The organism is Streptomyces sp. NPDC006294, from assembly GCF_042870895.1.
Classification (GTDB): domain Bacteria; phylum Actinomycetota; class Actinomycetes; order Streptomycetales; family Streptomycetaceae; genus Streptomyces.
In genome coordinates this window covers 300349-357750 of sequence record NZ_JBIAHV010000003.1, presented here as the reverse complement: position 1 = coordinate 357750, position 57402 = coordinate 300349, and the positions used below count along the sequence as shown (strand labels likewise).

General features: G+C 71.0%; 50 protein-coding genes and 2 pseudogenes (2 of these 52 cut by a window edge). 27 read left to right on the top strand and 25 right to left on the bottom strand.

What is annotated here, in order from left to right:
• On the top strand, positions 1-613 hold the 3' portion of the coding sequence (locus tag ACFYOP_RS07170; protein WP_356896283.1) for a helix-turn-helix transcriptional regulator. It extends 521 nt beyond the left edge of the window; 613 of the gene's 1134 nt are visible here — the last part of the coding sequence; its start codon lies off the left edge, out of view; its stop codon occupies positions 611-613.
• On the opposite strand, the gene ACFYOP_RS07165 is transcribed toward ACFYOP_RS07170, so the two are convergent.
• Positions 597-1388 carry an NUDIX domain-containing protein gene (locus ACFYOP_RS07165; RefSeq protein ID WP_356896281.1) on the bottom strand — a complete coding sequence of 264 codons (792 nt, stop codon included), beginning with the start codon at positions 1386-1388 and terminating at the stop codon, positions 597-599. The two genes, ACFYOP_RS07170 and ACFYOP_RS07165, sit on opposite strands and share 17 nt — an antisense overlap.
• 464 nt (positions 1389-1852) lie before the next feature.
• Complete coding sequence (locus ACFYOP_RS07160; RefSeq protein ID WP_356899214.1) at positions 1853-2035, bottom strand: hypothetical protein; 183 nt, start codon at positions 2033-2035, stop codon at positions 1853-1855.
• Between the two features lie 296 nt (positions 2036-2331).
• Between ACFYOP_RS07160 and ACFYOP_RS07155 the strand changes: the two genes are divergently transcribed.
• Both ACFYOP_RS07155 and ACFYOP_RS07150 read left to right on the top strand, forming a co-directional pair.
• A complete protein-coding gene (locus ACFYOP_RS07155) occupies positions 2332-3453 on the top strand; it encodes a toll/interleukin-1 receptor domain-containing protein (RefSeq protein WP_356899215.1) in 1122 nt (373 codons plus the stop codon).
• Positions 3454-4096: 643 nt separating this feature from the next.
• A complete protein-coding gene (locus ACFYOP_RS07150) occupies positions 4097-4672 on the top strand; it encodes a hypothetical protein (protein WP_356899216.1) in 576 nt (191 codons plus the stop codon).
• Positions 4673-4678: 6 nt separating this feature from the next.
• On the opposite strand, the gene ACFYOP_RS07145 is transcribed toward ACFYOP_RS07150, so the two are convergent.
• Positions 4679-5368 carry a hypothetical protein gene (locus tag ACFYOP_RS07145; protein ID WP_356899217.1) on the bottom strand — a complete coding sequence of 230 codons (690 nt, stop codon included), beginning with the start codon at positions 5366-5368 and terminating at the stop codon, positions 4679-4681.
• 440 nt (positions 5369-5808) lie between these two features.
• Here ACFYOP_RS07145 and ACFYOP_RS07140 point away from each other — a divergent pair, with 440 nt between their 5' ends.
• The 3 genes from ACFYOP_RS07140 (at position 5809) to ACFYOP_RS07130 (ending at position 10161) form a co-directional block, all read left to right on the top strand.
• Positions 5809-6120: a hypothetical protein gene (locus tag ACFYOP_RS07140; RefSeq protein ID WP_356899218.1), complete on the top strand. Its 312-nt coding sequence runs from the start codon at positions 5809-5811 to the stop codon at positions 6118-6120.
• A gap of 569 nt (positions 6121-6689) precedes the next feature.
• Positions 6690-7379, top strand: coding sequence for a hypothetical protein (locus tag ACFYOP_RS07135; protein WP_356899219.1), 690 nt, complete (start codon positions 6690-6692; stop codon positions 7377-7379).
• 703 nt (positions 7380-8082) lie between these two features.
• The gene (locus ACFYOP_RS07130; RefSeq protein WP_356899220.1) at positions 8083-10161 is read left to right on the top strand and encodes a restriction endonuclease; all 2079 of its coding nucleotides are present in this window, start codon (positions 8083-8085) and stop codon (positions 10159-10161) included.
• Positions 10162-10574: 413 nt separating this feature from the next.
• Here ACFYOP_RS07130 and ACFYOP_RS07125 read toward each other — a convergent pair whose 3' ends face one another.
• Complete coding sequence (locus ACFYOP_RS07125; RefSeq protein WP_356899221.1) at positions 10575-11528, bottom strand: LysR family transcriptional regulator; 954 nt, start codon at positions 11526-11528, stop codon at positions 10575-10577.
• Positions 11529-11617: 89 nt separating this feature from the next.
• Between ACFYOP_RS07125 and ACFYOP_RS07120 the strand changes: the two genes are divergently transcribed.
• The 6 genes from ACFYOP_RS07120 (at position 11618) to ACFYOP_RS07095 (ending at position 16998) form a co-directional block, all read left to right on the top strand.
• Complete coding sequence (locus ACFYOP_RS07120; RefSeq protein WP_356899222.1) at positions 11618-12541, top strand: zinc-binding dehydrogenase; 924 nt, start codon at positions 11618-11620, stop codon at positions 12539-12541.
• Complete coding sequence (locus ACFYOP_RS07115) at positions 12538-13689, top strand: alpha/beta fold hydrolase (protein WP_356899223.1); 1152 nt, start codon at positions 12538-12540, stop codon at positions 13687-13689. Before ACFYOP_RS07120 ends, ACFYOP_RS07115 begins: the two co-directional genes overlap by 4 nt.
• A 478-nt stretch (positions 13690-14167) precedes the next feature.
• Positions 14168-15220, top strand: a complete 1053-nt coding sequence (locus ACFYOP_RS07110; protein ID WP_388451012.1) for a sodium:calcium antiporter — start codon at positions 14168-14170, stop codon at positions 15218-15220.
• 141 nt (positions 15221-15361) lie between these two features.
• Entirely contained in the window at positions 15362-15580 is a 219-nt protein-coding gene (locus ACFYOP_RS07105) for a hypothetical protein (protein WP_356899224.1), read from the top strand.
• Between the two features lie 83 nt (positions 15581-15663).
• The gene (locus ACFYOP_RS07100; RefSeq protein WP_356899225.1) at positions 15664-16653 is read left to right on the top strand and encodes a sporulation protein; all 990 of its coding nucleotides are present in this window, start codon (positions 15664-15666) and stop codon (positions 16651-16653) included.
• Positions 16654-16734: 81 nt separating this feature from the next.
• Positions 16735-16998 carry a GlsB/YeaQ/YmgE family stress response membrane protein gene (locus ACFYOP_RS07095; protein ID WP_356899226.1) on the top strand — a complete coding sequence of 88 codons (264 nt, stop codon included), beginning with the start codon at positions 16735-16737 and terminating at the stop codon, positions 16996-16998.
• Positions 16999-17053: 55 nt separating this feature from the next.
• On the opposite strand, the gene ACFYOP_RS07090 is transcribed toward ACFYOP_RS07095, so the two are convergent.
• Both ACFYOP_RS07090 and ACFYOP_RS07085 read right to left on the bottom strand, forming a co-directional pair.
• Complete coding sequence (locus ACFYOP_RS07090) at positions 17054-17992, bottom strand: M56 family metallopeptidase (RefSeq protein ID WP_356899227.1); 939 nt, start codon at positions 17990-17992, stop codon at positions 17054-17056.
• A gap of 4 nt (positions 17993-17996) precedes the next feature.
• Positions 17997-18401 carry a BlaI/MecI/CopY family transcriptional regulator gene (locus tag ACFYOP_RS07085; protein WP_356899228.1) on the bottom strand — a complete coding sequence of 135 codons (405 nt, stop codon included), beginning with the start codon at positions 18399-18401 and terminating at the stop codon, positions 17997-17999.
• A gap of 188 nt (positions 18402-18589) precedes the next feature.
• Between ACFYOP_RS07085 and ACFYOP_RS07080 the strand changes: the two genes are divergently transcribed.
• Positions 18590-19165 carry a TerD family protein gene (locus tag ACFYOP_RS07080; RefSeq protein WP_356899248.1) on the top strand — a complete coding sequence of 192 codons (576 nt, stop codon included), beginning with the start codon at positions 18590-18592 and terminating at the stop codon, positions 19163-19165.
• A gap of 49 nt (positions 19166-19214) precedes the next feature.
• Positions 19215-19796, top strand: coding sequence for a TerD family protein (locus tag ACFYOP_RS07075; RefSeq protein ID WP_264241890.1), 582 nt, complete (start codon positions 19215-19217; stop codon positions 19794-19796).
• Positions 19797-19895: 99 nt separating this feature from the next.
• On the opposite strand, the gene ACFYOP_RS07070 is transcribed toward ACFYOP_RS07075, so the two are convergent.
• From ACFYOP_RS07070 to ACFYOP_RS07050, 5 genes are all read right to left on the bottom strand, one after another.
• Positions 19896-21092, bottom strand: coding sequence for a GDSL-type esterase/lipase family protein (locus tag ACFYOP_RS07070; protein ID WP_356899229.1), 1197 nt, complete (start codon positions 21090-21092; stop codon positions 19896-19898).
• 338 nt (positions 21093-21430) lie between these two features.
• Entirely contained in the window at positions 21431-21868 is a 438-nt protein-coding gene (locus tag ACFYOP_RS07065) for a hypothetical protein (protein ID WP_356899230.1), read from the bottom strand.
• A gap of 133 nt (positions 21869-22001) precedes the next feature.
• Positions 22002-22937, bottom strand: coding sequence for an adhesin (locus ACFYOP_RS07060; protein WP_356899231.1), 936 nt, complete (start codon positions 22935-22937; stop codon positions 22002-22004).
• Positions 22938-23046: 109 nt separating this feature from the next.
• Entirely contained in the window at positions 23047-24975 is a 1929-nt protein-coding gene (locus ACFYOP_RS07055; RefSeq protein WP_356899232.1) for an MFS transporter, read from the bottom strand.
• A gap of 165 nt (positions 24976-25140) precedes the next feature.
• Complete coding sequence (locus ACFYOP_RS07050) at positions 25141-27579, bottom strand: serine hydrolase (RefSeq protein WP_356899233.1); 2439 nt, start codon at positions 27577-27579, stop codon at positions 25141-25143.
• Positions 27580-27800: 221 nt separating this feature from the next.
• On the opposite strand from ACFYOP_RS07050, the gene ACFYOP_RS07045 reads away from it, so the two are divergent.
• The 3 genes from ACFYOP_RS07045 to ACFYOP_RS07035 all read left to right on the top strand — a co-directional run bounded on the left by ACFYOP_RS07045 (position 27801) and on the right by ACFYOP_RS07035 (position 30140).
• The gene (locus tag ACFYOP_RS07045) at positions 27801-28538 is read left to right on the top strand and encodes a GPP34 family phosphoprotein (RefSeq protein ID WP_356899234.1); all 738 of its coding nucleotides are present in this window, start codon (positions 27801-27803) and stop codon (positions 28536-28538) included.
• A 351-nt stretch (positions 28539-28889) separates the two neighbouring features.
• Positions 28890-29759 carry a helix-turn-helix transcriptional regulator gene (locus ACFYOP_RS07040; protein WP_356899235.1) on the top strand — a complete coding sequence of 290 codons (870 nt, stop codon included), beginning with the start codon at positions 28890-28892 and terminating at the stop codon, positions 29757-29759.
• Positions 29760-29930: 171 nt separating this feature from the next.
• Positions 29931-30140, top strand: a complete 210-nt coding sequence (locus ACFYOP_RS07035) for a DUF397 domain-containing protein (protein ID WP_356899236.1) — start codon at positions 29931-29933, stop codon at positions 30138-30140.
• 125 nt (positions 30141-30265) lie between these two features.
• Here ACFYOP_RS07035 and ACFYOP_RS07030 read toward each other — a convergent pair whose 3' ends face one another.
• Positions 30266-31105 (bottom strand): hypothetical protein, encoded by an 840-nt coding sequence (locus ACFYOP_RS07030; protein WP_356899237.1) that lies wholly within the window; start codon positions 31103-31105, stop codon positions 30266-30268.
• A gap of 80 nt (positions 31106-31185) precedes the next feature.
• Between ACFYOP_RS07030 and ACFYOP_RS07025 the strand changes: the two are divergent.
• Positions 31186-31969, top strand: a pseudogene (locus ACFYOP_RS07025) (SDR family oxidoreductase).
• A gap of 214 nt (positions 31970-32183) precedes the next feature.
• Positions 32184-33737 carry a sodium:solute symporter family protein gene (locus ACFYOP_RS07020; RefSeq protein WP_356899238.1) on the top strand — a complete coding sequence of 518 codons (1554 nt, stop codon included), beginning with the start codon at positions 32184-32186 and terminating at the stop codon, positions 33735-33737.
• A gap of 81 nt (positions 33738-33818) precedes the next feature.
• Here ACFYOP_RS07020 and ACFYOP_RS07015 read toward each other — a convergent pair whose 3' ends face one another.
• The 3 genes from ACFYOP_RS07015 to ACFYOP_RS07005 form a co-directional block, all read right to left on the bottom strand.
• Positions 33819-34949, bottom strand: a complete 1131-nt coding sequence (locus tag ACFYOP_RS07015) for an ADP-ribosylglycohydrolase family protein (protein ID WP_356899239.1) — start codon at positions 34947-34949, stop codon at positions 33819-33821.
• A gap of 200 nt (positions 34950-35149) precedes the next feature.
• Positions 35150-37744: a bifunctional FO biosynthesis protein CofGH gene (locus ACFYOP_RS07010; protein ID WP_356899240.1), complete on the bottom strand. Its 2595-nt coding sequence runs from the start codon at positions 37742-37744 to the stop codon at positions 35150-35152.
• A 91-nt stretch (positions 37745-37835) separates the two neighbouring features.
• Positions 37836-39218 carry a cytochrome P450 gene (locus ACFYOP_RS07005; protein WP_356899241.1) on the bottom strand — a complete coding sequence of 461 codons (1383 nt, stop codon included), beginning with the start codon at positions 39216-39218 and terminating at the stop codon, positions 37836-37838.
• A 221-nt stretch (positions 39219-39439) separates the two neighbouring features.
• On the opposite strand from ACFYOP_RS07005, the gene ACFYOP_RS07000 reads away from it, so the two are divergent.
• The 3 genes from ACFYOP_RS07000 to ACFYOP_RS06990 all read left to right on the top strand — a co-directional run bounded on the left by ACFYOP_RS07000 (position 39440) and on the right by ACFYOP_RS06990 (position 41782).
• Complete coding sequence (locus ACFYOP_RS07000; RefSeq protein ID WP_356899242.1) at positions 39440-40630, top strand: hypothetical protein; 1191 nt, start codon at positions 39440-39442, stop codon at positions 40628-40630.
• Complete coding sequence (locus ACFYOP_RS06995) at positions 40627-41403, top strand: hypothetical protein (RefSeq protein ID WP_356899243.1); 777 nt, start codon at positions 40627-40629, stop codon at positions 41401-41403. The genes ACFYOP_RS07000 and ACFYOP_RS06995 overlap by 4 nt, the downstream gene beginning before the upstream one ends.
• 181 nt (positions 41404-41584) lie before the next feature.
• Positions 41585-41782 carry a hypothetical protein gene (locus ACFYOP_RS06990; protein WP_356899244.1) on the top strand — a complete coding sequence of 66 codons (198 nt, stop codon included), beginning with the start codon at positions 41585-41587 and terminating at the stop codon, positions 41780-41782.
• 102 nt (positions 41783-41884) lie between these two features.
• Here the strand turns inward: ACFYOP_RS06990 and ACFYOP_RS06985 are convergent, their stop codons facing one another.
• Positions 41885-42712 (bottom strand): LLM class F420-dependent oxidoreductase, encoded by an 828-nt coding sequence (locus tag ACFYOP_RS06985; protein ID WP_356899245.1) that lies wholly within the window; start codon positions 42710-42712, stop codon positions 41885-41887.
• 223 nt (positions 42713-42935) lie between these two features.
• Here ACFYOP_RS06985 and ACFYOP_RS06980 point away from each other — a divergent pair, with 223 nt between their 5' ends.
• On the top strand, positions 42936-43118 hold the full coding sequence (locus ACFYOP_RS06980; RefSeq protein ID WP_388451002.1) for a hypothetical protein: 183 nt from the start codon (positions 42936-42938) through the stop codon (positions 43116-43118).
• A 59-nt stretch (positions 43119-43177) separates the two neighbouring features.
• Positions 43178-43549 (top strand): annotated as a pseudogene (locus ACFYOP_RS06975) (VOC family protein); the annotation flags it as partial.
• A 39-nt stretch (positions 43550-43588) separates the two neighbouring features.
• Here the strand turns inward: ACFYOP_RS06975 and ACFYOP_RS06970 are convergent.
• The 8 genes from ACFYOP_RS06970 to ACFYOP_RS06935 all read right to left on the bottom strand — a co-directional run bounded on the left by ACFYOP_RS06970 (position 43589) and on the right by ACFYOP_RS06935 (position 53293).
• Positions 43589-44461, bottom strand: coding sequence for an EamA family transporter (locus ACFYOP_RS06970; protein WP_356899246.1), 873 nt, complete (start codon positions 44459-44461; stop codon positions 43589-43591).
• A 146-nt stretch (positions 44462-44607) separates the two neighbouring features.
• Positions 44608-46161 (bottom strand): APC family permease, encoded by a 1554-nt coding sequence (locus tag ACFYOP_RS06965; protein WP_356899152.1) that lies wholly within the window; start codon positions 46159-46161, stop codon positions 44608-44610.
• Positions 46162-46436: 275 nt separating this feature from the next.
• Positions 46437-47888, bottom strand: coding sequence for an aldehyde dehydrogenase family protein (locus ACFYOP_RS06960; RefSeq protein ID WP_356899151.1), 1452 nt, complete (start codon positions 47886-47888; stop codon positions 46437-46439).
• Positions 47885-49624 (bottom strand): D-aminoacylase, encoded by a 1740-nt coding sequence (locus ACFYOP_RS06955; RefSeq protein ID WP_356899150.1) that lies wholly within the window; start codon positions 49622-49624, stop codon positions 47885-47887. The genes ACFYOP_RS06960 and ACFYOP_RS06955 overlap by 4 nt, the downstream gene beginning before the upstream one ends.
• A 192-nt stretch (positions 49625-49816) precedes the next feature.
• Positions 49817-50941 (bottom strand): LLM class flavin-dependent oxidoreductase, encoded by a 1125-nt coding sequence (locus ACFYOP_RS06950; protein ID WP_356899149.1) that lies wholly within the window; start codon positions 50939-50941, stop codon positions 49817-49819.
• 128 nt (positions 50942-51069) lie between these two features.
• Entirely contained in the window at positions 51070-51822 is a 753-nt protein-coding gene (locus tag ACFYOP_RS06945; RefSeq protein ID WP_356899148.1) for a glucose 1-dehydrogenase, read from the bottom strand.
• A 44-nt stretch (positions 51823-51866) separates the two neighbouring features.
• Positions 51867-52787: an LLM class F420-dependent oxidoreductase gene (locus tag ACFYOP_RS06940; protein ID WP_356899147.1), complete on the bottom strand. Its 921-nt coding sequence runs from the start codon at positions 52785-52787 to the stop codon at positions 51867-51869.
• 92 nt (positions 52788-52879) lie between these two features.
• Positions 52880-53293 (bottom strand): PaaI family thioesterase, encoded by a 414-nt coding sequence (locus tag ACFYOP_RS06935; RefSeq protein ID WP_356899146.1) that lies wholly within the window; start codon positions 53291-53293, stop codon positions 52880-52882.
• A 146-nt stretch (positions 53294-53439) separates the two neighbouring features.
• Here ACFYOP_RS06935 and ACFYOP_RS06930 point away from each other — a divergent pair, with 146 nt between their 5' ends.
• Positions 53440-53856: a hypothetical protein gene (locus tag ACFYOP_RS06930; protein ID WP_356899145.1), complete on the top strand. Its 417-nt coding sequence runs from the start codon at positions 53440-53442 to the stop codon at positions 53854-53856.
• A 16-nt stretch (positions 53857-53872) separates the two neighbouring features.
• Here the strand turns inward: ACFYOP_RS06930 and ACFYOP_RS06925 are convergent, their stop codons facing one another.
• A complete protein-coding gene (locus ACFYOP_RS06925) occupies positions 53873-55093 on the bottom strand; it encodes an amidohydrolase family protein (RefSeq protein ID WP_356899144.1) in 1221 nt (406 codons plus the stop codon).
• Positions 55094-55296: 203 nt separating this feature from the next.
• On the opposite strand from ACFYOP_RS06925, the gene ACFYOP_RS06920 reads away from it, so the two are divergent.
• Positions 55297-56115, top strand: coding sequence for a polysaccharide deacetylase family protein (locus ACFYOP_RS06920; protein ID WP_356899143.1), 819 nt, complete (start codon positions 55297-55299; stop codon positions 56113-56115).
• A gap of 122 nt (positions 56116-56237) precedes the next feature.
• Positions 56238-57402, top strand: the 5' portion of a protein-coding gene (locus ACFYOP_RS06915) for a BTAD domain-containing putative transcriptional regulator (RefSeq protein ID WP_356899142.1). 1781 nt of this gene lie beyond the right edge of the window; only the first 1165 of its 2946 coding nucleotides appear in the window; it begins with the start codon at positions 56238-56240; the stop codon falls past the right edge of the window.

Here is a 57402-nt window from a genome sequence, read left to right as displayed (position 1 = left end):
GGGAGGCGTCGAGAGAGCTTGGCGCCACTACGAGTTGGGCAAGCGGGCAGCGCAGGAGGCAGGCGAGCCGATGTATCTCGCCCACGCCACGGCCGAGCAGGCGTACGTGCTTAACGATGCAGGCCGCCCAGAGACCGCGGTCGCTCTCGTACGCGAAGCCCATCGGCTGGGCGGGAGCCAGGTATCGCCACGGTTGCAGGCATGGCTGTACGCGGCCGAAGCGGAACTCTGCGCCAACGCGGGCATGGTTGATGACTGCCGGCGGGCACTCGAAAAGGCCGACGCAGCCCTGCCCGACGGGGCGGAGGCCCGCGACCCGGACATGTTGAGCATCTTCCTGAACGGCGGACACTTGGCCCGGTGGCGCGGAAGTTCCCTCGCACTGCTGGGCGAGGACGACGCGCTCAGCAGTCTGTACACCGCCCTTGATGAAGCCGACCCGACTTTCATCCGGGCCACCTCAGGGCTGCGATGCAACCTTGCCCAAGCTCACCTTGCGCGCGACGAGCATGACCAGGCGCAGGAGCATCTACAGCAGGCCCGGTTGCTGGCGAAGCGCACCGGATCTGTCCGCCACTTGCGCCGCATCGAGCAGCTCACGCAGAGGCTGTAGGAGCCGCCTGCCGACGCGAGGCCAGGAGATGGAGCAGCGCCACGAGAGTGCCGGAGCCCATGAGTTCATCCCTGGCCATCAGGCCGGGGATGTCCGACAGCGGCACCCAAGCGACGTGCCCCGCTTCCTCGATGTCGGTGGGGTCGCCGACGTGCTGAGCACCCTTGCCGACGAAGATCTCATGTGGTGAGTCGACCATGCCCACCATGGGCTGGTAGGTAACGACGTGATCGAGGGAATCGGGACGCCAGCCGGTCTCTTCCTCAACTTCGCGAAGCGCGGTGGCATGCGGATCTTCGCCCTGGTCGACAATGCCGCCGGGTAGCTCCCAGCCCCACTTGTCCGGGACGAAGCGATAGCGCCAGAGCATGAGCACCCGGTCCTGGTCATCCACCACAGCGGCGATCGAGACGTGATGAAGGCGGACGACATGATGCTCGAAGCGCTGGACACCGGGCGGCTCGACGTCGACAAGCGCCAGCTTGACCCAACGGTTGTCGTAGACCGTCCGCTCGCCGTGGATCTGCCAGGACTCCATGTCAGCCGGGCGCTCGACGCTCACCTCACGGGACGGCACCCGGTAGGAGCTACGGGCGAACGACTCGATGACGTTCTCTGCGACGAGCTTCGCGAGCACCGTGCGCAGCTGCGTGCGGCCGATCTCTAGTTCCTTCTCAAGGGTGCGCTCAGAGGGCAGCTTCTCGCCGGGCTTGAGCCTGCCCGAGGCCACCCACTCGCGAATCGTGCGGTAGACCCGCTCCGACTTCGGTCCCATCCTTTGAGCCCACTCCCTGATGTCATCAGCTGGCGCGGACCAGCGTAGCCGCCGGGGCTGACCGCCAACAGGTGACGATCACGGGTCCAGGGCCGCCGCGGATGCGGTGAGTAGAAATCTTCTTTACGGGTTCAAGGCGGCTCGCTCCGCTCGCCGCGCGCGGCCCCGGCTCCAGCGCCGGGCCCCGACGCTCCTGTCTCCGCCCCGCTCCGGGCCCCGGCTCCGCCGGCCGCGCGGCTAGAGCGAGCACACCTGATGCCGTGGACGGTAGCCCGCTGTGGCTGGGGCGGTCGGCTCCACGGCTTTAGGCAGCCACCATGGGGCGAGCCTCGAAGATCGGGGCCCACATCGGGCTATTACCGGGCAGGTCCACAGACTGCCCGATTTCGCTGACCAGCGTACGGGCCCCGATCTCTCGCCCCATGGCAGCTCCCGCCCAAAGCCGCTCCACCGACCTCGGTGGGTCAGTCCCGGTCGTGAGATGTACCCCGCAAGTGCTGCCGGACCAGGATCAGCAGACTGGGCCAGAACCCGATGAGGACAGCGAGCGCCAGGGGGACGCTGGGCACAGCGAAGTGCAGGAACGCGACGCAGGCCGCACCGATGGCGATGCAGCCACCGGCGATCAGAATGGTTCGTCCGTGCATGGTGCCCCCAGTCAGCCCGACCTGGGCAGCATAGGAGAGCTGGTGGGGCGGCCACCATGTACGTGCCCGAAGCGTGCCCGGTGTGAACCGCGGCAGCGGGGAACCACGGGAACAGCGGTCGTTCAGCCGGTGGCGCGCAGGTCAGAGAACCCCCAGCTCAGAAGCCATCCGCATCCATGGTCTTCCAAACAAGTGCACCAGACGATGGACGGCCACTCTTGACCCGGGCATGAAAACTCCACTGACTTTGACGATAATCCCAATTGGATCACCGAGCGTCCCATAAGGTGCGCACCATGAACGCCATTGGACCCGCCGGGTTTTGGAGTTACACCCACCGCGACGACCAGTTGGACGGGGGGCGCATTCGACGCCTCTCCGAGGCCATCGCACACGCATTCGAGATCACAACTGGCGACGAACTCCATGTGTTCGTGGACAACGCCTCAATCGCCTGGGGCGAGCAGTGGCACGCGCGCCTTGATTCCGCTCTCACCAGTACAACCTTCCTCATTCCAATCATCACTCCAAAGTTTCTAAAGAGTCAGGAATGCCGCCGCGAAATTATTACATTTAGTAGTCACGCCATGAGTCTTGGACTCGATGACCTGATCCTTCCAATTCACTATGTCAACGTCCCTCAATTGACTGAAGAAAACTCGAGTGACGAGGTTGTTCAGCTAATCTCGCGTCGCCAGTGGGTGGATTGGCGTGAACTTCGACTAGAGGATGAAGACTCTCCAAGGTATCGACAAGCAGTCAATCAGCTCGCTCTGCGCTTGAAGGGGATTCTGGAAACACCACCTGCCGCCGCCCCCATCGCAATACCTTCCAGTGATTCTGAGATCGAACAGCCCGGCTTTCTTGACTCGCTTGCAGAAATGGAAGCCGCGCTCCCTGAATGGGCGGAGACGGTGCAAGAGTTCGTAGGGGTTCTGGAGTCCCTTAATAAGACGACGCAAGACTCTGCGGACTTGATGCAGCTATCCGATGTCCGCGGTGGAGGTTTCGCAGGTCGATTGCGTGTGACCCATGAGCTGGCCGCAGGCTTGAGTGAACCAGTCAGCAAGCTGACCGAACTCGGAGGGAGGTACTCTGCGGAGCTCTCCAGAATCGACCCAGGAATCATCACAATGATTCGCATGATCGGCGAAGGTGAGGTAACCCGAGAAGAAGAGGAATCGGCACGCGAATTCTTTAGTCAACTCATGGAAATGATTGTGGCGGCTCGGGAGGCTGTGCCGAAATTGCAGGGTCTCAGTGAGGGGGCGAAGGTCATGGCCTCCGGCAGCCGAGCCCTGCGCCCGCTGATGAACTCAATTCAGAGTGCGGTACAGCAAGTGGTCGATGGGCAGACCGTCATCGAAGAGTGGGGGCGGATGATCGACGAACTCGAAGGGCCCGACACGGGTGACTGAGGGAGGCCAGGAAGTCATGCAGACGGGAGGCCTTCTTCTCCCCCAACCGAGAACATCGGTCGGCGGGTCTGTCGGTCCCTCTGGAAGCGCCCAACGCGAGAGTTGCGTCCGTCGACATCCAACGCTGACATCAACGGCCATAGACAGCGGCGTCCATCGACAGCCTCAAGAGGCATCCGTGCGCAGGGCGGGCCTCCATCACGCCGAGGCTGGATCGAACTCCTAAAGCGGGTGTCGCAGGTTCGAATCCTGCCGGGGGCACGAGAAAGTGCCAGGTAATGGGCCATGTCGACCCTCCGCGAGTTCCGCGGAGGGTCGCTTTCATCCCAGATGGGAACCTGGTGGGAACGACACGATGGGTGACTCTGGGATAACTCCACACCGACGACGCGATCCGGTTTTGCGAACCTTCGCCCGATTCGGTGACCAGCTACCGGGGCTGACGAGCTGCTTCCTGGGCGACGCAGAGCACGACGTGGGCGGCGGCGACATGCGCGCATCGCGGGCCGCGAGTCCTGCGGGTTACTGAGTACCAGGGTGTCAACGGAGCAGGTTCCCTACCGCACGCGGCGGCATCGCCGACTACCTCGGCCGCAAGTCCACCGACCTCGCCCACCCGCTCAGCGTCCTCCAGGACGTCGGCATGATCACCCACGAGGCCGACGCCTTCCGCCGCAACCGCTCCGCCTACCGCATCGCCGAACCTCTCATCGCCTTCTACCACGCGGTCATGCGCCCCGCCTGGGGCGATCTGGAACGCCCCGGACGCGCCCCCGCCGTCTGGCGCCGCGCCCGGTCCACCTTCCGCAGCAAGGTTGTCGGCCCGCACTTCGAACAGGTCTGCCGCGCATGGGCCCGCTGGCACGCATCCCCCGCAACCCACGGCGGGCAGGTCACAAGGGTCGCCAGCGGGACCGTCAACGATCCTGCCGCAAAGACCAGCCACGAAGTCGACGTCGCAGTCCATGGCGAGACCGACAGCGGCCGCGAAACACTACTCGCCATCGGCGAAGCCAAATGGCACGACGTCATGGGAAAGGGACACCTCGAACGTCTCCAGCACATCCGTGCTCTCCTCACCGCGCGCGGCACCGCCACCGAGGTCACCCGGCTGCAGTGCTACAGCGGCACCGGCTTCACCGACGAACTGCGCCACCTCGCCGAGAACGACCCCGCCATCCAGCTGATCGATCCAGTTCGCCTCTACCACGGCGACTGAACCGTGTCACCACGGCGACTGAGCCGGTCGCAGCCACCGACCCTGTACCGGGAACATAACCTCCACCATTACCGGCGTCCCGGAGAGCCTCAGCTCACGCTCATTCCCAGTCTGCTGACCTGTGGGTGACCGGCAGGCGTTGGGTGAAGGTCTTACCGCCGTGCCGCCGCAGGAGAGGGCCCAGGTGGCGCCGCCGTCGGTGCTGCGGTGCAGCGCGCCGGTGGGGTCGAGGCCGTACAGCGCGTCCGGTTTCGTCCACGCGAGGTAGGCCATCACCGGCTCGGCACCGCCGCTGAAGCTCTTGCCGCCGTTTGTGCTCTTGGCTATGCCGTTTTGGGTGGTGGCCAGCACGATGTCCGGTTCGTTGGGGCTGACGGCGATGTCGAGGGCGGCGAGTTCGGCGCGCTTGTCCCGGGTCTTGCCGTCCTTGCTGACGCGTAGGAGGCCAAGCCGGTGTTGTCGCAGCCGTAGATGGTGTTGTGCGTAGTCCAGGGCATGGAAGTCGACTTCGCCGCCGCGGGGGAGGGTCTTCCAGGTCTTGCCTGCGTCGGTGCTCTTGATCAGGCCGCGGTTGGCGTGGTCGCCGCTGCCTTCGGCGGGGTGACTGCTGCCGAGGAACGTCTTGGGCCCGGCGATGGTGAAGCCCATGCAGTCGGCGGTGTCGCTGACCCGCTGGGAGGAGCCGTCGTCCGCCACGGCGATGACGCCCTCGTGCGTGGGACGTCTCCGAGCCTGTGGTGCCGTCACCGGAACCGCCTGTGCCGGCGGTCAGAACGGCCGCGAGTAGAGCGGCGGCGGCAGCTGTAGCAGAACGGGGACGGAGGCGCACGACGCGAACGGCGTGATCCACATCGAGTCTCCGGTCAAGGCCACCTTCTCCCTCGGTCAGTTCATGACCGACGTGAACTTGTGCCTCCCGGCTCCCTGTCCGGACGGTTCACTTGGCGACTCGCGGTGGCGGTCGCGTCTCGTTCAGGTCAGTGACTGAAGCGTTACGCCCAGACCGTGGTGAGTGCCGCGACGAGGTTGGTGTCGGCCGGTGCCGCAGGCCACCATTCGCCCTCGTCGTGCCGGGGTGGGGTACCAGTGGCACCGTTGCCGCCCGGTGTCACCCGGAGGGTCGCTAGTGTTGCCCCATGGGCGGGTTGGACACGGCCGAGCTTGAGGCCATGATCGAAGAGGCGACTGTCGACGCCTACAACGACGACGAGCAGCTGACCGGCCTGTTCACCATGCTTGAGGAGCACCTCGGCCTGCCCTTCACCACCGCGGTTCTCGGCGTCGAGGTAACCGTGGACGGCCTCGACCTCACGCTGGAGGGAAAGATCGTCGCCCTGTGCTCTCGCGGCGGCATGCGGCAATCGATCGGAATCCTGGAGCTGCCGTTGCCCAGCCCGGCACCCGATGGCGCGGAGTGGATCGAGGCGTACCGTCACTGGGCCGGCTGAGGTAGGGCACCCCACACCTCACGCGGAACCGGCTTGTCTGGGAGGGCTGAACGTGGCTGACGCCGTACAGGGCACGCATCAGGGCGGCGGCGAACCGTCGCTGACCGACCTCATCGAGCGCAGTGCCGAGTTGAAAGGGCAGCTGGTCGCCTTCGGGCAGAGCACCCGCTTTGACCGGTGGTTGACGCCCCTCCTTCTTGAGGCGGCAGGGCCTGAGGGGGAGCTGGACGAGGGCGAGGCGATCCGGCTCATCGACCACTTCATCCTGCGCTACCGCCTGCCGGACGGTTCGACCGTGGTGGACCGGTTCGTCGCTGGACGGAAGGGCTTGACCGCAGTCGACCGGGAGGTGCTGCTCGGCTGGCGGGACGCGGTGGAGGGCATCTTCGAGGTCCAGCGTAGGGAAGGGGATGCCGTCGTCCTGCTGAATTTGGTCGACGACCTGGAGTACCGCACGTACTCGAATGTCGGTCGGGCGGCGTTCCGTGGAGTGTCCGAGGGGGGGCTTCCTCCACACCTGCCTGGTACCAGTCCACTCGGCCGGCGGGGCGTGGCTGGTATCCGGGGCGATGACGAGCTACCCGAAGTCCAGCGCCACCCAGATCGCCCAGGCCGCTCTCCACCTGGCCACCAGTCGGCCCGAACTGGTTTTCCGCAATCCCGAAAAGCTCGAGCAGGGATGGCAGCGGATGCGGGAGGACCGGGCCGCGTTCGTCGAGTTCTGCGGCGGCGACGAACTGATCCTTCCACCTGCCGAAGGCGAGGACCTCCTCAACGCCTACTACCGCCACCGCCAAGAGGCCGCCGTCGCCGCACAGCCCGACCGTGCCCGAGGCAGCCGGCTACCCGGCCTGGACCTGCCCTTCTTCGAGCTACCGGGAGAACTGGCGGACTCGGACAGCATCGGTGTCATCTACGACGAGGTCGACGGGCTCAACTTCTACGCGGACTACGGAATGCTGCGGGAGCTCTTCGCGGACCCGGCTCTCGCGGGCCGCAGGCAGTACCAGGACCTGTTGCGCGCGTACCTGCGCGAGGAGTCGATCGCGCCACTGCCGATCCGCCGACTGGCCGCCGCCCACCCGAAGACAGCCGACGCGGTGTTCCGGAAACTGCTGCGGAAGCCCGGATTCACCTGGTCCGAGCACGGCGAGGCGCTGATGCGCCGACGCAAGCCCTCGTACTACGCGAACGAACCCCGCCCCGGTGTCTCCGTCATCGGCGACCGCCTCGGCGCGCTCCTCACCGGCCGCCGGTAGCCAGCGTTCACACGACTGCTGGCTGTGGGGTTGTTCCGCGACGGTGACGCGCGTGGGCCGCCGGCGCCAGGCGCGGGTGAGGCCGATGAAAGCGGTTGGTTTGGTGCCGGAGTTCTGGATCAGGTGGTGGAACCACTCGGGTCTGGGGGGTGCTCGCGGCGATGTGTACGGCGTCCCTGGGGCGGTACAGACTCGTGATGTCGCCTTCCAGGCGACGGGCGGCGCGTGTGGCGGTGTCGACCATGAGGCGTTCCAGGGCTGTGGCGGACGGGCCGCTGCCGGGCGGCGGGGCGACGGGCAGCGCGGCGGCGCGGGGAGGCCGGGCAGCCCGGAGGCGCTCAGCCAGGGCGGCCCCAAGGCCACATGCGGACCTTGGCACAGGAGAGAGTCACTCAACTGACCTGTGGAAACGGCCACTTGCTCAACTCCCGGGCCAAGGGAGCGAGCCTGCCGCCCTTCCCAAAGCATCTGCGGTGCTCAATGGAACCGGGCTGGACGACGAACCTGCGTAGATGCCTCTGCCACCTCTCGAAGACCGTCCCCATGCCCTCAGGCTGGGAACTTGATGGGAACAGCAAGACAAAGAAGGCCAGGGCATGGGCGTGCGGTTGGTTGCCCACTAGAGTCGGCTCATCACTGCTGGTTATCGGGCCGGGACTTGGTGCACGCATGCCGAGCCGCTGGTGGGGAGGGCCTGTAGAGCATGAGCCGTCGCTCCAATGGGTTGGTCGGTGTCTGGGCCGAGGCGCAGCGCCAACAGCAACGTCGATATGAGGCCGAAGCCAGGTACCAACGAGATCAGGAGAGGCGACAACGGACCTACCAGCGAGACCTCGCACGCAGCCATCGTGAGCAGAGGGCGGCGTACCGGGAGCAGCGCGAGGCGGAGGCCCGGCGGCGGACGGAAGAACTCGACGCGCGCGTCGAGTCGTTGCGGAGTCTGTTGGCGACAGGGTGCCGGGCTCCGGCATTCAGGGCCGCTGCACTGGGTCGAGCGGAACAGATCGAGGCCTTCTCCCCCGGACAGCTCGCACAGCCGGTCCCCATGCCGGACCCGAACCGGTACCAGCCGCAGGGTGGTTGGACCGCCACACGGCGAGCCCAGGCACAGGCGGAGGCCCGGTCCAGGTTCGAGCGTGACTGGCAGAGCGCACAGGCTGCGGAAGCACAGCGTCAGCACCAGCTGGCCGCCTACCGGACGCAGTACCAGCAGTGGGCCGATGCCCGGCTGGCCGAAATCCGTCGGCACAACGCCGGCATCGCGGAGATGACGGCGGGGCTTCGCAACGGAGATCCGGAGGCCGCGGTGGAGTACTTCTCCGCTGCCCTCTACGCCTCGACAGGATGGCCGGACGACCTGCCCCGTCAGTTGTCCGCGGCGTACGACTCCGGTGCGCGCCAGTTGGTCCTGAACTGGGAGCTGCCCAAGTACGACGTCGTCCCGGAAGCGAAGTCGGTGCGCTACATGGTCAACGCCGATGAGGAGAAGGAGTCGCCCCGACCGGCCGCCCAGCGCCGGGCCCTGTACAGGGACGTACTCGCGCAGTGTCTCCTGTTGGTGCTGCGTGATCTTTTCGCGGCCGACGAGTTCGGTGCGCTGGAATCGGTCGCGCTGAACGGGTTTGTGGACGACCACGACCCGACGACCGGCAGACGGACCCCCATGTTCCTCGGCACGGTCATGGCTGCGCGTTCGACTTTCGCCACGTTGCACCTGGAACAGGTGAACGCCGTCAACTGCCTGGTGGACGGACTCCGGGGACAGTTGTCGTCGCGTCCCGACCAGTACGCGCCCGTGCGGCCCGGACGGGCGCCCGAAGACGTCGGCAATGGTGTCGTCACCCATGGAGGAGACGACGAGCCGGATCTGTACGAGATGGATCCCGTCGCCTTCGAAGCGCTGGTCGCAGATTTGTTCCGCGCCATGGGCATGCAGGCGGTGACCACACAGCGCTCGAACGACGGCGGCGTGGACGTCGATGCGCTGGACCCGACGCCGATTCGCGGCGGCAAGATCGTCGTACAGGTCAAGCGCTACCGCAGCACCGTGCCGCCGACGGCTGTCCGCGATTTGTACGGCACCGTCCAGGACGCCGGCGCCAACAAGGGCGTGCTGGTCACCACGTCCGGGTTCGGCCCCGGCTCGCACACCTTCGCCAACGGCAAGCCCTTGGAACTGGTGGCAGGGCCCGAGCTGGTCGATCTGCTGCACCGCCACGGATTGCGCGGACGCCTGGGCAGCGGCGAACGCCCGGTGCCCGCCCGGCGGACGGCGCCGGACAGCGAGATCGGCACGGACGACCACAACATATTGGGCATGTACTGGTCGGGCAGCGTCGCCTTGGACGTGTGCGCGCTCGTCTGCCAGGGCAGCCGGGTGCTGGACGACGACCACTTCGTCTTCTTCAACAACCCTCGGACACCCGGCGGAACGGTCCGCGCGCTCGCCCCCGTCGCACCGGACAGAGCCGCCATCCAGGTCTCTTTCGACGCCCTGCCGACGCGAGCCGACCGCCTGGTCGTCATCGCCGCGGTCGATCCCGTCGCCAACCCCGCGGCCGACCTGTCCGGGTTCGCCGGCGCCGGGATTCGGCTGCTCGACTTCGAGGGGACCCAACTCGGCCGGCTGGCGGTCTCCGACGGCCGCACCGGCGAGACCGCGCTCGTACTGGGGTCCTTCCGTCGCCGCGCGAACGGCGACTGGGAGTTCGTCACCGGAGGCAAGGGATACCGGGGCGGCTTGGAGGAACTGGTCCGGGAGTACGGCATCGAGGTGGCTTGACGCCCTTGCGGGGCCGGGGCCGGCATCGAGGTGAGGCAGTGAACACGCCCGCAGGGACCAACCGGTACGCAGGCCGCTGCGTCCGGTGCGGGGCGGACGTCGTGGCCGGGGCCGGCGTGCTGCTCCGGCAGCGTGTGGGGCGGCTGGGTGGTCCACCACCCGGCCGATGCGCCGGTACCGACACGGACGGCACCACCTCGGACGCCTCCGCGATGCGGCCCAATCGGAGGGATGAGGAATGCGAGGTCTGCGGCTCGATCGCTCCGGCAGGGCTCGGCGTGCTCGTGAACAAGGGCTTCGGCGGATGGGACGTCTACCACCGCGAACACGCCCGTGAGCCCGCGCCGCCGCCCCGCCGTCACCACGCGGGCCGGCACCGACGCCGTCTCATGGCCGACGTGCGCCGGTATCGATCACCTCCCCGTGGCGCCGCCAGGAGTGGTGGCGTGGGGTTCGGGGAGCCAGTCGTGGGCCGGGTCGTACTCGAGCCAGCGGTTGCGGCCGGCTTCTGCCATGAACGCGGCGACCAGGTCGCGCAGTCGAGGATGCCCGCCGTTGTCGCGCCACAGGAGTGCCCAGGCGTACAGCGGGGTGGGGTCCACCAGCGGTACGGACCGGACACCGGGTATACGGGGAAGCGGCACGTCGGCCGGCATCAGTGAGAAGCGGCCCGGGTCGGCGGACATGCTGGAGAGGAAGTGGTCGAGGCCCAGATTGGGGCCCTCGGCGTGGTCGCGGATGCCGAACCGTTCGGCGAAGCGGCGCAGGAAGTCGAGCCGGTCCAGGGCGCCGGGGGCCCACAGCACACTGTCCCGCAGCTGTTCGGGCCGCAGCGCGGGCTCGGCCGCCAGCGGATGGTCCGCGCCGAGGACGACGTCCACCGGCTCGAGGCGCACCAGACGATGCGTCAGCCCGGCGGGCAGTGGCGGATGGACCCGCCCGAAGCCCGCGTCGATGTCACCGTGCAGCAGGGCAGAAGCCACCGACGGGAGGTCGCGACCGTGTCCGAGTTCCATGGACAACTCCGCGCTGCGCTCGGCCACTTGAGCCAGCGACCGCATCGGCGCGTACAGGTGGCCCCACACGTCGACCCGCAGCGGACGGCGTTCGTCCCGCACCGCGGCCAGGGCCTGGTCCGCGGCGGCCAGCGTCTGCCGGGCCGGTGCGAGGAAGCGATGCCCGGCGTCGGTGAGCCGTACCCCCTGGCCGCTGCGCCGGAACAGCTCGGTGCCGAGCCGGGACTCCAGCCGCGCGATCCGCTTGGACAGGCCCTGCTGTGAGATCGACAGCGCCTCGGCCGCCCGGCCGAAGTGCAGCTCCTGTGCGGCGAGGACAAAGGCGCGAACGTGCGCCAGGTCGAGATCCACGCCTCTCACCATAGGTGACAACCGATGGTTGTCGGCGTTTCCGTTCCCTTGTTGGATTGCCCGACATCGCCGCCCGTTTCATGAACCGCATGCAGAGACTGATCCCCACCGGCGATCCGGCGCGTCCGGTCGCCTTCGCAGAGGCTTCCCAGCCCGTTCCGGAGCCGGACGAGGCATTGATCAGGGTCGAGGCGTTCGCGCCGAACCGGGGCGAGACGTTCCTCCTGGAGCAGCCGGGCCCGGGGCTGCTTCCCGGCAAGGACGTCGCCGGCCTGGTGGTGCAGGCCGCGGCCGACGGCTCCGGTCCGTCCATCGGCGCCCGAGTGGTGGGACACCCCCCGCAGGGCGGCTGGGCCGAGTACGCGGCGGTGCCCACGCACTCGCTCGCGGTACTGCCCGACGGCGTCGACGCCGTCCGGGCCGCGGCCCTGCCGCTGGCCGGGATCACGGCGCTCCGGCTGCTCCGTACGGCCGGCAGCGTGACGGGCGGGCGGATCCTGCTGACCGGCGCCTCGGGCGGCGTGGGCCACTACGTCACCGAACTGGCGGCGGCCGCGGGAGCGGCGGTCACCGTGGTGACCGCCACGCCGTCCCGCGGCGAGCGGCTGCGTGAGCTCGGGGCGGCAGCGGTCGTACATCAAGTGGCCGAAGCACAGGGCCCGTTCGACGTGGTGCTGGAATCCACCGGCGGCACCGACCTGCCGGTCGCTCTGTCGAAGTTGACGCCGGGCGGCACGCTGGTCTGGTTCGGTCAGGCGAGCCGTACGCCGGTGACTCTCGACTTCTTCGGCCTCCTCGCCGGTCCGGAAGGGGCCACGATCCGCCACTTCCATTACGCCGGTGCGCCCTACGGCCCCGACCTGACCACTCTGGTGCGGCTGGTGGACGACGGGCGGCTGCATCCGGAGATCGGTCGCGTCGCCGACTGGCGGAAGACCACACAGACACTGGTCGACCTGCGGGAGCGCCGGATTCGCGGCAAGGCCGTCCTCACCACGGGAACAGCGCGATGAGCGCCGCCGGATCCACCCCCGAGGCCGCCGCGTTCACGCCCGGAGGCGCCGCGTTCACCCCTGGGGCCGCCGTGTTCGCCCCCGAAGCCGCCGAGGCCGCCGCCATCGCCGCGGAAGCCGCCGAAGCCGCCGCCATCGCGGCCGAGGCCGCCGCATACGCCGAGTCCCAGCTGACGCGCGCCACCGGAGCCGGGCTCGACCCGCACGAGTACCGCCGCGTCACCGCCGGGCCGGCGTCCGTCGACGGCTGGTACGAGGCATTCGTCCGTGCCGCACAGCAGCATGTCGCCCGCGCGCAGCGGGCCGCTTCGCCCGTATCGGCGGGCGAGCACTACGAGGTGGCGGCACGCTGGTTCCACATCGCCGCGCTGGAGCCGCATCCGGACCAGGCCCTGGCCGAGGCGGAGGCGGACCGTGCCATGGGCCGCGCGCTGGCCCTTCTGGAGCCGGACGCCCGCAGGGTCGAGGGGCCGGCCTTCACCGGCTGGCTGCGCGGCCCCGCCGACGCGCCGGCCACGGTGGTCGTCGTCCCCGGCCTGGACTCCAGCAAGGAGGAGTTCCACGACGTCACCCGGGCCCTGCTGCGCAGGGGCATGGCCGTGTTCACGATGGACGGGCCCGGCCAGGGCGTACTCGCGCCCACCACCACCGTGCGGCCGGACTACCACCAGGTGATCGGCCAGGTCGTCGACGCGCTCGGGGCCGACCGGGTCGGGCTCATCGGGCTCAGCCTGGGCGGCTACTACGTCGCGGAGAGCGCCGCCAACGAGCCTCGCGTGGCCGCTGCCGCCGCCGTGAGCGGCCCCTTCCACCTCGACTGGGACGCCGCCCCGCCCTTCGTGCGGGACGTCCTCACCCGGCGTGCCGGAGGACGTGAGGCGGCCCGCGACTTCGTCCGTCACGTCGACCTGTCCGCGCAGGCACCGCGTATCGAATGCCCGCTCCTGGTCGTTGACGGCGGCTGTGACGTGATCCCCGGCATGACCAACGGAGAGCCGCTGGCCCGCCTCGCGCCGCGCGGCGAGTTCCTGCTCGTCCCGCACGGCGACCATCTCCTCGGCAACGCCCGGCCCGACTGGCTGCCCGCCACCGCCGACTGGCTGGTCGCAGCACTCACCGGAACCGCCGCACCGACAGAACCGTCCTGATCACGGCAGGTGGGCGAGCCGGCCGGGACCGCGACCGGCTCGGCGAGGTCGGCGGCAGGATCTCCGGCACGGTGGACACGACCGACGCCGACTGATCCTGCCGGCTGCCCGGCCGGCCGCGGGCACCGTGTGCGACCGCCCGGTTCTGTTCTCCCCGCGAGGCTTCATGCGCTTCCATCGGCTGATTGGGGTTCGGTGGGGCGTACTCGCCGGCCGGTCCTGACGGTGGCCGTGGTGCTGCCGACGGTCGGGGTGGCGCTCGGCTGCGTCGTGCTGGCGGACCCCCGGCGCAGCCGCGTCGCCTCGGTCGCCGCCGGCGTTGTCCGGCCGGCCGATCACGCCCGTGCCGTACCCGGGTCCGGGCGCCCCGCGTCACTACGCTGACCGGCGGGAGAACCTCCACGGCGAAGCGGGAGACATGCCCGGGCCACGGCGGGGCAGCCGTACGACGCCGCCGTCTCCCCGTACCGCGTGAAAGGTGACCGTGCCCGCATTCCTGGACGAGCTCTGGCCGTTGGGGTGGAGCGTCGGCGTCTTCCTTCTGGCCACTGGTGTCACCGTCGTGTGCAGCGTCCGGCTGGCGGGCGTGGGGGACACACTGGCCGACCGGACCGGGTGGGGCGAGGCGTTCTTCGGCGCCGTGCTGTTCGGGGTGGTCACGTCCCTGTCGGGGGTCGTGATGACGGCGGTCAGCGCGGCCGCGGACCAGCCGCAGCTCGCCTACGGCAACGCCGTGGGCGGCATCGCCGCGCAGACCGTGGCGATCGCGGTGGCCGACGTGTTCCACCGGCAGGCCAACCTGGAACATGCCGCCGCCTCGCTGCGGAACATGATGTTCGGCTGCCTGCTCATCGTGCTGCTGGGCATCGCGCTGATGGCCACGTTCAGTCCCGAGGTGACCGTCCTGGGAGTGCATCCGGCGTCGGTCGCCCTGGTGGCCCTGTACGGGGGCGGCCTGTGGCTCGTCCGCGGGCAGGGTGCGCCCATGTGGCAGGCGGTCCCCACCAAGGAGACGCTGGCGGACGTCCCCGCAGAGGAGGACGGCGACGACGAGCTGGCCGGCCGCAGCACCCGGCGGCTGTGGACGGAGTTCGCCGCCGCCGCGCTGCTCGTGATGGTCGGCGGCTGGGCGGTGGCGCGCGCCGCAGAGGGCATCGTGGCGGGGTCCGGTCTGAGTGCGGGGCTGGTCGGCGCGGTGTTCATGGGACTGGTCAACGCGCTGCCGGAGACGGTCACGTCCATCGCCGCCGTACGCCGCGGCGCCGTCACGCTGGCCATCGCGGCCATCATCGGCGGGAACTGCCTCGACGCGCTCAACCTGGTCGTGGGCGACATCGCGTACCGGGGCGGATCGCTCTTCCACACCGCCACCCCCGCCCAGTTGTTCCTCACCAGCGGCGCGCTGGTGATGACCGCCGTCCTTCTCGGCGGCCTGCTGGTGCGCCAGCGGACCGGCTGGCTGGGGGTGGGATTCGACGGCGTCCTGCTGCTGACCATCTATCTCGCCACGGTCGGCGTTCTCGCCTTCTGACCTCCCGGGGAGGCGTCCGGACGACGCGGGCGGTTTGCGCCACTCCCCTTGTGAAGGGCCGGGTTTCGTCCCTCGCGGCGCACGCCCGCCCCTATGCTTCTACATGCATGTAGAGGAAGTGCCCCTTCGCAGGAGGTTGTTGTGACGTCGATGGATCTGACCAAGGTGCTGGACAAGGCGTGGGCGGACAAGCCGCTCGCCGATGTGCTCGCCGCGCCCGTCGCCGCGCTCAAGGGGGTGTCGGACCGGGACGGCGAACTCCTCAAGGAGGCGTTCGGCGTCGAGACCGTGGCGGACCTCGCCGACCTCAAGTACGTCCGCTGGGCGCAGGCGCTGGCCGCCCTCGAAGCGGCCTCCTAGTCACCGGGACGCCGCCCCGGTCAAGGGGCGGCACCCCGGCATCGCGCGGCAGTCGCAGGCATCACGAAGGAGTAAGCGCCACGATGGTGTTCACACGCCTGCTCGGCTCGATCGGCGTCGGCGGCCCGGCCGTCGACACGGTCCTCACGTCCGGGGCGGTGCTGCCGGGCGGCAGCCTCACCGGCGAAGTCCACCTCAGGGGCGGCACCGCGGACTTCGCCGTCGAGGCCGTCGGGCTGGAGCTGGTGGCCCGCGTCGAGGCGGAGACCGAGGACGGGGAGCACGACGGCGTCGTCGTCTTCGAACGGTTCCGCGTCGGGGGCGGCTTCCGTCTCGCCGGAGGCGAGGAGCTCAGCGTGCCGTTCACGGCGGCTCTCCCCTGGGAGACCCCGATCAGCGTGCTGCACGGTCAGCCGCTCGGCATCGTCCTCGGCGTACGCACCGAACTCGAAATCGCCGGCGCCAGGGACAAGGGCGACCTCGACGCCCTCTCCGTGGCGCCGCTTCCCGTCCAGGAGGCGATTCTCGAAGCGTTCGGGCAGACCGGTTTCGGGTTCAGGTCCGCCGATCTCGAGTACGGCCGCATCGGCGGCACCGGGCAGCAACTGCCCTTCTACCAGGAGATCGAGCTGACGCCCCCGCCGCGGTACGCGCACGTCGTCAACGAGATCGAGCTGACCTTCCTCGCGACCGCCGGCGGCATGGAGGTCGTCCTGGAGGCCGACAAGCGGAGCGGCCCGTACTCCGACGGCCACGACGCGCTGACCCGCTGCACGGTCGCCCTGCACGGCGTGGCGGACACCGACTGGAACGCCGAGGTGGAGAGCTGGGTGCGGCGGCTCGTCGAGCACCGTTCGGCGTACGGGCCCCACTCCTCGTACGGCCACGGCCACGGCCAACGGCCCGGTCCCGGCGCGGGAACCGCCGTCGCGGCCGGCGCGGCGGGTCTGGCGGCCGGGGTCGCGGGCGGGCTGGTCGCGGCCGAAGCCGTGGACGAGGCGGGCGACTTCTTCGAGGGCGAAGAGGAGGACGCCGAGGCAGAGGACGGCGAGGCGGAGGACGGCGAGGGCTGAGCCGGCCCGCCCCGGGACAGCCCCTGCGTGGCGGCCCCGTCCTGGGGCAGACGAAGGAACGGCAACCAGGGAAGGAGGACCATGGAAATCAGCGGCATCATCAGCGCGATCGTGATCGGCATCGTCATCGGCGTACTCGGCAGGCTCGTCCTGCCGGGCCGGCAGCGGATCGGCGTGCTCTGGACCATCGCCGTCGGTATCGTCGCGGCGTTCATCGGCACCGCTCTCGCCGCGGCCATCGGCGTCGCGGACACCAAGGGCGTCGACTGGATCGAATGGCTCGTCCAGATCGCGCTCGCCGCCACGGGAGTGGCCGCGCTCGAACGGTTCAAGGCCCCTCGCTGAGGGCCTGTGTCGGCCACCCCGCAGCAGCCTGACCCGCCGCCCCGTGGCCGGCGGTTCAGAGCGGGGTGGCCGCCTTCAGTACGAAGAACAAGGTGACGGCCGAGTTCGCCGACGACAGCGCCGAGGCCGTCGCACCGGCCGCCGCGCCCCAGGCGGCGAGGCCGACCGTGGTCGACAGCGGCGGCCACACGCGCGCCGCGGGCGCCGGCCCCAGCAGGGCCGCCACCCGGCGCGGTACGGGTCCGACGCCGGCGAAACCCGCGAGCGTCGCGACGGGCGCGCCGCGCGTGACCAGACCGGCCTTGCCGATCGCGCGGGCCACGACGCGCCGGCTGCCGACCGCCGCGGCGGCCTCCTCGTCCGCCCACCGCTCGGCCGTGTACGTCACGGCGGTGCGCAGTGGGCGCAGGAACGGGTTGGCCCGCGCGGCGAGTTGCACGGCCAGCAGGTAGCGGTGGTGACGGCCGGCGAGGTGGGCGCGCTCGTGCGCGAACAGCGCCCGGCGCTCGGGCGCGTTCAGACGGGAGAGGATGCCGGTCGTGACCACGACCCGGCCCCCTTCCCGGCGGGTGCCGGGCAGCGCGTACGCGTACGGAGCGGGGTCCGGCAGTACGGCCACGGGCCGCGGCGGCAGCGCGGAGAGGGCCTGGGCCGCCCGGTGCCGTACGCGGTGGTGGCGCCATGCGGCTCGGCAGCACGACGCGAGGACGACCGCCAGCGCCGGGATGGCCGCCCTGCCCGCGACCTCGTCGTACGGCACCGCCTCCCGCACCTCGGGGTCGGACCAGCCGTCGGGGAGCGGGTTGCCCGGCAGCTGCGCGGTGCCGACGACGACGAGCAGCGCCAGGCACAGCGTGCTGCACACGGCGAGCACGCCGGCGACCGCCGACAGCAGCCAGGTGGCGGCGCGCGGATGCAGATGGTGCTCGGCCAGGCGCGCGACCGGCCATGCGCTCAAGGGCAGTACGAGTGGCAGGAAGACGAAGACCCCCATGCGGTCAGTCTTCCCCTTCCTCCGCCGCCTGCGCCAGCAGGGCCCGCAGCAGCTCCTCGTCGTCCGCGGGCAGCGCGGTGACGAAGCTCGCGAGGACCGCTTCCCGGTCCGCCTCGGCGTCCAGCATCCGGCGCATCCGCAGCGCGGCGAGTCCCGCCTCGTCGGCGTTCGGCGTCCATGCGAACGACCGTCCCGCGCGCTCGCGCGAGACGGCGCCCTTCGCGTGGAGCCGGGTCAGGATGGTGATGACGGTGGTGTACGCGAGGTCCCCGCCGAGCCGCTCCTGCACCCATGCGGTGTTCACCGGCCCCGGCGCGTCACGCAGCGCGGCCAGCACCTGGCCCTCCAGCTCGCCCTGGCCCCGACGGCGAGGCGGCTGCCGACCGCTGTCCTGGTTCTGGCCCGTCATGCCGTGTCCCTCCCGTCCCTCCTGCCCCGCACCTGGCGCCGGAGCGGTTCATCGTACTGAGCGGGAACGCCGTCGTCGGCCACGGACCGGCCCGGAAAGGCCCCTTCAGTTCTACACTGATGTAGATTTTTTGTCGGGACTGTCGCGGGCCGGCGATCCGGGAACGCGTCGTGGGGAAGGGATTCGAGATGGGTGTGAGCCTCGGCAAGGGCGGCAACGTTTCACTGAGCAAGGAGGCGCCGGGACTGACCGCGGTAGTGGTCGGCCTCGGCTGGGACGTACGGACGACGTCCGGCGCGGACTTCGATCTCGACGCGAGCGCGCTGCTGCTGAACGAGACCGGCAAGGTCCTCTCCGACCAGCACTTCGTCTTCTACAACAACCTGACGAGCCCCGACGGGTCGGTCGAGCACACCGGCGACAACCTCACCGGCGAGGGCGAGGGCGACGACGAGTCCGTCAAGGTGAACCTGGCCGCCGTGCCGGCCGGCGTCGCCAGGATCGTCTTCCCGGTCTCCATCCACGAGGCCACCGCCCGCGGGCAGAGCTTCGGGCAGGTCCGCAACGCCTTCATCCGCGTCGTGAACCAGGCCGGCGGCGCCGAGCTCGCCCGCTACGACCTCTCGGAGGACGCGTCGACCGAGACCGCCATGGTCTTCGGCGAGCTCTACCGCAACGGCGCGGAATGGAAGTTCCGCGCCGTCGGCCAGGGTTACGCCTCCGGGCTCGCGGGCATCGCCTCCGACTTCGGCGTCAACGTCTGACCGCCGCCCCGGCGCCGTCCACACACAAGCAAGCGAACAGAGGCACCTCATGTCCGTGAACCTGTCCAAGGGCCAGCAGATCAGCCTGAGCAAGTCCGACGGCGGCGCGCTCAGCGTCGTACGGATGGGGCTGGGCTGGAAGTCCGCGCCCCGTAAGGGGTTCCTCGCGCGGATGACCGCCCGCGAGATCGACCTGGACGCCTCGGCGGTGCTCTTCGCCGACAAGCAGCCGGTGGACGTCGTCTTCTTCCAGCACCTGGTCAGCGACGACGGCTCGGTACGCCACACCGGCGACAACCGGGTCGGCGGCGCGGGCCAGGGCGGCGACGACGAGTCGATCCTCGTGGACCTGGCGCGCGTACCGCTGCACGTCGACCAGATCGTCTTCACGGTGAACTCGTTCACCGGCCAGACCTTCGCCGAGGTCGAGAGCGCCTTCTGCCGCCTCCTGGACGAGACCAACGGCCAGGAGCTGGCCCGCTACACCCTCACCGGCGGCGGCCGCTACACCGCCCAGATCATGGCCAAGGTCCACCGCGCCGGCACCGGCTGGCAGATGGCAGCCATCGGCAGCCCGGCGGACGGCCGCACCTTCCAGGACCTCATGCCGACGATCGCCGCCCACCTCTGACCCCACCACCGCCCGTCCGGCCCGGCAGGACACCCTGCCGGGCCGGACGGCGCGCACGTCGGCACGGAGGACCGCCACCACCGCGGCCCGCCCCGGGCGTCAGGGGGTCGTGGAGAGTTGCTGCAGGTGCATGCCGGACGTGTCGGTGCCCGGGGTGTTGTGGCAGGTGTAGTCGCCCGTCGGCTTCGCGTGGACGAGGGTCAGGCAGCGGGCCTGGGCCTGCTGGCCGTAGTAGTTGGGGTGGGCGGACTCCTGGACCGGGCCCTGGGTGCCGTCGCTGTCGATCCAGCGGGTCCATTCGCTGGTCGCCGCCGACGGGGGTTGCGCAGCGGTGACCAGGCGGCTCGGCCTGGCGCAGATCTCACGGCCCTGGAGCATGTCCCGCAGGTCCAGGAACTGGGCGTTCTTGGCCGCGGCCACGGCCTTCAGCCGGTTCGCGAGCTGGGGCACGAGGGAGTCGCGCGCCCAGTCGGAGTCCCGGTCCCAGAACGGGCATCCGCCGGTGCTGACCCGTGACCAGCCGCTCTGGTGGTAGCGGTTCTCGCTGCCCCGGGGGATCGGCGAGGGGTACGACTGGAGCACGATGCGGTACGAGGAGGCCGAGTACCCCGCGCCGGACATGACGGCCCGGATCTCGTCGACGGCCCTGCCGACCTTGGCCATCGCCCCGTCGATCTTCGCGTCGACGACGGCCTGCTGGTCGTCGTGGCAGTACGAGTAGTAGACGATGTAGTCCATCGCGCAGGAGGTGATGATGTCGGCGAAGCCGAGGTCGTTGCCGCCGATCGACAGCGCGATCACCTCGACGTCGTGGGAGGCGGCGACGGCGGCCAGTTGGTCGGCCTGCGGCGCCTCGCCCTTGTACGACGTGCCGCCGCTGGACGCCCGGAACACGTTCTGTGTGGTCGCGCCGGAGCAGGCGAGGTTGATCAGGGCCTCGGTGGTGCCGGTGGCGCCGCGCACTTCCGCGGAGTCCGACCGGTGGCATCCGTTCGTCGCCGTCGTCCCGTACACCCGGGCCGGGTCGTAACCGGTCCCGGTCCAGGCACGGTCGGTGCCGTCCCTGCTGCCGCTGTCGGTGAGGCTGTTGCCCCGCCAGCGCCCGGCCTCGCCGGAGATGTAGCTGTCGCCGAGCGCCACGATCGCGCTCGGCCCGGTCCCCTCGCCCGCCCGGGCCGTCGTGGCCCCGCTGGTCACGAGGGCGGCGAAGGCGAGCGGCGCGGCGATGGCGGCTCGCCGCCACCGGTGCCGGCGAGCGGCTGGAAAGGTCGGTCTGAGAGAGCGGAATCCGGACACGGTGGAACTCCTGCGGTCAGCCACGGAAGAGCACGACCCGCGGTCGCGCTCATGAGGGTGTGTGGCGTACGGGTGGGGGATTCCACTGGCCGGTGGTGTGCGGAATTTGGCACGCCGGAACTTGTTACCGCTAGGTAGCGTCGGGTCTCTTTTCCGTCACACGGCTGACGCCCCGGCGGAAACGGAGCGTGGCCGGTTCTCGACCATCGCGGCAGGCCACTCGTCATCCGCCGCGGACCTGGCTGTAACCCGGAGTAGCAGGGGTCGGGATGCAGTGGGGCCTGCGTCATGACCGGAGTGAACAGTGACCTGGATCACACGGCCGGGGCGCGTACGCGTCAGCCGCAGCCGCGGCCGTTGTTGTTCGCCCCATGACGGTCACCGGGGCAGTTGTCGCGCTCCCCCGGCTCTTCGGACGGGGGGGGGCTCATGGCGACGGACGGGGCGGCCGGCATCACGGAGACGGACACGGACGGCGAAGGGGCCGGGGCCGGCGGGGTGCCGGCGCGCGACGGGTCGGGCGTGGGGGCGGACGCCGGGGCGGCGGTGCTCGGATCCGGCCCCAGGTCCGTCGGGGTGATCAGGTTGGGACGACCGCCGACCTCGAGGTCGGCCCCGGGGACGGCCGGGTCGCTCACGGCGTCACCGCCGTCGCCCCCGATCAGCAGGGCCGCGCCCGTGAGCAGCGCGCCCGCCGCGAGGGTGGCACCTGCGATCAGCAGCGCCTTCGGGCGCGCCGGCGCCCGGTGACGGCCCGGTGTCAGGGCCGTGGGCACCGCGTGTGAACCGCACGTACACGACGTGCGTCTGCATCCCTCGCAAACCATGACGGTCACTATGCAGCAAGTCCCCTGCCACCGGGGCGACCAGGGCTGCACGGGGCACCGCGCACGCCACCCGCCGCGCGCCTCAGGCCCGGCACTCCGCCCGCATCTGGGCCGCCGCGTGATGTGCGTCGGCGCCCTGGCCCCGGCCTCTGTCCACGAGTTGGACCGTCAGCCGCTGGCCGTGGACGGGGACCTTCTCGACGACCACACCGCTGCCCCGCAGCCGCGTCTGGTCGACCTCGAAGACCTTGACCACGCTGTCCGGGTCGTCGACGTCCGACAGGACGTGGTACGTCGTCGGTTCGCCCGCCGCGTCCCGGTCGCGCCCGCTGTCCGGAACGACGACGGCGACCGAGCAGGTGGGGTAGCCACTGCCGACGTACCAGGACCACAGGGCCGTGGAGCCGCGGTCCTCGGCAGGGTCGCCGGACACCGGCACCGCCGAGAAACTGCCGTCGCAGCCGTCGCCGAGGTGGCCGCCGGAGCCGACGGTGTACCAGCCGGCGTCGCCGTCGGCGAAGCGGCCGTCCTCGCGGTACAGACCGCCGCCCGCACAACCCGGGCCCGCCCACGCCGAGTACGAGGGGCTGCGGGCGGCGCTCGGCGGCCCGGTCGTCGACGGCGGCTTGGGCCTGGCGCGGTCCGGGGAGGCGGAGGGACCGCCGGGCGGGTCCTCCGGTTGGATGCGCTGGGGGACACCGCCGAGACCGCCGATGCCGTCGGACGGGCCGTCCGACGACCCGGAGGTCTGTGAGCCGCCCGGTCCGCAGGCCGTGAGGGTCAGCGCCAGTACGGCGACCGCGACGGTCCCGGCCGGCAGGAGTGTTCCGCCGCGCGGGCGTCGCGCCGCAGGGCCGGCCGACGTCGCGCACCGGGGGCAGGCCGTACGGGGCCGTGGTCGAGTGCCGGCGTGCCGGACGGTGCTGTCGCGCAGGCGGCCGAGACCACGCCGGACGGCGCTGTCAGGACGGCGGTTGGCACCGCGCCGGGGCTTGTCACCGCATAGTTCGCACGCCATGGAATCGCACCTGCACCAATGGACCGACCGATCAGTATGCCGAGCGCGTCCACTATGCACGAGCAGCGCGGGGCGAGATAGGGGTTAACCCGGGTAAGGCGTGAACGATCTAACGGAGTTCGTCAGGACACGGTGTTCCGCGCGGGAGTTGGTACGGCGCGGCGAGCCGGTAGGTGCCCGGCCGCGGGGCGAGCAGCTCCGTCCACTCGTCGCCCTGGGAGTCCTCCGCCGCCTTCAGCAGACAGCCGTTGGGGTTGACGTACTCCTTCGGCCCGTCCTCCCGCGCCTGCGACTCCGGCGTCTCGTACGGCCCCTCGACGCCCTGGCCGTCCGCGTCGACGAGGCTGAGCCACGGTGAGTACGGGACGCGGATGAGCACCCGGCCCGCGTTCCGCACCCGGATGGTCATCTCCCCGGCGCCCGCGTGGTCCACGGTCGCCGGCGGCTCCGCCATCCGCGTCGGGCTCTTCACCGCGAAGAGCTGCCAGTTGGCGTCGCTCCAGACGCGGGTCAGATAGGGCTGGCCGGCCCGTACGAGCTCCGCCTCCTGCTGGGCTCCGCTGGAGTCGGGCGCGCCCGTCGGCAGCACCACGTAGTGGACGGCCCAGCGGTGCAGCCAGGTGTGGTAGCTCGCCGAGGTGAGGGGGGTGTCCTCGTCGTAGAAGATCGGGTTGCGCTTCATGTCGGCCTGCCGGTTCCAGCCGCGGGCCAGGTTGACGTACGGCGCGAGCGCCGACGCCTCGCGGTGGCTGCTCGCCGGGACGACCTCGACCCGGCCCCGCTCGGCGCCCACCTGCTGGAGCCGGTCGACGAGCGGCGCGAGTTCGCGGGTCCACGACGCCGTCGGGGCCGTACGGACGATGTCGTCCACGCCCTTGTAGCCGATCCAGACGTTGAGGCCGAGGACCGCGAGGACGACGGCGTACCACTTGCGCGAGCGCGGCACCGTGTACGGCAGGGCGGCGAGCAGCACCACCCCGGCGAAGAGCATCGGCAGCCGTGACACGTTCGACCCGATCTGCGAGTCGAACGCCCAGGTCAGCAGCGTGCCCACCGCGTACACCGCCGCGCCCGTGCGCACCGTGCGCCAGTCCTTCGGTACGAGGAGGAGGACGAGGACCCCGAAGAGGAAGGGGAGCGACGTCGAAAGGATCGACATGGGCTGGGTGCCGGAGAACGGGAACAGCCAGGCGGACAGGGCCACCACCAGCACCGGCGTGACACCCACCGCGTACGCGCCGGGGCGGCGGCCGTTCAGGAACAGCGCGGCGGCGACCACCCCGAGGAACAGGCCGGCGACCGGACTGGCCGCGGTGGCGAGCCCGGCGAGCGGCGCGGCCACGGCCGCCTTCGCCCAGCGGTTGTGACGCATGTGGTGCGGCCAGCAGAAGACGGCGCCGACCGCGCCGAGCGCGAACATCATGCCGAGGCCGAAGGTGACCCGGCCGGACAGCGCGTTGCACAGGAACGCGAAGACCCCGACGAGCGAGCAGGCCACCGGATTGCGCACGGCCCGCACCCGCACCAGCATCAGCGCCGTCAGGGCGGCCGACACCGTGCCCGCGAGCATCATGGTCGTCCGTACGCCGACGAGCGACATCACGTACGGGGAGACGACGCTGTACGAGACGGGGTGCATCCCGCCGTACCAGGCCAGGTTGTACGCCGAGTCGGGATGGCGGCCGACGAACTCGGCCCAGGCGTCCTGGGCCGCGATGTCCCCGCCGCTGTTTGCGAAGAAGAAGACCCAGAGCAGGTGGACGAGCGCGGCGACGGTCGTCGTGAGGGCGACGGGGTGGCGGGCGAGGCCGTCGCGGACGACCGTGAGCCGGGAGGGGGCGGCAGCCGGCCGGTCCGGCGAGGGGGTGGACGAGGGCCTCGGTGCGGGCGGCGTCCGCGAGGACGGCGGCGACGGTGCTGACGGCTGCGCGGGGAGCAGGATGCGCGGGCCGGTGCCGCCGGTTCCACTGACGCCGACACTGCCGGCGTCGGCGTCGGTGCTGCTGCCGTCCGCCCGTTTCGGCTCAGCGGTGGTCACTGCGGCTCTCCCCGTCCTGTTTCTGCTGTCCGCCGACGTCCCCCGGCCCGGCCGCGCCTGTCCGCGTCCCCCTTGTTCATGTGCAAGACGCCGTCGGGGCGACCTGAGTTGCCCCGGGACGCTAGCACGCGGGCGTCCCGGCCTCCCGGGGCGCCCGCGCGCCGGTCAGCCGATGCGGGTGATCTTGGCCCCGATGCCCGGCTCGGCAAGGTCCTGCTTCAGGGCGACGGGCGCGCTGACCTTGCCCGCGCCCTCACCGACGGACACCTGGCCGACGACCGTGCCCGCCCTCGCGGAGTGCGGGATCGCGTTGCCGTTCGGGGCGATCTCGATCTTCACGTCGAGGCCCGACCAGCCGACGGCCTTCAGGTCCTTGGTGGCGACGACCTCGGTGCGGCCGCCGAGGCCGTCGTCGACGTGGCCGACGACGTCGCCCTTCTTGACGACCGTGGTGGAGGAGACGGCCTCCTGGGCCGGCGGGATCAGGGCGATGCTGTAGTCGATCGCCTTCTCCAGCTTCTGCCAGAGCTGGGGAGCGTCCTGCGCGCCCATCACTATCCCGACGATGCGGCGGATCTCGCCGTCCACGAGGGCGTTGGCGGACCAGAGCAGATTGCCGCCGGCCGGGGTGGAGGAGCCGGTCTTGATGCCGCCGACGCCGTCCATCAGCAGGGCGCGGTCGTTGTTGTTGCGGATCTTTCCGTCGATACCCGGGATCTCCGCCTGCGTCATGTTCACGATCTCCCGGAACACGTCGTTCTCCATGACCGCCGTGCCCAGCTTGATCTGGTCCAGCGGGGTGGAGACGGTGCTCGACTTGAGACCGCTCGGGTCGGTGTAGGTGCTGTTCGTCATGCCGAGGTCCTTGGCGGCGTCGTTCATCTTCTTGACGAACGCCTCCTCGGAACCGGCGTCCCAGCGGGCCAGCAGACGGGCCGCGTTGTTCCCCGAGGGGATCATCAGCAGCTGCAGCATCTGCCTCTCCGTGAACTGCTGCCCCTCCTTGATGGGAGCCGTCGACTCGCTCGTCGCCTTCGACTCCTCCTCGGCCTGCTTGTCGACGGTGATCTTCGGGCCGACCTGCTTGCCCGTGAGCGGGTGGTCCCTGAGGATCACGTACGCCGTCATCGTCTTGGCGACGCTCGCGATGGGCGCGGGCTTCTGGGCCCCGTACGTACCCATGCTGCCGACGCCGACGACCTCCACCGCGCCCTGGCCCTCGGAGGGCCACGGCAGCTTGAGCCCGCCGCCCTCGAAGGTGTACGACTCCTCGGCGGTCAGCGCGAGCGTCGGCTCGGGCAGCGGCCGCACAAGCTGTACGACAGCAAGGACGATCAGCACGAGCAGGGCCAGCGGCGTCCAGATCTTGACCCGCCGCACGGCCGTGCGGACCGGCGTCGCGGGCGGCGGCGGAGTGTTCGTCAGCTCGGCGAGCAGGTCGAGCGGCGGCAGCGGGGGCATCGGCTGCTGCCGCGTCCGCTCGGCCTCGCCGAGGGACGCGGCGGGCTCCACCGCGTCCGGCAGTGCCCTCGCGGGCGCGGCCGGGCCGGCCGTCATGGCCGGCGCGGGGCGTACGTCGTCCCGGCGCAGCGGCACGAAGGTGCTGGTGCGCTCGGCGTCCGCCTCGGGCTCCGGGCGCGGCTGCGGCTCGTCCTTCGCGGGGAGCGAGGGCATCTTGAGAGCGGTGGTGGGCTGGTCCACGGGCGGCCGCCGCAGGGCCTTGAACACCGCCGTCGGCTGATCGACGCGGCCTTCGCTCTTTGCATCCGCACCGCTCGAGGAGACGGGCGCGGGGGTGGGGGCGTCGCCGTCCGCGGGGCCTTCTTCGGCCTCTTCCGCGGTGTCGTCGGCGGCTGCGGGCTTGGAGTCGCCGTCCGACGGCTCGTCGGACGGCGGCTCGCCGGCGGGCGCAGGGGCAGGCGCAGGGGCGGGCGTGGGCTTCTCCGCGCCCCGTACGGCGCCGGGGGCCGGTGCCGGGCCGTCGGGGGCCTTGGCGCCGCCCTTCATGGCCGTGGGGGCGGACTCCTCGGCGTCGTCGGGGGCGTCGGCGTCGGAGCCTTCCGGCTCGACGTCCGCGTCGGCATCCGCGTCGCCCGCGGCGGCGGAGCCGTCCCGGGCGCCCTCAGGACCGTCGGCCGCGTCGTCGGCATCGTCCGCACCGGCCTCGCCGCGCTCCGGGGTCACGTCCGCACCGGCATCCGCGTCGTCGTGGGAGCCGTCGGCCGCGCCTGCGGCGTCCGTGTCGCCCGTGTCGCCCGCGTCGGCGTCACCGTCGGGCCGGCGCTCCCCGGCGTCCCCGGCGTCTCCCGCGTCCGGCGCGGACCCCTCCGCGGACTCCCCGCCCGGCGCGTCGTCGTCCGCCGTCGCCACCCATGCCGCAACCGCCGCGCGCAGACGCGCGTCATTGCCGGAAGGGGCGGCGTCGTCGTCCGACGAGGGCGAGGACGCGGAGGAGGTGTCGTGGCCGGAACCGGACTCGTGCTCGGCCTGGCGGAACACCGTGAGACGCGGGTCGCGCCCCTCCCGAGCCGTCTCCCCCGACGACCTCCGCTGCTCCGACTTGTCGGGGGACTCGCCCGCCACCGTGCCTCCTCCATGAGTCATGTGCCACGCGCCATGCGTATGTCTTCACGAACGCCGCGAACCGGCGGCAGGCCGCCGGTCCATCGTGTCCGAACCATCTACCAGTGTCCTGTGTGAGCGCTTGGCTCCGGTGCTAGACGAGAACGACATACCTATCGGTTCCCTAACAAAGCACCCAGGTGCTCTCGACAGACCAATGTGAGAGGGGTCACCCTGTCATTCATCCACGCGGGGAGGCATGGATGGGCAGGAGCCGCAGAACACTTCCGGAGGAGCTTCTGCTGCTCGCTCTGGACCCGGCAACGGGTACCACAGCGCAGCCGCAGTCGCTCGACCTCGGCCTGGCCGGGGCACAGCTAGTAGAGCTGGCTCTGGCAGGACGGATAGCCCCAGACGGGGATCGTATCGCCGTGGTGATGCCACGGCCGACCGGAGATCCGACCTTGGACTCCGCACTGGAACTGCTGCGCCGACGCGGCAGCCCGGTCCGGGCCGTCCACTGGATCGGCGGGCCCCGACTGGGGCTGCGCCAGATTTACCTCTCGCATCTGGAGCGGTGCGGCATGGTGCATGCCGTGGCGGGCCAGATGTGCGGAGTGCTGCCGACGACGCGCTACCAGGCGACGGAGACGGCTATCAGCCGGGACATCAGGGCCCGGCTGGACAGTGCGATCCGCACCGGTGTACCGCCGGACCCGCGGACCGCGGCGCTCGCCGCACTGGCCCACGCGGTCGGACTCGGCAAGCACCTGTACCCGGGCAACGAAGGGCGTTCCTCGCGGTCCCGTCTGCGGGACCTCATCAGACACGACCCCATGGGCGGCCTCGTCGCGCACGCGGTGATGGACGTCCAGAACGGTGCGGCCGCCCAGCCGCGCCGCAACCAGCCGACGGCCCCCGGCGGCCGCCAGCCGGGTCCGGTGCCGATGCAGCCGCGGCGCGGCAGCAGCAGCATGGCCGCACGCGTCGCCGCGCACTGAGCGCGGTACCGGCGACAGCACGAACCGCACCACCGCACCGAAGCAGCACCGCACCGCCGCAGGACCACGGCGACACCGCCGTGCGAGCACCACAACCGCACCACCGCCGCACCGTCGTCCCCTACGGGCCGGTCCGGGAGCCGCGACACGAACGCGCGGGGCAGCACACGCCGCCCCGCGCGTTCGCGCGTCCGGCCGCGCTCACGGACCCGCCTCCGAAGCCGCGCGGGCCGACACCCACCGCAGCGCCTCGTTCGCGTGTGTGGCCATTTGGCAGCGCGGCGACCACCATTGGTGGCAATCTGCTCAGCAGTAGATACGCACAGCTACCCAGCCGGAGGTGCAGTTTCCGTGGCGTCCAACGTCAATCCCACCGTCAGGAGACGCCGATTGGGGCAGGAGCTGCGCCGGCTCCGGGAGATGAAAGGCATGACGGCCGAGGAGGTGGCGGACCGCCTGCTGGTCTCCCAGTCGAAGATCAGCCGCCTCGAAAACGGCCGCCGCTCCATCAGCCAGCGCGACGTCCGCGATCTGTGCGGGGTGTACGAGGTCGAGGACCACCGGATCGTCGATTCGCTGATGCAGATGGCGAAGGACTCCCGCCAGCAGGGCTGGTGGCACGCCTTCGGCGACATCCCGTACAGCGTCTACATCGGGCTGGAGACCGACGCGGCCAGCCTGCGGGTGTACGAGCCGCAGGTCGTCCCCGGCCTGCTGCAGACGCGGCCGTACGCGGAGGCGCTGATCACCGGAGCGCTGCCCGAGAGCGGGACGAACGACATCGAGAAGCGCGTCAGCGTCCGGCTGCGCCGCCAGGAGCGGATCAGGGACACCGACCATCCGCTGCGACTGTGGGTGGTCATCGACGAGGCGGCGCTGCGCAGGCAGGTGGGCGACAAGCAGCTGATGCGTGAGCAGCTCGAGCATCTGGTGGAGCTGTCGCACCAGCCCCATGTCACCGTGCAGGTGCTGCCGTTCGAGATGGGCGCGCACCCGGGCATCAACGGGCAGTACGCGATCCTCGAGTTCCCCGACGCGTCCGACTCGAGCGTCGTCTACATCGAGGGCGTGACGAGCGACCTGTATCTGGAGAAGGCCAACGACGTGCAGAAGTACAGCGTCATGTACGAGCATCTGCGCGCCCAGGCGCTGAACGTGGACCAGACCCGCCAGTTCATCGCCGATATCGCCAAGGTGTATGCCCAGGGAGACCCGGCCTGACGGTGCGGGCGGGAAGATACACCAGAGTCACCGTGTGGCGTAAGAGTCGCATGGCATAGGCCACCCGGTCGAGTGAACGCCCGCTTCGGGCCCCGCACTTGGCGAGTAGCGTCGATCAAGCCAGCAAGAACGCTGGCTCGGATCACATCACTTGCCGGAAGCGGAGCGAACATGGCAATCCTTCAGGGCGCGACGGAGACCTGGACGAAGTCCTCGTACTCCACCGGAAACGGCGCATGCATCGAGGTCAGGTCCCCCATCGTCCAGGCGGTTTCCGTACGGGACTCCAAAGTCCCCGCGGGACCGACGATCACCTTCGTCCCCGACTCGTGGAACGCGTTCGTGAACGAAGTGGGCGACGGCGCGTTCCAGCTCGGCTGAGCGCGCCACCGCCGCAGCACGTTCGACGATACGAGGGCCCTCTCGACTGGTTCGCCGTCCCGGCCGAGGGGGCTCGGCCATGCCCCCCGCGACCGGACCGTCTCAACACCCCGTGCCTCCCCGCGTCACCGCAGCCGGTCGACGTACCGGTCGGTCCCCGGCACGGTCGGTACGAACGGCGCCACCAGTTCCACCCGCCCCAGCCCCGCCTCCCCGACGGCCGTGTCCAGCCCCGTGAACGTGTCGTCCCACCGTTCCCTCGGGTCCTGTTCGAGGAACCACAGCAGTGTCAGCCGGGTGTCGACACCCTCGACCTGCTGCACATAGGTCATCCGGTCGCCCGGCAGCGGGGTCGGCCGGAAGACGGTCACCATCGCCGTGCACGAGCCCGCCAGCCTCCCCGGCAGGTGCTTCGCCCGCAGCCACTCCAGCAGTTCGGCCCGCCGCTCGGGCCCGTCGGCGTCGATGACCTCCACCACCAGGCCGGCGTACGGATGGTCCAGCGCGTGGAGGTCGCGGGGGCCGGCCGCGCCGTCGCGGTAGACGGTGGCCTCGTGGTCCTGGAAGGCCGTGAAGACATGGGTCCGCCGCTGGTGGACCCGGCCGTCACGGCCGAGGCGCTTGTTGATGGCGACCGTCCACTTCATATGGTCGTCGTAGCGGCCCTCGGTGATCCAGTAGACCGAGAGGTAGCACCCGGCGGTCACCGGCTGCGCCACCGCCGAGGTCGCCGGATAGCGCAGCAGTTGGAGGTCCCGGGTGGCCACCCAGCGGCGTCCGGCGCTGATCCAGGGCATCGCCATGGCGCCCGCGTAGTAGTGGTCGTCCTCGTACCAGCGGTTGTACGCGTACTCGTGGCCCGGGTGCGGCTCCACCATCGTGATCAGCGCGTGGCCGGGGCGCACCCCGTACGGGCCGACGGCCGCCAGCTCCGCGTACACCTCGCTGCGCGTGTCCTCGCCCACGGCGCTCCCCTTCCCTCCTCCGCCGGACGGACCTACTCTGACGCCCCGTCAGTCGATCCGCCAGCCTCGGGAGGCGCCGGATGCTGCTCCAGGGCAGGACCGTCATCGTGTCCGGCGTCGGCGCCGGGCTCGGGCACCAGGTCGCGGCAGCGGTCGTCGAGGCCGGCGGCAACGCCGTGCTGGGCGCGCGTACGGAGGCGCGACTGGCCGAATCGGCGGGCGCGGTCGACCCCGGCGGCACGCGCAGCGCGTACCGGGTCGCCGACATCACCGACGAGGGGCAGTGCGAGGCCCTGGCAGCCCTCGCGCTGGAGCGCTTCGGGTGCATCGACGCGGTGGTGCACGTCGCCGCGTGGGACCGCTGCTTCGGCGGCCTCCAGGACGCGGACTTCGCTGTCTGGCAGGGCGTTCTGGACGTCAATCTGCTCGGCAGCCTGCGGATGACGCGCGCCTGTCTGCCGGGACTCAGGGAGCACGGCGGCTCCGTGGTGTTCATCGGCACGCAGTCGGCGGTGGCCGCGCCCTCACAGGTGCGGCAGGCGGCCTACGCGGCGTCCAAGGGCGCGCTGACGTCGGCGATGTACTCCCTGGCGCGAGAGCTCGGCCCCGACCGGATCCGGGTGAACACCGTGCTGCCGGGCTGGATGTGGGGCCCGCCGGTGCGGGCGTACGTGCGGTCCGCCGCCCGCGCCGAGGGGGTGCCGGAGGACGAGGTGCTCGGCAGGCTCACGCGGCGGATGGCGCTTCCGGAGCTCGCCACGGACCGGGACGTGGCCGAGGCGGCGGTGTTCCTGGCCTCCGACCGCGCCCGCGCGATCACGGGTCAGTCGCTCCCTCGTCAACGCGGGTGAGCTCATGAGGTGACAGGCGCTCCCCGACGCGACGCGGCCGCACCGGCACACTTCCGGCGCGGCCGTTTTCCTGCCTTTCGGTCGGTCATGTATCTGAATCAGAGTCAACTGACAGAACAATTTTACTCTGCCTTGACCCGTAGACGCGTTGTTCTGCCGCCCCGTCGGGCCGGACCATGAACCGCGTTCATCATACGGACCGACCACCCGGATCCCCTGGAGGGGACATGAACAGTCTCGACTGGGCCGTGCTCATCGGCTACTTCGGTGTGATGGTCGCGATCGGCGTCTGGTCCCACAAGCGGGTCGAGAACGTCAGCGACTTCTTCACCGCCGGCGGCAAGATGCCCTGGTGGCTGTCCGGCATCTCCCACCACATGTCGGGCTACAGCGCGGTGATGTTCACCGGATACGCGGCCATCGCCTACACCTACGGCGTCACCTCGTACGTCACCTGGTCCTTCCCCATCGCGATCGGCATCGCGATCGGCGCCAAGCTCTTCGCGCCGCGGCTCAACCGGGTGCGGTCGCGACTGCACGTCGCCTCACCTCTCGAATACCTCAAGAACCGCTACAACCTGCCCACCCAGCAGGCGCTCGCCTGGTCCGGCGTCCTGCTGAAGATCGTCGACGTCGGGGCGAAGTGGGCCGCCATCGCCACGCTTCTCTCCGTATTCACCGGCGTCTCCCTCAACATGGGCATTCTGATCACCGGCGCCGTCACCGCCGTCTACTGCACCGTCGGCGGGCTGTGGGCCGACGCCCTCACCGAACTCGGCCAGTTCATCATCCAGTTCGTCGCCGGCATCGCGATGCTCGTCGCCGTCATCGCCGAACTGGGCGGCTTCAGCAGCCTGTGGACCGTGTGGGACGAGCCCGAACTCGCCGGTCACGCGGAGCCGCTGGCCGGCCCGTACATGATGGTGTTCCTGATCGCGTACCTCTTCATCAAGACCTTCGAGTACAACGGCGGCATGTGGAACCAGGCGCAGCGCTACATGGCCACCGGCTCCGCGGAGTCCGCGCGGCGCTCCGCGGTCCTGTCCGCGGTGCTGTGGCTGGTCTGGCCGGCCGTGCTGTTCTTCCCGATGTGGGTCGCCCCGCTGCTCATCGACACCGACACCCCCTCCGACAGCTACGCGCTGATGGCGGAGCAGCTGCTGCCGCACGGTCTGCTGGGCCTGGTCATCGTCGGCTTCTTCTCCCACACGATGGCCATGTGCTCCTCCGACGCCAACGCGATCGCCGCCGTCGTCACCCGCGACATCATGCCCGCGCTGTCCCGCAAGGCCCGCGAGTGGGACACCCGGCTGGGGCTGCTCGCCGCCCGCTGGACCACGCTGCTCTTCCTCGGCCTGTCGATGGCGATCGCGACCCAGGTCAACTCGCCGTTCTTCGGCGACATCATCACCGTCGTCATCAAGTGGGTGGCCGGCCTGATGGGTCCGATCGCGATCCCGCTGATGCTGGGTCTGCTGCCCTGGTTCCGCAAGAGCGGTCCCACCGCGGCGCTGCTCAGCTGGGGCGTCGGCCTGGTCACCTTCTGGCTGGTCAACTACCCGGTCAACTGGGCCGTCGAGGGCGGGGTGCCGCTGCAGTACCAGGTGTCCGTACCGCTCGTGGTGTCGCTCGTCCTCTACGTGGTGGTCGGCTGGATCAAGCCGGAGGACACCCCGGAGCGCGACGAGGTGCTGGCGAAGATCAACGGCGACGACACCGGTGACTTCGGCGCGGCGGCCGTGGTCCCGGCCCCGCCCGCCCGGGAGGCCGCGGGCAGCTGACGCACGCCCCCGGGGCCCGGGTCCGGGCAGTCGGCGGGCGGTCGTCCCTTCCCCGCGTGACGGCCGCCCGCACCCCGGGGTCTATGTCAGCTCCGCCGCACCGCGCGGATACCGCTGCAGCCAGCCCGGGGCCGTCGCCGTCGGGCTGTGCAGCGCCGGCCCCTGGGTCATCTCCATCGCGAAGTCGTCCGCGATCTCCAGCAGCGTCGGACGCCCCTCCAGCTCGCACAGCCACGCCGGCGGCAGCGCCGTCTCCCCGTGCAGCGCCCCCAGCAGCGCACCGCAGACCGCGCCCGTCACCTCGGACGGGCCGTCGTGGTTGACGGCCAGCCGCAGCCCGTGCCGGATGTCCTCGCCGACCAGGGCGCAGTAGACGGCGACGCCGAGGGCGTCCTCCGCGACGTGGCCCTCGCCCAGGGAGGCCACCCGGGCCGGGCTCGGGATGCCCTGCCGTACGGCCCCGAGCGCCTGCTTGAGCGCGTCCGTCACGGGCTGGTGCCCCGGCCGGGAGGCCAGCTGCGCCAGCGCGCGCTGCACCGAGCCGTCCAGCGTCTCCCCGCGGGCGAGCCCGTGCACGATGACGGCGAACGCGCCCGCCGACAGATACGCGGTCGGATGCCCGTGCGTCTGCACCGCGCACTCGACGGCGAGCTGGCACACCAGCTGCGGCTCCCAGCCCACCAGCAGGCCGAACGGCGCCGACCGCACCAGCGCCCCCGCGTCCTGCGCCGCCGGGTTCTTCGGGGTCTGCAAGGTGCCCATGCTGTCGTCGGCGAGACCGGTGAGCGTGTCCCGCGAAGGGTTCCGCCGGCTGTAGAGCCACTCCTCGCGGGCGAGCCACCCGTTGTCCTTGCGGCGCTCGTCGGGCCCCCAGTCGCGCTGGGTCGCCGCCCACCGCAGATACGCCCGGTGCACATCGGTCGGCGGATGCCAGGCCCCGGTGTCGCGCCGGACCTGCGCCCGGATCAGCCCGTCCACGGTGAAGAGCGTGAGCTGGGTGGCGGCCGTGACCGCGCCCCGGCGGCCGTTGATCGGCGTGAGGTCGGTCAGCCCGTCCGGCCCGTGGGCGGCGCGGATCTCGTCCAGGGCCAGCCCGCCGACCCCGGCGCCGAGCGCGTCGCCGACGGCGCCCCCGAGCAGCGCCCCGCGCACCCGCGCACGGAAGTCCTGCTGCTCGGCACGGCCCCACACCCCTGCGGCTGCTGCGCTCACCGCGCTCCTCCCCCCGACGTCGTCGCACGAACACTGCCCGGCGCAGCACTGTAATCGAACGGCCGTGGCGGCTTCAGGGGCACTCGGCGGCCCCGTCCGTCGCCTCGCGGGGTACGGACGGGTATGTCGCCGGACGTGAGCCGCTGCCGCCTACCGCCTGATTCGTCCGCGCCGGGCACGGGGCCGTTCGACCACGAGGGTCACTCCGGCAGCAGCGGCAGCAGCTCCGGCAGATGCCCGTCGGACGCGCTCGCCGCCCGCTGCCGCTCGGCCGGCACCTCGCCGTACAGGGTCGTACGCGGCCTCGCCGGACGCCCCGCCGCCTCCGCGATGGCGGTGAGGTCACGGACGGAGCGGTACGAGCCGTAACCGGAGCCCGCCATCCGGGAGATGGTCTCCTCCATCAGCGTGCCGCCGAGGTCGTTCGCCCCAGAGCGGAGCATCTCCGCCGCGCCCTCCGCGCCGAGCTTCACCCAGCTCGTCTGGATGTTGGTGATGTACGGGTGGAGGAGGAGCCGGGCCATCGCGGTGACCGCCCTGTTGTCCCGGACGGTCGGGCCCGGCCGGGCGATGCCCGCCAGATAGACGGGCGCGTTGGTGTGGATGAAGGGGAGCGTCACGAACTCGGTGAAGCCACCGGTCTCCTGCTGGATCCGGGCCAGGGTGCGGAAGTGGCCGAGCCAGTGCCGGGGCTGGTCCACGTGCCCGTACATCATCGTGGACGAGGACCGGATGCCCAGCTCGTGCGCGGTCCTCACCACCTCGATCCAGTCGGCGGTGGGCAGCTTGCCCTTGGTGAGGATCCAGCGGACCTCGTCGTCGAGGATCTCCGCGGCGGTGCCGGGGATCGAGTCCAGGCCGGCTTCCTTGGCCGCCGTCAGCCACTCGCGAACGGACATGTTGGTGCGGCTGGCCCCGTTGACGACCTCCATCGGCGAGAAGGCGTGCACATGCATGCCCGGCACGCGTTCCTTGACGGCTCGCGCGATGTCGAAGTACGCGGTGCCGGGCAGGTCGGGGTGGATGCCGCCCTGCATGCAGACCTCGACCGCGCCGACGTCCCACGCCTGCTCCGCCCGGTCCGCGACCTGACCGAGCGAGAGCGTGTAGGCGTCGGCGTCCGTACGCCGCTGGGCGAAGGCGCAGAAACGGCAGCCGGTGTAGCAGACGTTGGTGAAGTTGATGTTCCGCGTGACGATGTACGTCACGTCGTCGCCGACGACGTCGCGGCGCAGCTCGTCGGCGATCCGGGTCAGCGCGTCCAGGGCGGGGCCGTCGGCGTGGAGCAGGGCCAGCGCCTCGTCGTCCGTCAGCCTGGTCGGGTCGTCGGCGGCCGTGGCCAGTGCGGCCCTCACGTCCGTGTCGATGCGCTGCGGCACCATGCCGGGTGCGGCGGCCTCCCGCAGCGCGTCCCAGTCGCCGTAGACGTGGTCGAAGTCGTCGCGGCGGTCGTGGGTGCGGCCGTCGGTGTCGATGGTCCGGTGCAGATCGGTGCGGCCGGTGGCGGTGAAGCCCTCGTCTGGCTCCTGCCACGGCAGCCCCGTGGGGAGGGCGTCGCTCTTCGCGAGGCCGGTCTCCTCGTCGGCCAGCGCCCGGACGTGCGGGACCAGCCGCGGGTCGAGCCACGGCTCGCCGCGCCGCACGAACTCCGGGTACACGCAGAGCCGTTCGCGCAGCTCGAACCCTTCGGCGGCGGACCGTGCCGCGAGCTCGTCGATCTGCGGCCAGGGCCGCTCGGGGTTGACGTGGTCGGGGGTCAGCGGCGACACGCCGCCCCAGTCGTCGATCCCGGCGCGGATGAGCCGTGCGTACTCGGCGTCGACCAGGTTCGGCGGGGCCTGGAGGCACGCGGAGGGCCCCATGATGTGCCGGGCGACGGCGACGGTGGCGACCAGCTCGTCCACCTCGGCGTCCGGCATGCCGCGCATGGCCGTGTCCGGCTTGGCGCGGAAGTTCTGCAGGATCAGCTCCTGAACGCCGTGGTAGGCGCGGGAGACGCGGCGCAGCGCGAACAGCGACTCGGCCCGCTCCTCGTACGTCTCCCCGATCCCGATCAGCAGCCCGCTCGTGAACGGCACGGAGCTGCGTCCCGCGTCCTCCAGCACCCGGAGCCTGACGGCGGGCTCCTTGTCGGGCGAGCCGTGATGCGGCCCGCCCGGCTCCGACCACAGCCGGGTCGCGGTCGTCTCCAGCATCATGCCCATCGACGGCGCGACGGGCTTCAGTCGCTGGAAGTCCGTCCAGGACATGACCCCCGGGTTGAGGTGGGGCAGCAGCCCGGTCTCCTCCAGGATCCGGATCGACATGGCCCGCACGTACGCGATCGTGTCGTCGTACCCGTGCGAGTCCAGCCACTCACGGGCCTCGGGCCAGCGGTCCTCCGGCTTGTCGCCGAGCGTGATCAGCGCTTCCTTGCAGCCCAGTTCGGCGCCGCGCCGGGCGATCGCCAGCACCTCGTCCGGCGACATGAACAGACCATGGCCGGCGCGGCGCAGCTTGCCCGGGACGGTCGCGAAGGTGCAGTAGTGGCACTTGTCCCGGCACAGCCGGGTGAGCGGCACGAACACGCTCTTCGAGTACGTGATCACGCCGGCGCGCCCCGCCGCCTCCAGACCCGCGTCCCGCACGCGCGCGGCGGAGGCCGTCAGGTCCTCCAGGTCCGCCCCCCGCGCCTGCAACAGCACCGCGGCCTCCGCCACATCGAGCGCCACCCCGTCCCTGGCCCGCTTCAGCGCACGCCGCATCGCGTTCTCGGTGGGCCGTACTGAACTGGGTCCGCCCTGGTGATCGGTCATGCGTCGAGCATACGAGCGGCCGCGGCCGTCCCCGCCCGGCCCCGTCCGCGTGGCCGAGACCGGCCCCCCTGCGTCCCGCCGCACAGGTCCGTCACCCGGCCGGCCGCCAGAGCATCGTGAGCGGGCCGGTGATCGGCCCCAGCCCCTGGCCGCGGCTGCGTCGTACGGGCAGGGGGCGGTCCGGCATCAGGATGATGCCGCTCTCGGTGCGAAAGCCGATCCGTGTGGCCGGCATTGCCCATCCGGACTGTTCGAAGATCAGTGAGAGAGTCGTCTGCACCTGCAGGTCCGCGAAGCCCGCACCGGGGCAGCGCCGCTTCCCGAGCCCGAAGGGCAGGAAGGCATACGGCGAGGGCCGGAAACCTGCCCAGCGCTCCGGGACGAAACGGTCGGGATCGCTGAAGACCTCCGGGTTGCGGTGCTCCAGCAAGGGCGAGACGAACGCCACCGTGTTCGCGGGTGCGCCCATGCTCGCGGATGCGCCCGTGTTCGCGGATGCGCCGTTCGAGTCGCCCAGGCGGACGTCGCCGCGTGCCCGACGCGGGAGCGAGACGGCCACCGCCGGCAGTATCCGCTGCGTCTCCTTGACGACGGCCTCCAGGCCGTGGGGCACGAGGTCCGGCCGGCTCATGGACGTCAGCGTCGACCAGATCATCGCGCTCGCCGTCGTCTCGTAGCCGGCCGCGAACAGGCCGTGAAGCTCGCCGGCGATCTCAGCGGTGGTGAGGCGGTCGCCCGTCTCGTCGACCGTGTGGCACAGCATCGACAGGGCGTCCCACGACGGCGGCTCGAGCCGCCGACGCTCGATGAGGCCGGCCAGGGCCAGGTAGGTGTGCTCGACCCGGCCTGCCCAGCGTCCGTAGGGCGTCCACGGCTTGAACGACCGGAACAGGATCACGGCGGGGTTGAACATGGAGTTCAGCAGCCTGGTGACATCGTCGGCCAGCCGCAGGTTCTCAGGGGTGGGGAGCACGCCCAGCAGGCAGACGAGCATGTTGACCCGCGCGATGCGACGGCACTCCGTCACCAGGTCGAACGTGCCTGCCTCGGGGTCGGCGAATTTCGACGTGGCGAACGTGTCCGCGAAGACGGCGCGGTAGGTGTCCATCAGCCTGCCGTGGAACGCGGGGGCGGTCAGTTTGCGGCGTCGGCGGTGGTCGGCTCCGTTCGCGGTGAGGACCGTGTCGAACATGCCGGACCACGCCTGTCCCGCGGGCAGGGAGAAGATGCCCCCGTCGGCCCGGGGGAAGGTCTCGGTGTCGGTGAAGAACCTCTTCACCGCCTCCTGGCCGCGGCCGACCACGAGAGCACCGTTGCGACCGCTGAGGGGAACGAATCCTTCGCCGGCCAGGGGCGCGATGCGCCGCAGGAGATAGCGGGCCGGGTTGCGCAGAAACCTGGCGTAGTTGACCAGGCGGGGGCCGGACGGTCCGGTGACCGCGGTTCGAAGCGAGGTGTCGAGCATGCGTTCCATCAGCACTCCGGAGTCTGTCGCCGATCACGGTGCCGAGCTCAGGCCGGGTCGAGCCGTGTCTGGCGCGGCTTCGTCAGCGTGACCGGGGAACGTGCCGGGACGAAAGGACAGTTGTCCCTCCTTGCCGGACACCGGTGTGCCAGCATCGTCGGAACCGACCCGGTGGGGCCGGATCAGCTGGTCCGACCGCGAAGAGCGGCTGTCACGTCCGGGGCGGTGCTTTGGTTACCGACGCAGAGATCCGTCGTCTGGCGGACCGCGAGCAACTGACCAGCACAACCATCAAGTACATGGTCGGCAACCTCGAATGGTCCGGGCCCGTGTTCCAGTCGATGACCTTGTTCGTCAGCTCCATCTTCGATTCGTACCGGGGAAACGGCGCTACGGTCGTGGCGATCCTGGCGGTGGCCCATCTGGGGCTCGCTCCGCTCTTCTTCGTCGGATACGGTCCGCTCGCCCGCGGCGGCCGGTGGGCTCTGGTGTACCCCGCGCAGGCCCTGCTCATGAACGGCCTCCTCATGGGCATGTCGGAACCGGGGGCGTACGGCAGCTCGGTCCTGTGCGTGCCCGGATGCAACTACTCCGCTCCGATGTGGCTCTTTCTCGCCTACTACCCGTGGCCACCGCCCGACGTCGTCCGCCGGCGGCGCGTCGTCGAATGGGCGGCGCTCACCGGCTACTTCCTGATCTTCCTGCTGCTGGTGTACGCCAACAACGGCGTCGTCCGCGGACCGCATGTCCTGTCGGCCGGGATATCGGCCATGTGGCTGTCCGTCGGCTACATCCTCGGCATGGCGATCAGCAAAATGTGCGTGGCCGCCGCGGAGAAGCAGATAGAGGTCCAGCAGCAGAACTTCGGCGAGTTCTTCGACTTCCTCCACTCCCACGTGAAGTCGGGCATCGCATCCATCCGCGCCGACGTCGACGACCCGCCCCGCGTCCAGGAAAAGCTCAACGAACTCGAGCAGGCGGTCAGCAACTACCGCATCGAACTGCTCCTGACGCGAGACCAGGTGCCCCTGGCAGCCCTGCTCAGCGAACGTGTCCGCACGTTCTCCGGCGTACTGCGCATCGGCTCCACCCCTCGCGTCGGGCCCGCCTCCGTGGCCCGGCCGATCGCCATCCTCGTCGGGCGTGCCCTGGGCGATCTGCTGTCCAACTCCGCCAAGCACGGTGCGACGGCCGTCGACATCGCCTGCGACATCAGCCGCGGTCTGATCTCGGTAGAAGTCGCCGACGACGGACCGGGACTTCCCGAGGGCGTCCTCGACGACGAGGCGCGCAGCCTGAACCACCTCCGCGGAGCCGCCAGAGCCCTCGGCGGCGAACTGACCGCGCATGCCCGCGCCGACCGGACCGGCACGGTGATGCGACTGAACATCCCACTGCACACCAAGAAGGCGACGACATGAAACAGGGATTACGGATCCTCCTCGTGGAGGACTCCGACCTCCTCGCGGGTGCCGTGAGCAGAGAACTCGACCGCGAGTACGGTCACACGGTCGTCACCGTGCACGACCCGCTCAACCTGGACGCCCTGCTGGCCACCGAGCGATTCGACGTGGCCATCGTCGATCTGCTCTATGAGCACCTGAACAGAGCCTTCGACACCCTCAGGCTGTCCGGACAGCTCTCGGTCCGGGGCAACACCCTGCTGATCAGCGGACTGACCGCGATCCGCACTCTCCACGCCCGCACACCCGCGATCCCGACGGTGGTCTGGACCTCCGGCGAGGCCAACAGGCGGCTCCATCTCCTGTACGCCTATCAGAACCTCGGCGTACGCAGCTACTGCTCCAAGAGTCCGGGAACCGGACGACTGGACGTCCTGGAAAGGACCGTGCGGGAAGCCGCCCTCGGGCGCCCGTACGTCGACCCGGTCCTCAATCCCTACCTGCCGGCCGACAACGCCCGCACCACCAGCGGCATCCTGCTGCGCGAGGAGAACAAGAGAGCCATCTGGCGGGCCGTCGCCCTGGGCGCGGCCGCCCGGGAGGAGATCGGACGGCTGACCGGCTACGCCCCGCGGACCGTCGGCAGGCTCATCCCCGAAATGTACGAGGGGCTGCGGGAGTTCGACGTCGGACTGATGGAGAGCCGCACACCCTTCGTCGACCTGGTCCGCTACGTCGCGAGCAACTGGCAGTTCTTCCTGGACGAGGCCGTCCGGGTCGAATACCCCTAGGAACACGCGCCGCCGAGGCCGGGCTTCCGCGGCGCAGAAGGGACATCTGTCCTGGCTCCGGCCGGGCTGTGATCGGCACCCTGTACATGTGCCTTCCTCACCGACTCCCCGCCCTACTCCCCACGTGCACCTGCGGATTCGGTCAGGACACATGTGTCCGTTCACGCCAAGGAGTCACACAGTGAAGCTTCCTGATCTCACACGCCTGCTGTCCCGCCCGGCCCGAGCGGCCGGCGACCGGATGCGCCGCATGGCGTCCTGGTCGGCGCGACGCCGGGGCATCGTGGCACACCAGTTCCTGCGAGGTGTGTCCTACGGGGCGGGGACCTCGGTGGTCGCGGTCGTCGTGTGGTGGTTTCGTGCCAGGCACGGTGGCTGACCACCAGACGCCCGGAGACCGTCACGCGGGGGACGGTCTCCCCGGTCGTGCAGCGGGCGTCGGATGCCGCGGGACATGGCGACGCGCGGCACACCGGCCCCGCTACAGATACTGCGCGTACTCGTCCAGCGCCCGCAGGACCTCCGCCTTGTCGCCCGGCGGGAGTTGGAGCACCACCTCGTCGATGCCCTGGTCCGCGTAGTGCGCCAACTTGCCCGCTGACGGGCGGACCGCGTACGGGACGATCTGGAGGGACTTGGGGTCGCGGCCGGCCTGTTCCCAGGCGGCGCGGAGGCGCGGGACGGAGTCCTGGAGGCCGCGGCCGCCGATCGGCATCCAACCGGACGCGTACTCCGTGATGTGGGCGAACAGCTGGGGCCCGGCCGCGCCGCCGACCAGGACGCGCGGGGTGCCGCCGACCGGCTTCGGGTGGGCGCAGGAGGCGCGGACGGACGCGAAGTCGCCCGTGTACGCGACCGGTTCCGGGGACCACAGGGCGCGCATCACACGCATCCGGTCGAGGACGAGGTCCCGGCGCGAGGCCCAGTCGACGCCGTGGTCGGCGGCCTCCTCCACGTTCCAGCCGAAGCCGACGCCCAGCGTGAAGCGGCCGCCGGAGACGTGGTCCAGGGTCGCGATCTGCTTCGCCAGGACAATCGGGTCGTGCTGCGCGACGAGGGTGATGCCCGTGCCGAGGGCGAGCCGTTCGGTGACGGTCGCGGCCTGCGCGAGAGCCACGAACGGGTCCAGGGTACGGCCGTACTCGGGCGGGAGGTCGCCGCCCGCGGCGTACGGGGTGGTGCGCTCCACCGGGATGTGCGTGTGCTCGGGGAGGAAGAGGCCGGCGAAGCCGCGCTGTTCCAGTTCGCGGGCCAGCCGTACCGGATCGATCGTCTCGTCGGTGAGGAAGATGGTCGTCGAGATCCGCATGGGCTCAACGTATGCCGTACGTACGGCTCTCGTCGCCGGTCATGACCGCGTCGTCCGCCGAACCCCCTCCTTGGCCGCCCGTTCACGGCTCGGTACCGGGGTTCGACTGCGAACCGGCATCACTCCTGTCCTTCTTCGACACTCCGGGGAGCCGACGGCATGTGCGACGACGAACAACTCGCGGGTCATGCGAGGGGACGGCGCGGGCTGCACGGTCCGGTTCGTGACCGACCAGGGCGTGCTGCACACGGCGGCGCTGCCGGGCAGCGGCAGCGGCACGGTGGAGTGGCGGACGACCGCGCAGTACGCGGGCTGCGTACGGGCCAAGGTGCGGCACCCGCCCGTCCTGCCACCGCTGCCGGGGCCGCTCGCGGCGTTCACCAACCTGGTGTTCCTGGGGCGTTGACGCGCGCGGCGCCCGGAAAAGCCGGTGCGGCCCGGGCGGGTGGTCCCTAGGCTCCGGCCATGGGATCACATGTGCGCCACATCACGATCGACTGCGCCGACGCCTACCGGCTGGCCACGTTCTGGGCCGCGGTGCTGGACGCCGAGGTCTCCGACGAGGACGCCCCCGGCGACCCGGAGGCCCTGGTCGAGTCGAAGGGCGGGACGCTGCTGTTCGTCACCGTCCCGGAGCCGAAGGCGCTGAAGAACCGGGTCCATCTGGACATCGTGCCGACGGACCGTACCCGCGACGAAGAGGTGGCGCGCCTGCTGGAACTGGGGGCGACCCTGGTCGCCGACCACCGGGTCCCGGACGGCAGGGGCTGGGTGACGCTCTCGGACCTGGAGGGCAACGAGTTCTGCGTGGAGCGGGGCGAGGCGGAACGCGCGGCGTGAGTCCCGCGAGGCCCCGCGTCCGGTGGCGGAAGCCGGTCACCGTCGGCGCAAGGCTCCCACGTAGACGCCGAGCAGGATCAGGGGTGCCCCCAGGAGCAGGCTCGCCGTCAGGGGTTCGTCGTCCAGCCAGGCCGACAGGAGGACGGTGACGAGGGGGAAGACGACGAAGACGTACGCGGCCCGGGAGGGGCCCCAGGCCCGCACGAGCAGCAGATAGAGCACGAACACCGCCACCGAGCCCGCCAGCACGACATATGCCAGTGCCCACCACGTGGCCGCGCGTTCGGGCAGGATCCACGCGTCGCCGACTGCGCGGGACCCGGCGAAGAGGAGGACCGCGGCGCCCGTCATGCCGACCGCGTTCATCGTGACCGGGTGGACCTTGGGCAGCCGGTGGACCAGGACCGTCGCCTCCGCGAAGGAGAGCACCGCACCGAGCATGGCGAGGAACGACAGCAGCGGGACGGTTCCCTGGAGCGGGGCCCGGGACACGACCGCGACGCCCACGACGGCGAGCAGCGTTCCCAGCGCCGCCCGCAGGCGGAACCTCTCCTGATGCTGGGCCACCGACAGCAGCAGCGCGGCGAGCGGCACCAGCGCCAGGATCGTCTGGCCGAGGCCGGCGTGGATGCGGACGAGTGCGTAGTAGGCCAGGGCGAACGTGACCCCGAAGTTGAGCACCCCGAAGAGCAGTGCCCCGGCCAGTGCCCGGCCGCGCGGCCACTCGAGCCGCATGACGGCCGTGACGAGGAGCAGGACGGCGGCCGCCGCACCGAAGCGCAGGGCTGCGCCCCACAGCGGGTCGAGCTCACGGTTGCTGAAGCGGATACCGACGGCGTTGCCACCGGCGAGGAGGCAGCAGGCGGCGAACGTGGCCAGGACGGCCCTGCTGCCGTCGGTTGCTCGCATGAACGCACCGTAGGACGGGCCGTGGGGCCGCGAGGCGCCGACACTCCAGTCGGCTCCTCGCGGCCGGGCGGGTGGGTCCGCCGGTTGCCGGGCGGGGGGGGTCCGCCGGTTGCCGGGCGGGTGGGTCCGCCCGGCAACCGGACGGCTCAGTCCGCCAGCTCCAGCGCCGGGGTCTCCTTGGTGAGGACCTCGCCCCGGAAGAACGCCGGGCTGCGGCGCTGCATCACGACCATCAGGACGACGCCGAGCAGGAGCAGGCCGACGCCGATGACGAAGACCGAGCCCATGCCGAGGACGGAGGAGCCGGAGCCGTAGGCCGGGTCCCACATGTCGAAGAGCGTCTTGCCGAAGACGGCGGCGAGCATCAGGCCGCCGACGCCGGGCAGCACACCCTTGAAGAACAGGTTGGCGGTCGACCGGCGCAGCTCGTTGCGGAAGAACCAGACGCAGGCGAAGGCCGTGATCGAGTAGTAGAAGCAGATCATCAGGCCGAGGGCGTAGATGGTGTCGACGAGGACGTTCTCGCTCACCAGGCTCATCACGGTGTAGAAGACGCCGGTGGCGACGCCCGCGGCCACGGTCGCGAGACCGGGGGTCTTGAAGCGCGGGTGGACCTTGGCGAACGCCTTCGGCATGGCGTCGTACGTGCTCATCGCGAGCGCGGTGCGGGCGACCGGGATGAAGGTGGTCTGCAGGCTCGCCGCGGCGGACGCGAGGACCGCGACGAAGAGCAGGATGCCCAGCCCCGAGCCCATGACCGGGTCGGCCAGGACGGCGAACACGTTGTCGGAGGTGTCCGGGTTGCCGAGGCCGGTGCCCTGCTCGCCGATTCCGGCGTACATCTGCACGGCGATGGCGACCATCAGGTACGAGGCGACGATGACGACCATGGCGAGCATGGCGGAGCGGCCGGGGGTGCGGGCGCTGCCGACGCTCTCCTCGTTGATGGACAGGCAGGTGTCCCAGCCCCAGTAGATGAAGATCGAGAGGGAGAGTCCGGCGGTGAAGGCGGAGAAGGACTCGACGCTGAAGGGGTTCATCCAGGACAGCGAGAAGTCCAGGGAGCCGGCCACCTCGTCGGACTTCATGACGGCCATGGCCGCGAAGACGACGATGACGGCGAGCTGGAGGCCGACCAGGGCGTACTGGACCCACTTGGTCGCGGTGATGCCGCGGTAGCTGATGGCCGTGGCCACCGCGATGAAGGCGAGCGTCGTGAGGATGTGGACGGCCTTGTTGCCGTCCAGGGCGGCGACGCTTCCGCTGCCCGTGATCTCCCCGGCGGTGAGCCAGAAGAACGATGTGGCGACGCCGGCGAGGTTGGAGAGGACCACGACGGTGGCCACCAGCAGGCCCCAGCCGCACATCCAGCCGATCCTGGGCCCGAAGGCCTTCACCGACCAGGTGAAGGAGGTGCCGCAGTCCGGGACGGCCTTGTTGAGCTCGCGGTACGCGAAGGCCACGAGCAGCATCGGCAGAAAGCCCGCCAGGAAGATCGCGGGCATCTGGAGCCCGACTTCCGAGACGGTCGGGCCGAGGGTGGAGGTCAGGCAGTAAACGGGGGCGACTGTCGAGACGCCGATGACGGCTCCGCCCATCAGGCCGACGGAGTTACCGCCGAGGCCCTTGGTGCGGACACCCCCGTCGGGGGCGCTCCGTACCGTGTCTCCGGCCTGTGGCCGCGCATCGAGCTGAGTCATGAGGAGGACGTTAGGTGCTGCGGTTTCCACATCCGGAAGATCGAGGTCCGGATAACGGGACGGTACCGAGGGTTCGATTCCAAGGTCGGACCGGCCATCTCGCGTCTACTTGAAAGCTGTACGGCCGTCATCGGCAGTGCATCGCGAGGCCGACGACCCCCTTATCCGATATGCGAGAACCGTAGCGACACCCGTTTTGTCCGGTTCCAAATTTTCCCGTCTCATTTTCCGCGCAGTCGTCGCAAGGGCCCGCCGGCCCGGCCTCGGCCCGACCCTCAGCCCGCCCAGACCAGCGACTGGAGCTCGCTGTAGGCATGCAGCGCGTACGAGCCGACGTCCCGGCCCACGCCGCTGCGCCGGAAGCCGCCGAACGGCGCCTCCATGTTCCTGCCGACCGTGTTCACCCCCACCCCGCCCGACCGCAGCCGCCCGGCGACCCGGAAGGCGCGGGCCGTGTCGCCGGAGAAGACGTAGTCGATGAGGCCGTAGTCGCTGTCGCCGGCCAGCGCGAGGCCCTCGTCCTCGTCGTCGAAGGGCATCACGACCACCACGGGCCCGAAGATCTCCTCACGCACGATCCGCATGTCCATCGTGCAGTCGGCGAACAGGGCCGGAGCCACATAGAAGCCCTTGTCGTACGCCGGGCGCCCGCCGCCCGTCACCAGGCGCGCCCCCTCCTTGCGGCCCAGCTCGACGTACGACTCCACGCGGTCCCGGTGCGCCGCCGAGATCACCGGGCCGACGACCGTTGCGGGGTCGGCCGGGTCGCCGATCCGCAGGGCGCGCGCGTAGGCGGCGAGGTCCTCCACCAGCCGGTCGTACACCCCGCGCTGAGCGATCACCCGGGTCGGGGCCGTACAGATCTGGCCGCTGTAGAAGGAGAACGTCGTACCGATCCCGCGCACCGCCGCGCCGAGGTCCGCGTCGTCGAAGACCAGCGCCGCGCCCTTGCCGCCGAGCTCCATGAGCTGGCGCTTCATCGCACGGCCGCAGACCTCCGCGATCCGCTGCCCGACCGCCGTGGAGCCGGTGAAGCTGACCATGTCGACGTCCCCGGACTCCACGGCCGCCTCCCCGACGGCGGGTCCGGAGCCGGTGACCACGTTGACCGTGCCGGGCGGCGCGCCGGCCTCCTGCAGTGCCTCGGCCATCCGGTACACGGACAGCGGGTCCTGCGGGGCCGGCTTCACGACCACCGTGTTGCCCATCGCCAGCGCGGGCGCGACCTTGCCCGCCGGGTTGGCCCACGGATTGTTGTACGAGGTGACGCAGGTGACCACGCCCACCGGGCGGCGTACGGCGACGGCCCCGAGGACGCCGCCCTTCCCCATCGGTCCCGCCGCGGCGACCTGCGGGGGCAGCGCCTGCTCGACCGGCTCCAGCGCGCCCCTGGCGTAGCGGCGGAAGCGCGCCGCGCCGACCCCGACCTGCATGGCGCGCGCGGTCGCCGTCGTCGCGCCGCTCTCGGCGCGCGCCAGCTCCGTGTGCGCCTCCAGGTCGCGCTGCACGAGGGACGCCGCCCGGTCCAGGATCGCGGCGCGCTCCTCCGGCCTCGTACGCGACCAGGCGGCGAACGCCTCCCGGGCGGCGGCCGCCGCGTCCAGCACCTGGGCGCGGCTCGCCTCCGGGGCGAGACCGACGACCTGCTCCGTGGCCGGGTCGATCACCTCGTAGTGACCCCCGTCCGGCTCGACCCACTCACCGCCGATGAACAGCCGCTCCTTCACCGGGTCGACACCGTCCTCGTGTCCCGGCCGGAACGGAGCACCCTGCCCGGTACGGCCCCGGTGACCTGGTCGTCCCGGATCGCCTCCACGCCGTTGACACGGACCGACACGACTCCGATCGCCTTCGCGTCCAGCCGCGGGCTCCTCCCCGGCAGATCGTGCACCAGCTTCGCCGGGCCCGCGTCGATCCGCTCCGGGTCGAAGAGGACGAGGTCCGCGTGGTGGCCCTCGGCGATCCGGCCCCGGTCGCGCAGGCCGAAGAGGCGCGCCGGGTCGTCGGTCAGCATCTTCACCGCCGCCTCCAGCCCGACCAGCTTCCGGCCGCGCAGACAGTCGCCGATGAACCGGGTCGTGTACGGGGCGCCGCACATCCGGTCCAGGTGCGCGCCGGCGTCCGAGCCGCCGAGCAGCACGTCCTCGTGCTGCCACGTCTCGGCGCGCAGCGCCCACGAACCGGGGTCGTTGTCGGTGGGCATCGGCCACAGGACCGTGCGCAGGTCGTCGTTGGCGCAGATCTCGACCAGGCACTGGAACGGGTCCTGGCCCCGCTCGGCGGCGATGTCACGGACGACCCGGCCGGTCTGGCCCGCGTTCTCCCGGGTGTACGTGTCCCCGATGACGTAACGGCCGAAGTCCGCGAGCCGGCGGAAGACGCCGGCCTCCTTCGAGCCGGCCCGCCGCAGCATCTCGGCGCGCACGGCCGGGTCGTGCAGCCTCGCGATCCGCTCCGGGACGGGGAGCGAAAGGATCTCCCCCCAGCCGGGGATCAGATTGAGGGCGCAGAACGTGCCCAGCGACATGTTCATCGGCGTCAGGATCGGCATGGTGAGCGCCACGACCCGGCCACCGGCCTTACGGGCCCGCTCGGACGGCAGCAGCTGTCGGGGGACGCGCTCGGGGACGGCGGCGTCGATGGTGAGCACGTTCCAGTTCAGCGGCCGCCCGGCGGCGGCGCTCATCTCGACCAGCAGCTCGATCTCGTCGTCCTCGAACCGGTCGAGACAGCCCGCGACGATCGCCTCCAGCTGCGTCCCCTCGTGCTCGCCGACCGCCCGCGACAGGGCGAGCAGCTCGTCCGGCAGGGCGTGCCGGGAGGCGACGGGCCTGCCGTCGCCGTCGGAGTGGGTCGACGACCGGGTCGTCGACAGCCCCCAGGCGCCGGCGTCCATCGCGTCGTGCAGGAGCGCCACCATCTGCCCGAGCTGCGCCTCCGTCGGCCGCCCGCCGATCGCGTCCGGTCCCATCACATGCCGGCGCAGGGCGCAGTGACCCACCATGAACCCCGCGTTGACGGCCGTGCGGCCGTCGAGGGCGTCCAGATACTCGCCGAAGGTGTGCCAGTTCCAGGGCGCGCCCTCCTCGAGCGCCACCAGGGACATGCCCTCCACCTTCGACATCATCCGCCGCGTGTAGTCCGCGTCGCCGGGCCGCTCCGGGTTGAGGGGGGCGAGCGTGAAGCCGCAGTTGCCGGCGGCGACGGTCGTCACTCCGTGGTTCAGGGACGGGGTGGCGTAGGGGTCCCAGAACAACTGGGCGTCGTAGTGCGTGTGCGGATCGACGAACCCGGGGGCGAGGACGAGCCCGGTGGCGTCCTCCGTGGTCGCCGCGCGTGGCCCGCGCCCCGGCTCGGCGACGACGGCGATCCGGCCGTCCGGGCCGATCCCGACGTCCCCCGGGTATCCGGGGGCGCCGGTGCCGTCGACGACGGTCGCGTTACGGATGAGGTGGGCGAGCATGGGGTCCCCTTCTGCGGCTTGCCGCGTGGGCGCGGCGCGGACGGGTGGTGCGGTCCGTGGTGCGGCCCGGGCGGAGCGCGCGGCGGCCGGCCGCGACCGCGCTGCGCGCTCCGACCGGGCCGGTACGGGCGGCGGTCCGGGAAGACGCCGTCCGTGTTCGCAGGGAACAAGCCCGCCGCAGGCGCACCCCCGTCACCCCGCCCCCGCCCCCCGGAACCTCGTCGTCCGGTGGACCGGGTCCGTGTCGATCTGCGGGATCACATGCTCGCCGATCAGCCGGATCGTCGTCATCGTGTCCTCGTACGACACCCCGATCGGCAGCCCGAAGGACAGCTGGTCCGCCCCCGCCTGCTCCCACCGTTTGCACTGCTGCAGCACCTCCCCGGGGTCGCCGCAGATCATCAGCTCCTCCGCGATCAGCAGCTCGATGATCTCCGCCGTGTACTCCGGCAGCAGTTCGGGCCACCGGGGCACGCCCTCCGGCCGCGGGAAGGTGTCGTGGTAGCGGAACAGCAGCGACTGGAGGTAGTTGAGGCCGCCGGAGACCGCGATCTCGACCGCTTTGTCGTGCGTCTCGGCGCAGATCGCCGTCGACGTCACCATCACGTTGTCGTTGACGAACGCGCCGACCGCCTTCGCGTCCTTCACGGCCGTCTTGTACGACTCGAGGACCCACTCCATGTCGGAGACCTTCTGGACGCTGAAGCCCAGCACCCCGAGACCCTTCCTGCCGGCCATGGCGTACGAGGACGGGGATCCGGCGGCGTACCACATGGGCGGGTGGGCGGGCCCGTACGGCTTCGGGAGGACCTTCCGCGGGGGCAGGGACCAGTGCTTGCCCTGGAATCCGACGTACTCGTCCTGCAGCCACATCTTCGGGAACTCGGCGATCGTCTCTTCCCAGAGCTCCTTGGTGTGGTTCATGTCGGTGATGCCCGGCATGAACCCGAGGATCTCGTGCGATCCGGCGCCCCGCCCGGAGCCGAACTCGAAGCGTCCCTCGGAGAGATGGTCGAGCATCGCGACCTTCTCGGCGACCTTGACCGGGTGGTTGACCGGGGCCAGCGGGTTGAAGATGCCGGACCCCAGGTGGATCCGCTCCGTGGCGTGCGCGAGGTAGCCGAGGAAGACGTCGTTGGCCGACAGATGGGAGTACTCGTCCAGGAAGTGGTGCTCGGAGGCCCAGGCGTACTTGAACCCGGACTTGTCCGCCTGGATGACGTACTCGGTCTCCTCCATCAGCGCCTTGTGCTCGGCGAGCGGGTCGGTCTCGGCGCGCTTGCCGAGGTATCCCTGAACAAAGAGTCCGAATTCCAAGGGGTTCCACCGCCTTATCGGTTCCGTCTGCTCCGCTTCCCGCCGGACCGCTCAACTGACGCACCGTCAGGTTTGGATGTGGTCGACTGTTCCACCGGGCGCCTGCCCCGTCAATACCTGACGAGGCGTCAGAGGATGCTGACGCCCGCCAGCCACCCGCCGTCGATCACGAACGGCTGGCCGGTGATGTACGAGGAGTCCTCGCCGGTCAGGAAGAGCGCGAGCCGGGCGACCTCCGCCGCCTGCCCGACCCGGCCGAGCGGCACCAGCGTGCGGTACAGGCCCTCGACGGCGTCCCGGTCCGTGCCCTCGGGGTTGCTCATCGGCGTGTCCACGGCCCCGGGACACACGGCGTTGACCCGGATGCGCTTCGGCGCGAGCTCCAGCGCCGCCACCCTCGTCAGGCCGAGGATCGCGTGCTTGGAGGCGGCGTAGGCGCCGACGCCGGCCATGCCGGTGAGCGCCGTGTACGAGGCGGTGTTGACGATCGTGCCGCCGCCCGCCGCCTCGATCTCGGGGGCGACGCTTCGGATGCCGAGGAAGGTGCCCACCTGATTGACCTGCGTGACGAGCTGGAACTCCTCCAGCGGGGTGGACACCAGCTCGTTGAAGCGCAGGATGCCCGCGTTGTTGACGAGGCCGTCGATCTTCCCGAAGGCGTCCTTCGCGGCGGCGACGGCAGCCGTCCAGTCGGCCTCGCGGCCCACGTCGAGATGGACGTAGAGCCCGCCGACCTCCTTGGCGAGCGGTTCGCCGAGCTCGTCGAGCACGTCCGCCAGGACCACCTTCGCGCCTTCCGCCGCGAAGAGCCTGGCCTCCTGCTCGCCCTGTCCGCGCGCCGCGCCCGTGACGAGGACGACGCGTCCGTCCAGCTTGCCCATGTCTGCTCTCCCTGGTCGGTCAAACGGCTGTCGGTCGTCGGTCCTCAGTCGAGGTGCGGGACCACGTCGGCGGCGAACGCCGCCATCTGGTCGGTGAGTTCGGTGACGTTCCGGCTGCGGAACCGGACCTGGATCTGGTCCACGCCCATCGCCGGGTAGGCGCGCAGCGACTCGGCCAGCGCCTGCGGCTTGCCGGTGAGCGTGCGGCGGCCGGTGGGCCGGGCCGGTTCGCCGACGTGGAGCGGTTCGGTGATGGCGCCGACCGTGAACGGGTCCTCGATCCCGGCCGCCTCCCGCAGGGCGCGCACCTTAGCGATCTGTGCCGGGAGCCTGTCGCGGGGGTCGCCCTGCGGCAGCCAGCCGTCGCCCTTGAGCGCGGCCCGGCGCACGGCGGCGGGCGACGAACCGCCGACCCAGAGCGGGACGCGGGCCTGGGCGGGTCGCGGCCGCTGGCCCAGGTCCTTGAAGGAGTACCGCTCCCCGCTGAACTCCGGATACTCGTCGGGGCCCAGCGCCGCCCGCAGCGCGTCGACGCTCTCGTCGAGCACGGCGCCGCGCCCGTCGAAGTCGGCCCCCAGGGCGTCGAACTCCTCGCGTACGTGCCCGGCTCCGACGCCGAGGAGCAGCCGCCCGCCGGAGAGGTGGTCGAGGGTCGCGTACTGCTTGGCGGTCACCAGTGGGTGCCGCAGTCCGACGACCGCGACGTGACTCAGCAGCCCTACCCGTTCGGTCACGCCGGCGAGGAACGCGAGCGTGGCCACCGGGTCGTACCAGACGGTGGACATCGCGTCCGCGAGACGCCGCGGGATGGCGACGTGGTCGCAGACGGCGACGTACGCGAAGCCGGTGCGGTCCGCGGTGCGGGCGATCTCGGCGAGCTCGCCCGGACCGGCTCCGGCCTCCCATGGTTCCGCGTAGAGGGTGCTCTGCGACTGGACCGGAAGCTGCATCCCGTACGCCACCATCGCGACCCCTCCGACCTGACGACCCGTCACATCCTGACGGGGCCATCGTCACCGCCCGCCCCACAACAGGCAAGGGGTACGCGGGCGGGAGCTCAGCCCAGCAGCGCGTACACCGTCGACGCCCGGGCCGCCGGTTCCTGCGTGCCCTCGGCGGTCATGGTGATGTCGGCGAAGGCCATGCGCCTGCCGAGCCTGGTGATCTGCGCGTCGACGAGGACGTCGGCGCCGGCGACCGCGCGCATGAAGCTCGTCGACTGCTGGACGGTGGTCATGGGGACGAAGCCGCCGCGCGCCGAGGACACGGCGATCACGGTCGCGGTGTCGGCGGCGGCCATCAGCGCCTGCCCGCTCAGCGCGCCGCCCTCCCGGGCCAGCCGGTCGGTCCAGGGCAGCCGCAGCACGGCATGGAGCTCGCCCGTCTCCTGGACGGACAGCCCGAGTTCGAGCACCCAGGGGGCGAAGTTGTCGGCGAGGATCTTGTCGGCTGCGGCGATGGTGAGCGTCATGCCCCGATGGTGCCGGGCCGCAGCGCGCCGCGGTAGCGGCCCAGCCCATAGAGGCGAGGCACCTTCATGGGGGGATTCCGCCACTCGTGTCGAGACGGACCACTACGCCGAGTATCGACTGCCCCGCAGCGCGAGGGAGGCGCATCATGACGGTGATGCCGGAACGCCCGACGACAGACGGCACCGGCCCCCGCCGCTTCGAGGAGCTGTGCGAAGCCCTCGACGAGCTGAACGCGCCCGACGGCTTCAATGCCGAGATCATCAGGGGGAACATCGTCGTCTCACCATGGTCGAAGGCGTACTACCTCGACGTCATGGATCCGGTCTGCGACCAGCTGCGCCCCTGCCTCCCGGAGGGCCACCGGATCAGCTCCGCCCCCGCACTGTACGTGTTTCCCGGCGTTGAGCGGGCGTACGGTCCCGACGTCCACGTCTACTGGGCGCCGACCACCAAGGGATACGCCTCCCACCTCACTGTGCCGTTCGGCGAAAAGATCCACATCCCCGCTCCGTTCGACTGCCACTTCGACACGACCGGGTTCCAGGCACCCGCCCAGGACTGACGGCGCGAGGCGGACCTCACGGCCCCGCCCACAGCCCGTCGGCCGTCAGTCCCAGCAGGTCGATCGCGTTGCCGCGGACGATCCGTTCGACCACCTCCGCCGGCAGGTGGCCCATCTGGGACTCGCCGACCTCCTTCGACTTGGGCCAGGTGGAGTCCGAGTGCGGGTAGTCCGTCTCGTAGAGGACGTTGCCCACGCCGATCGCGTCGAGGTTCCGCAGGCCGAACGCGTCGTCGAAGAAGCAGCCGTAGACGTGTTCCGCGAAGAGTTCGGACGGCGGCCGGGTGACCTTGCCGGCGACGCCGCCCCAGGCCCGGTTCTCCTCCCAGACCACGTCGGCGCGTTCGAGGATGTACGGGATCCAGCCGATCTGGCCCTCCGCGTACATGACCCGGAGGCCCGGGAAGCGCTCGAACTTGCCGCTCATCAGCCAGTCGACCATCGAGAAGCAGCAGTTGGCGAAGGTGATGGTCGAGCCGACGGCCGGCGGGGCGTCCGCCGAGGTGGACGGCATCCGGCTGGACGAGCCGATGTGCATGGCGACGACCGTGCCGGTCTCGGCGCACGCGGCGAGGAACGGGTCCCAGTCGTCGGTGTGGATCGAGGGCAGCCCGAGGTGCGGGGGTATCTCGGAGAAGGCGACGGCGCGCACCCCGCGCGCCGCGTTGCGGCGGACCTCCGCGGCGGCCAGTTCCGCGTCCCACAGCGGGACGAGGGTCAGCGGCACGAGCCGGCCCCGGGCCTCGGGGCCGCACCACTCCTCCACCATCCAGTCGTTGTAGGCCCGCACGCACAGCAGCCCGAGTTCACGGTCGGCGGCCTCGGTGAAGGTCTGGCCGCAGAAGCGGGGGAAGGTCGGGAAGCAGAGCGCGGACGTGACGTGGTTGACGTCCATGTCGGCGAGGCGGTCGGGGACACTGTACGAGCCGGGGCGCATCTGCTCGTAGGTGATGATCTCCAGCCTGATCTCGTCGCGGTCGTGGCCGACGGCGGTGTCGAGCCGGGTGAGCGGCCGGTGCAGGTCCTCGTACACCCACCAGTCGCCGACCGGCCCTTCGTCGCCGGGTGCGCCCATGACGGGGGCGAACCTGCCGCCCAGGAAGGTCATTTCCTTCAGCGGCGCGCGGACGATGCGCGGGCCGGTGTCGCGGTACTTCGACGGGAGCCGGTCCCGCCAGACGCCGGGCGGCTCCACCGTGTGGTCGTCCACCGAGATGATCTTGGGGAAGGTCTCCATGGTTTCACGGTAGCGCCGACCTGACGAGCCGTCAGCTATCCGTACGGGTTCCGTCGGCCCCCACCCGCTATGAATCGCGCGTATACATGCTGTGTATAGTCACGACGCGTACGGACGACCACCGGCCCCGGCCGCATTCCGTACGTCCGGCACACCGCCGCGCACCCGCGCACCCGCGCCACCCACGAACGGGGAGACTCGCCATGCCCTCAAGGACGTCCAGAACCCGGCTCCGGGTTGTCCCGGCCCTCGCCACTGCGGCGGTGCTCACACTCGCGCTCTCCGGCTGCTCCGCCGACAGGACCTCCCCCGCGGACGCCCGCTCCGAGGCCGCCGAGTCCGGCGCCTCCGGGTCCGACGGCAAGCCGCTCGCGAGCGGACAGGGCGGCGGCGCGGGCTCGGCGCCCGCCGTCGACTGCGAGAAGGCCAAGTGCATCGCGCTCACCTTCGACGCCGGGCCCGGCAAGGACACCCCGGAGCTGCTGGACATCCTCAAGAAGGAGAAGGTGCACGCCACCTTCTTCCTCCTCGGCAGGAACCACGTGCTCAAGTACCCCGACGTGGTGCGCCGCCTCGCCGCGGAGGGTCACGAGGTGGCCAACCACACCTGGACGCACCAGCGGCTCGACAAGCTCGACGAGGAGGAGATACGCGAGGAACTGGGCCGCACCCAGGACGCCATAGCGGAGGTGACCGGCGAGAAGCCGCGGCTGATGCGCCCGCCCCAGGGCCGCACCGACGACGAGGTCACGGCGGTCAGCAAGGAGCTCGGTCTCTCCCAGGTCCTGTGGAGCGCCACCGCCAAGGACTACTCGACCACCGACAGCGCCCTCATCGAGAAGCGCATCCTCGACCAGGCCGGGCGCGACGGCATCATCCTGCTGCACGACATCTACGACGGAACCGTTCCCGCCGTTCCGGGCATCATCTCCGAACTGAAGAACCGCGGTTACACCTTCGTCACGGTCCCCGAGCTGCTCTCACCGGCCGCGCCCGAGCCAGGAACCGTGTATCGCCCCTGATCAGAGCGGTCCGGGCGATCGGAAGGGCGGGCGGCAGAGCGGGCCGCCCCGCTGCTGACGCGGCCGCCCCCAACAAGGCAGACTGTCGAGGGCGATTCCGGCAGTACCGGCAGGGGGCAGCTATGGACCGTGACAGCGGGCCACGCGTACCGAACCAGCGCGCTCCGCTCACGAGCGAAGAGGACGAGCTCCACTTCAGCGTGCTCGGACCGGTACGGGTGCGGCGGGGCGGAGAGACCCTGCCGCCCGGCTCGCCGCAGCAGCGTGCCCTGCTGGTCGCACTGCTGCTCCGCGACGGGCGCACCGCCACCGCCCACGAACTCATCGACGCGATCTGGGGCGAACAGCCGCCGTCGCAGGCCCTCGCCGCCGTCCGCACCTATGCCTCCCGCCTGCGCAAGGCGCTCACCGCCGACACCCTGGTCAGCGAGTCGGGCGGTTACGCGCTGCGCATCCGGCGGGACGCCCTCGACCTCGCCGTCGCGGAGGAGCTCGCGACGGAGGCGTACAAGGTGCAGGCGGCGGGCGACCGCGCCCAGGCGCGCGCCCTGCTCAACAAGGTGCTCGGCCTGTGGGACGGCGAGCCGCTGGCCAACGTCCCGGGACCGTACGCGGAGAACCAGCGGACCCGGCTCGTGGAGTGGGGTCTGCAACTGCTGGAGACCCGGCTCGACATCGACCTCGAGGTCGGCCGCCACGCGGAGGCCGTCTCCGAGCTGACGGCCCTCACCGCGAGCCACCCGCTGCGGGAGCGGCTGCGCGAGCTGCTGATGCTCGCGCTGTACCGCAGCGGCCGGCAGGCCGAGGCGCTCGCGGTCTACGCCGACACCCGCCGGCTGCTCGCCGACGAACTGGGCGTCGACCCGCGGCCCGAGCTGTCCGACCTCCAGCAGCGCATCCTGCGGGCCGACGCCGAACTGGCCCGCTCCAGCGAGGAGCCCGCGCCCGCCCCGCAGAACACCCGGCCCGCCCAACTGCCCGCGACGGTCCCCGACTTCACCGGCCGGCTGTCCTTCGTGGGCGAGCTCGGCAGTCGGCTCACCAGCGCGGAGGGCTCGGTCATGGCGGTCTCCGCCCTCGCCGGCATCGGCGGCGTCGGCAAGACGACGCTCGCCGTCCACGTGGCCCACCAGGCCCGCAAGCACTTCCCGGACGGGCAGCTGTACGTGGACCTCCAGGGCACCAGCAGCCGGGCCGCGGAACCGGAGACCGTCCTCGGCGCGTTCCTGCGCGCGCTGGGCACCGCCGACTCCGCCATCCCGGACACGCTGGACGAGCGAGCGGCGC

Coding starts and splice junctions, on each gene's coding strand:
- ACFYOP_RS07165 (WP_356896281.1), bottom strand. CDS start 1,388: ATGGGACCGAAGTCGGAGCGGGTCTACCGCACGATTCGCGAGTGGGTG.
- ACFYOP_RS07160 (WP_356899214.1), bottom strand. CDS start 2,035: ATGCACGGACGAACCATTCTGATCGCCGGTGGCTGCATCGCCATCGGT.
- ACFYOP_RS07155 (WP_356899215.1), top strand. CDS start 2,332: ATGAACGCCATTGGACCCGCCGGGTTTTGGAGTTACACCCACCGCGAC.
- ACFYOP_RS07150 (WP_356899216.1), top strand. CDS start 4,097: ATGATCACCCACGAGGCCGACGCCTTCCGCCGCAACCGCTCCGCCTAC.
- ACFYOP_RS07140 (WP_356899218.1), top strand. CDS start 5,809: ATGGGCGGGTTGGACACGGCCGAGCTTGAGGCCATGATCGAAGAGGCG.
- ACFYOP_RS07135 (WP_356899219.1), top strand. CDS start 6,690: ATGACGAGCTACCCGAAGTCCAGCGCCACCCAGATCGCCCAGGCCGCT.
- ACFYOP_RS07130 (WP_356899220.1), top strand. CDS start 8,083: ATGAGCCGTCGCTCCAATGGGTTGGTCGGTGTCTGGGCCGAGGCGCAG.
- ACFYOP_RS07120 (WP_356899222.1), top strand. CDS start 11,618: ATGCAGAGACTGATCCCCACCGGCGATCCGGCGCGTCCGGTCGCCTTC.
- ACFYOP_RS07115 (WP_356899223.1), top strand. CDS start 12,538: ATGAGCGCCGCCGGATCCACCCCCGAGGCCGCCGCGTTCACGCCCGGA.
- ACFYOP_RS07100 (WP_356899225.1), top strand. CDS start 15,664: ATGGTGTTCACACGCCTGCTCGGCTCGATCGGCGTCGGCGGCCCGGCC.
- ACFYOP_RS07095 (WP_356899226.1), top strand. CDS start 16,735: ATGGAAATCAGCGGCATCATCAGCGCGATCGTGATCGGCATCGTCATC.
- ACFYOP_RS07090 (WP_356899227.1), bottom strand. CDS start 17,992: ATGGGGGTCTTCGTCTTCCTGCCACTCGTACTGCCCTTGAGCGCATGG.
- ACFYOP_RS07085 (WP_356899228.1), bottom strand. CDS start 18,401: ATGACGGGCCAGAACCAGGACAGCGGTCGGCAGCCGCCTCGCCGTCGG.
- ACFYOP_RS07080 (WP_356899248.1), top strand. CDS start 18,590: ATGGGTGTGAGCCTCGGCAAGGGCGGCAACGTTTCACTGAGCAAGGAG.
- ACFYOP_RS07075 (WP_264241890.1), top strand. CDS start 19,215: ATGTCCGTGAACCTGTCCAAGGGCCAGCAGATCAGCCTGAGCAAGTCC.
- ACFYOP_RS07060 (WP_356899231.1), bottom strand. CDS start 22,937: ATGGCGTGCGAACTATGCGGTGACAAGCCCCGGCGCGGTGCCAACCGC.
- ACFYOP_RS07050 (WP_356899233.1), bottom strand. CDS start 27,579: ATGACTCATGGAGGAGGCACGGTGGCGGGCGAGTCCCCCGACAAGTCG.
- ACFYOP_RS07045 (WP_356899234.1), top strand. CDS start 27,801: ATGGGCAGGAGCCGCAGAACACTTCCGGAGGAGCTTCTGCTGCTCGCT.
- ACFYOP_RS07035 (WP_356899236.1), top strand. CDS start 29,931: ATGGCAATCCTTCAGGGCGCGACGGAGACCTGGACGAAGTCCTCGTAC.
- ACFYOP_RS07020 (WP_356899238.1), top strand. CDS start 32,184: ATGAACAGTCTCGACTGGGCCGTGCTCATCGGCTACTTCGGTGTGATG.
- ACFYOP_RS07010 (WP_356899240.1), bottom strand. CDS start 37,744: ATGACCGATCACCAGGGCGGACCCAGTTCAGTACGGCCCACCGAGAAC.
- ACFYOP_RS07005 (WP_356899241.1), bottom strand. CDS start 39,218: ATGGAACGCATGCTCGACACCTCGCTTCGAACCGCGGTCACCGGACCG.
- ACFYOP_RS06995 (WP_356899243.1), top strand. CDS start 40,627: ATGAAACAGGGATTACGGATCCTCCTCGTGGAGGACTCCGACCTCCTC.
- ACFYOP_RS06985 (WP_356899245.1), bottom strand. CDS start 42,712: ATGCGGATCTCGACGACCATCTTCCTCACCGACGAGACGATCGATCCG.
- ACFYOP_RS06970 (WP_356899246.1), bottom strand. CDS start 44,461: ATGCGAGCAACCGACGGCAGCAGGGCCGTCCTGGCCACGTTCGCCGCC.
- ACFYOP_RS06965 (WP_356899152.1), bottom strand. CDS start 46,161: ATGACTCAGCTCGATGCGCGGCCACAGGCCGGAGACACGGTACGGAGC.
- ACFYOP_RS06955 (WP_356899150.1), bottom strand. CDS start 49,624: ATGCTCGCCCACCTCATCCGTAACGCGACCGTCGTCGACGGCACCGGC.
- ACFYOP_RS06945 (WP_356899148.1), bottom strand. CDS start 51,822: ATGGGCAAGCTGGACGGACGCGTCGTCCTCGTCACGGGCGCGGCGCGC.
- ACFYOP_RS06940 (WP_356899147.1), bottom strand. CDS start 52,787: ATGGTGGCGTACGGGATGCAGCTTCCGGTCCAGTCGCAGAGCACCCTC.
- ACFYOP_RS06935 (WP_356899146.1), bottom strand. CDS start 53,293: ATGACGCTCACCATCGCCGCAGCCGACAAGATCCTCGCCGACAACTTC.
- ACFYOP_RS06930 (WP_356899145.1), top strand. CDS start 53,440: ATGACGGTGATGCCGGAACGCCCGACGACAGACGGCACCGGCCCCCGC.
- ACFYOP_RS06925 (WP_356899144.1), bottom strand. CDS start 55,093: ATGGAGACCTTCCCCAAGATCATCTCGGTGGACGACCACACGGTGGAG.
- ACFYOP_RS06920 (WP_356899143.1), top strand. CDS start 55,297: ATGCCCTCAAGGACGTCCAGAACCCGGCTCCGGGTTGTCCCGGCCCTC.